Origin of the sequence: Maricaulis sp., assembly GCF_048270095.1 — a bacterium.
GTDB lineage: Bacteria > Pseudomonadota > Alphaproteobacteria > Caulobacterales > Maricaulaceae > Maricaulis.
Genome location: NZ_JBLWTL010000014.1, coordinates 1 through 55,567, shown reverse-complemented (window position 1 = coordinate 55,567; position 55,567 = coordinate 1). Strand labels below are relative to the sequence as shown.

56 protein-coding genes and 1 tRNA gene (1 of these 57 cut by a window edge) are annotated in these 55,567 nt (G+C 62.6%); 35 read left to right on the top strand and 22 right to left on the bottom strand.

Going from position 1 to position 55,567, the window contains the following annotated elements:
- The 9 genes from ACN0YJ_RS09440 to ACN0YJ_RS09400 form a co-directional block, all read left to right on the top strand.
- On the top strand, positions 1-137 hold the final stretch of the coding sequence (locus ACN0YJ_RS09440; protein WP_417476049.1) for a class I SAM-dependent methyltransferase. Its footprint begins 646 nt before the window's first position; only the last 137 of its 783 coding nucleotides appear in the window; the start codon falls outside the window, past its left edge; its stop codon occupies positions 135-137.
- A gap of 170 nt (positions 138-307) precedes the next feature.
- The gene (locus tag ACN0YJ_RS09435; RefSeq protein WP_417476051.1) at positions 308-613 is read left to right on the top strand and encodes an FtsB family cell division protein; all 306 of its coding nucleotides are present in this window, start codon (positions 308-310) and stop codon (positions 611-613) included.
- A gap of 379 nt (positions 614-992) precedes the next feature.
- Complete coding sequence (pdhA, locus tag ACN0YJ_RS09430; RefSeq protein WP_417476053.1) at positions 993-1,997, top strand: pyruvate dehydrogenase (acetyl-transferring) E1 component subunit alpha; 1,005 nt, start codon at positions 993-995, stop codon at positions 1,995-1,997.
- 2 nt (positions 1,998-1,999) lie between these two features.
- Positions 2,000-2,410, top strand: coding sequence for a nuclear transport factor 2 family protein (locus tag ACN0YJ_RS09425; RefSeq protein ID WP_417476055.1), 411 nt, complete (start codon positions 2,000-2,002; stop codon positions 2,408-2,410).
- Positions 2,411-2,448: 38 nt separating this feature from the next.
- Entirely contained in the window at positions 2,449-3,825 is a 1,377-nt protein-coding gene (locus tag ACN0YJ_RS09420) for a pyruvate dehydrogenase complex E1 component subunit beta (RefSeq protein ID WP_417476057.1), read from the top strand.
- A 91-nt stretch (positions 3,826-3,916) separates the two neighbouring features.
- Positions 3,917-4,225 (top strand): hypothetical protein, encoded by a 309-nt coding sequence (locus tag ACN0YJ_RS09415; protein WP_417476059.1) that lies wholly within the window; start codon positions 3,917-3,919, stop codon positions 4,223-4,225.
- Positions 4,222-4,644 (top strand): GFA family protein, encoded by a 423-nt coding sequence (locus ACN0YJ_RS09410; RefSeq protein ID WP_417476061.1) that lies wholly within the window; start codon positions 4,222-4,224, stop codon positions 4,642-4,644. Before ACN0YJ_RS09415 ends, ACN0YJ_RS09410 begins: the two co-directional genes overlap by 4 nt.
- Before the next feature lie 15 nt (positions 4,645-4,659).
- Positions 4,660-5,976, top strand: a complete 1,317-nt coding sequence (locus tag ACN0YJ_RS09405) for a pyruvate dehydrogenase complex dihydrolipoamide acetyltransferase (protein WP_417476063.1) — start codon at positions 4,660-4,662, stop codon at positions 5,974-5,976.
- Positions 5,977-6,214: 238 nt separating this feature from the next.
- The gene (locus ACN0YJ_RS09400) at positions 6,215-6,997 is read left to right on the top strand and encodes an acyl-CoA thioesterase (RefSeq protein ID WP_417496039.1); all 783 of its coding nucleotides are present in this window, start codon (positions 6,215-6,217) and stop codon (positions 6,995-6,997) included.
- Here the strand turns inward: ACN0YJ_RS09400 and ACN0YJ_RS09395 are convergent.
- Complete coding sequence (locus ACN0YJ_RS09395; RefSeq protein ID WP_417496038.1) at positions 6,994-7,674, bottom strand: 2OG-Fe(II) oxygenase; 681 nt, start codon at positions 7,672-7,674, stop codon at positions 6,994-6,996. The two genes, ACN0YJ_RS09400 and ACN0YJ_RS09395, sit on opposite strands and share 4 nt — an antisense overlap.
- A 141-nt stretch (positions 7,675-7,815) precedes the next feature.
- On the opposite strand from ACN0YJ_RS09395, the gene ACN0YJ_RS09390 reads away from it, so the two are divergent.
- The 3 genes from ACN0YJ_RS09390 to ACN0YJ_RS09380 all read left to right on the top strand — a co-directional run bounded on the left by ACN0YJ_RS09390 (position 7,816) and on the right by ACN0YJ_RS09380 (position 10,480).
- Positions 7,816-8,187, top strand: coding sequence for a cupin domain-containing protein (locus tag ACN0YJ_RS09390; RefSeq protein ID WP_417476068.1), 372 nt, complete (start codon positions 7,816-7,818; stop codon positions 8,185-8,187).
- Positions 8,188-8,298: 111 nt separating this feature from the next.
- A complete protein-coding gene (gene lpdA, locus ACN0YJ_RS09385; RefSeq protein WP_417496037.1) occupies positions 8,299-9,699 on the top strand; it encodes a dihydrolipoyl dehydrogenase in 1,401 nt (466 codons plus the stop codon).
- A gap of 97 nt (positions 9,700-9,796) precedes the next feature.
- The gene (locus ACN0YJ_RS09380; protein ID WP_417496036.1) at positions 9,797-10,480 is read left to right on the top strand and encodes a hypothetical protein; all 684 of its coding nucleotides are present in this window, start codon (positions 9,797-9,799) and stop codon (positions 10,478-10,480) included.
- A gap of 43 nt (positions 10,481-10,523) precedes the next feature.
- On the opposite strand, the gene ACN0YJ_RS09375 is transcribed toward ACN0YJ_RS09380, so the two are convergent.
- Positions 10,524-12,182 (bottom strand): AMP-binding protein, encoded by a 1,659-nt coding sequence (locus ACN0YJ_RS09375; RefSeq protein ID WP_417476074.1) that lies wholly within the window; start codon positions 12,180-12,182, stop codon positions 10,524-10,526.
- 260 nt (positions 12,183-12,442) lie between these two features.
- Between ACN0YJ_RS09375 and ACN0YJ_RS09370 the strand changes: the two genes are divergently transcribed.
- From ACN0YJ_RS09370 to ACN0YJ_RS09355, 4 genes are all read left to right on the top strand, one after another.
- Entirely contained in the window at positions 12,443-13,228 is a 786-nt protein-coding gene (locus ACN0YJ_RS09370; protein ID WP_417476075.1) for a hypothetical protein, read from the top strand.
- A 79-nt stretch (positions 13,229-13,307) separates the two neighbouring features.
- The gene (locus ACN0YJ_RS09365; RefSeq protein WP_417496035.1) at positions 13,308-14,630 is read left to right on the top strand and encodes a hypothetical protein; all 1,323 of its coding nucleotides are present in this window, start codon (positions 13,308-13,310) and stop codon (positions 14,628-14,630) included.
- Between the two features lie 65 nt (positions 14,631-14,695).
- Positions 14,696-17,137, top strand: a complete 2,442-nt coding sequence (locus ACN0YJ_RS09360) for a M1 family metallopeptidase (protein ID WP_417496034.1) — start codon at positions 14,696-14,698, stop codon at positions 17,135-17,137.
- A 53-nt stretch (positions 17,138-17,190) separates the two neighbouring features.
- Positions 17,191-17,655 (top strand): DUF6702 family protein, encoded by a 465-nt coding sequence (locus tag ACN0YJ_RS09355; RefSeq protein ID WP_417496033.1) that lies wholly within the window; start codon positions 17,191-17,193, stop codon positions 17,653-17,655.
- Here the strand turns inward: ACN0YJ_RS09355 and ACN0YJ_RS09350 are convergent.
- Positions 17,652-18,839, bottom strand: a complete 1,188-nt coding sequence (locus tag ACN0YJ_RS09350; protein ID WP_417496032.1) for a diguanylate cyclase — start codon at positions 18,837-18,839, stop codon at positions 17,652-17,654. The genes ACN0YJ_RS09355 and ACN0YJ_RS09350 overlap by 4 nt on opposite strands.
- Positions 18,840-18,946: 107 nt before the next feature.
- On the bottom strand, positions 18,947-20,134 hold the full coding sequence (locus ACN0YJ_RS09345; RefSeq protein WP_417476085.1) for a GGDEF domain-containing protein: 1,188 nt from the start codon (positions 20,132-20,134) through the stop codon (positions 18,947-18,949).
- Positions 20,135-20,352: 218 nt separating this feature from the next.
- Between ACN0YJ_RS09345 and lipA the strand changes: the two genes are divergently transcribed.
- On the top strand, positions 20,353-21,354 hold the full coding sequence (lipA, locus tag ACN0YJ_RS09340) for a lipoyl synthase (protein WP_417476087.1): 1,002 nt from the start codon (positions 20,353-20,355) through the stop codon (positions 21,352-21,354).
- Complete coding sequence (locus tag ACN0YJ_RS09335; RefSeq protein WP_417496031.1) at positions 21,351-21,854, top strand: type II toxin-antitoxin system RatA family toxin; 504 nt, start codon at positions 21,351-21,353, stop codon at positions 21,852-21,854. The genes lipA and ACN0YJ_RS09335 overlap by 4 nt, the downstream gene beginning before the upstream one ends.
- Here ACN0YJ_RS09335 and ACN0YJ_RS09330 read toward each other — a convergent pair.
- Together ACN0YJ_RS09330 and ACN0YJ_RS09325 are read right to left on the bottom strand one after the other, a co-directional pair.
- A complete protein-coding gene (locus ACN0YJ_RS09330) occupies positions 21,798-22,322 on the bottom strand; it encodes a CinA family protein (RefSeq protein WP_417496056.1) in 525 nt (174 codons plus the stop codon). The genes ACN0YJ_RS09335 and ACN0YJ_RS09330 overlap by 57 nt on opposite strands.
- Positions 22,319-23,473: a bifunctional 2-C-methyl-D-erythritol 4-phosphate cytidylyltransferase/2-C-methyl-D-erythritol 2,4-cyclodiphosphate synthase gene (locus tag ACN0YJ_RS09325; RefSeq protein WP_417496030.1), complete on the bottom strand. Its 1,155-nt coding sequence runs from the start codon at positions 23,471-23,473 to the stop codon at positions 22,319-22,321. The genes ACN0YJ_RS09330 and ACN0YJ_RS09325 overlap by 4 nt, the downstream gene beginning before the upstream one ends.
- 84 nt (positions 23,474-23,557) lie before the next feature.
- Here ACN0YJ_RS09325 and dusB point away from each other — a divergent pair, with 84 nt between their 5' ends.
- The 10 genes from dusB (at position 23,558) to hflX (ending at position 35,955) form a co-directional block, all read left to right on the top strand.
- Positions 23,558-24,562: a tRNA dihydrouridine synthase DusB gene (gene dusB / locus ACN0YJ_RS09320; protein WP_417496029.1), complete on the top strand. Its 1,005-nt coding sequence runs from the start codon at positions 23,558-23,560 to the stop codon at positions 24,560-24,562.
- Positions 24,559-25,614: a two-component system sensor histidine kinase NtrB gene (locus ACN0YJ_RS09315; protein WP_417496028.1), complete on the top strand. Its 1,056-nt coding sequence runs from the start codon at positions 24,559-24,561 to the stop codon at positions 25,612-25,614. The genes dusB and ACN0YJ_RS09315 overlap by 4 nt, the downstream gene beginning before the upstream one ends.
- The gene (locus ACN0YJ_RS09310; RefSeq protein ID WP_417496027.1) at positions 25,611-26,867 is read left to right on the top strand and encodes a sigma-54-dependent transcriptional regulator; all 1,257 of its coding nucleotides are present in this window, start codon (positions 25,611-25,613) and stop codon (positions 26,865-26,867) included. The genes ACN0YJ_RS09315 and ACN0YJ_RS09310 overlap by 4 nt, the downstream gene beginning before the upstream one ends.
- 81 nt (positions 26,868-26,948) lie before the next feature.
- Positions 26,949-29,186 carry an ATP-binding protein gene (locus tag ACN0YJ_RS09305; protein WP_417496026.1) on the top strand — a complete coding sequence of 746 codons (2,238 nt, stop codon included), beginning with the start codon at positions 26,949-26,951 and terminating at the stop codon, positions 29,184-29,186.
- A 3-nt stretch (positions 29,187-29,189) separates the two neighbouring features.
- Positions 29,190-30,602 (top strand): sigma-54-dependent transcriptional regulator, encoded by a 1,413-nt coding sequence (locus tag ACN0YJ_RS09300; protein ID WP_417476101.1) that lies wholly within the window; start codon positions 29,190-29,192, stop codon positions 30,600-30,602.
- On the top strand, positions 30,599-31,972 hold the full coding sequence (gene trkA, locus ACN0YJ_RS09295) for a Trk system potassium transporter TrkA (protein WP_417476103.1): 1,374 nt from the start codon (positions 30,599-30,601) through the stop codon (positions 31,970-31,972). Before ACN0YJ_RS09300 ends, trkA begins: the two co-directional genes overlap by 4 nt.
- Before the next feature lie 5 nt (positions 31,973-31,977).
- Complete coding sequence (locus ACN0YJ_RS09290) at positions 31,978-33,381, top strand: potassium transporter TrkG (RefSeq protein WP_417496025.1); 1,404 nt, start codon at positions 31,978-31,980, stop codon at positions 33,379-33,381.
- A 4-nt stretch (positions 33,382-33,385) separates the two neighbouring features.
- Positions 33,386-34,234, top strand: coding sequence for a D-amino-acid transaminase (locus ACN0YJ_RS09285; protein WP_417496024.1), 849 nt, complete (start codon positions 33,386-33,388; stop codon positions 34,232-34,234).
- Positions 34,235-34,339: 105 nt separating this feature from the next.
- The gene (gene hfq / locus ACN0YJ_RS09280; protein WP_091767115.1) at positions 34,340-34,615 is read left to right on the top strand and encodes an RNA chaperone Hfq; all 276 of its coding nucleotides are present in this window, start codon (positions 34,340-34,342) and stop codon (positions 34,613-34,615) included.
- Positions 34,612-35,955 carry a GTPase HflX gene (hflX, locus tag ACN0YJ_RS09275; protein WP_417496023.1) on the top strand — a complete coding sequence of 448 codons (1,344 nt, stop codon included), beginning with the start codon at positions 34,612-34,614 and terminating at the stop codon, positions 35,953-35,955. The genes hfq and hflX overlap by 4 nt, the downstream gene beginning before the upstream one ends.
- On the opposite strand, the gene mazG is transcribed toward hflX, so the two are convergent.
- Positions 35,949-36,779: a nucleoside triphosphate pyrophosphohydrolase gene (mazG, locus tag ACN0YJ_RS09270; protein WP_417496022.1), complete on the bottom strand. Its 831-nt coding sequence runs from the start codon at positions 36,777-36,779 to the stop codon at positions 35,949-35,951. The genes hflX and mazG overlap by 7 nt on opposite strands.
- A 63-nt stretch (positions 36,780-36,842) precedes the next feature.
- Here mazG and ACN0YJ_RS09265 point away from each other — a divergent pair, with 63 nt between their 5' ends.
- Positions 36,843-37,409, top strand: coding sequence for a hypothetical protein (locus ACN0YJ_RS09265; protein WP_417496021.1), 567 nt, complete (start codon positions 36,843-36,845; stop codon positions 37,407-37,409).
- A gap of 21 nt (positions 37,410-37,430) precedes the next feature.
- Positions 37,431-37,892 (top strand): CPBP family intramembrane glutamic endopeptidase, encoded by a 462-nt coding sequence (locus tag ACN0YJ_RS09260; RefSeq protein ID WP_417496020.1) that lies wholly within the window; start codon positions 37,431-37,433, stop codon positions 37,890-37,892.
- A 102-nt stretch (positions 37,893-37,994) separates the two neighbouring features.
- On the opposite strand, the gene ACN0YJ_RS09255 is transcribed toward ACN0YJ_RS09260, so the two are convergent.
- From ACN0YJ_RS09255 to ACN0YJ_RS09230, 6 genes are all read right to left on the bottom strand, one after another.
- Positions 37,995-38,849 (bottom strand): MBL fold metallo-hydrolase, encoded by an 855-nt coding sequence (locus ACN0YJ_RS09255; protein ID WP_417496019.1) that lies wholly within the window; start codon positions 38,847-38,849, stop codon positions 37,995-37,997.
- Entirely contained in the window at positions 38,846-39,628 is a 783-nt protein-coding gene (locus ACN0YJ_RS09250) for a TatD family hydrolase (protein WP_417496018.1), read from the bottom strand. Before ACN0YJ_RS09250 ends, ACN0YJ_RS09255 begins: the two co-directional genes overlap by 4 nt.
- Before the next feature lie 8 nt (positions 39,629-39,636).
- Positions 39,637-40,683, bottom strand: a complete 1,047-nt coding sequence (locus tag ACN0YJ_RS09245; protein WP_417489282.1) for a DNA polymerase III subunit delta' — start codon at positions 40,681-40,683, stop codon at positions 39,637-39,639.
- Positions 40,680-41,315 carry a dTMP kinase gene (gene tmk, locus ACN0YJ_RS09240; RefSeq protein ID WP_417476122.1) on the bottom strand — a complete coding sequence of 212 codons (636 nt, stop codon included), beginning with the start codon at positions 41,313-41,315 and terminating at the stop codon, positions 40,680-40,682. The genes ACN0YJ_RS09245 and tmk overlap by 4 nt, the downstream gene beginning before the upstream one ends.
- Before the next feature lies 1 nt (position 41,316).
- The gene (locus ACN0YJ_RS09235; RefSeq protein WP_417496017.1) at positions 41,317-42,474 is read right to left on the bottom strand and encodes a D-alanyl-D-alanine carboxypeptidase family protein; all 1,158 of its coding nucleotides are present in this window, start codon (positions 42,472-42,474) and stop codon (positions 41,317-41,319) included.
- Between the two features lie 109 nt (positions 42,475-42,583).
- Complete coding sequence (locus ACN0YJ_RS09230) at positions 42,584-43,486, bottom strand: septal ring lytic transglycosylase RlpA family protein (protein WP_417496016.1); 903 nt, start codon at positions 43,484-43,486, stop codon at positions 42,584-42,586.
- Between the two features lie 127 nt (positions 43,487-43,613).
- On the opposite strand from ACN0YJ_RS09230, the gene ACN0YJ_RS09225 reads away from it, so the two are divergent.
- A tRNA-Ser gene (locus ACN0YJ_RS09225) sits at positions 43,614-43,701 on the top strand.
- 390 nt (positions 43,702-44,091) lie between these two features.
- Here ACN0YJ_RS09225 and ACN0YJ_RS09220 read toward each other — a convergent pair.
- Positions 44,092-44,565: a hypothetical protein gene (locus tag ACN0YJ_RS09220; RefSeq protein WP_417496015.1), complete on the bottom strand. Its 474-nt coding sequence runs from the start codon at positions 44,563-44,565 to the stop codon at positions 44,092-44,094.
- Positions 44,566-44,741: 176 nt separating this feature from the next.
- Here ACN0YJ_RS09220 and ACN0YJ_RS09215 point away from each other — a divergent pair, with 176 nt between their 5' ends.
- Complete coding sequence (locus ACN0YJ_RS09215; RefSeq protein WP_417496014.1) at positions 44,742-46,991, top strand: DUF6055 domain-containing protein; 2,250 nt, start codon at positions 44,742-44,744, stop codon at positions 46,989-46,991.
- A gap of 172 nt (positions 46,992-47,163) precedes the next feature.
- Positions 47,164-48,030, top strand: coding sequence for a hypothetical protein (locus tag ACN0YJ_RS09210; protein WP_417496013.1), 867 nt, complete (start codon positions 47,164-47,166; stop codon positions 48,028-48,030).
- Here ACN0YJ_RS09210 and ACN0YJ_RS09205 read toward each other — a convergent pair.
- From ACN0YJ_RS09205 to ACN0YJ_RS09180, 6 genes are all read right to left on the bottom strand, one after another.
- Entirely contained in the window at positions 48,027-48,482 is a 456-nt protein-coding gene (locus ACN0YJ_RS09205; protein ID WP_417476142.1) for a BLUF domain-containing protein, read from the bottom strand. The two genes, ACN0YJ_RS09210 and ACN0YJ_RS09205, sit on opposite strands and share 4 nt — an antisense overlap.
- A 9-nt stretch (positions 48,483-48,491) precedes the next feature.
- A complete protein-coding gene (locus ACN0YJ_RS09200) occupies positions 48,492-49,847 on the bottom strand; it encodes a protoglobin domain-containing protein (protein ID WP_417496012.1) in 1,356 nt (451 codons plus the stop codon).
- Positions 49,848-49,993: 146 nt separating this feature from the next.
- On the bottom strand, positions 49,994-50,641 hold the full coding sequence (locus tag ACN0YJ_RS09195; protein ID WP_417496011.1) for a helix-turn-helix domain-containing protein: 648 nt from the start codon (positions 50,639-50,641) through the stop codon (positions 49,994-49,996).
- A 319-nt stretch (positions 50,642-50,960) separates the two neighbouring features.
- Positions 50,961-51,305 (bottom strand): hypothetical protein, encoded by a 345-nt coding sequence (locus ACN0YJ_RS09190; protein ID WP_417496010.1) that lies wholly within the window; start codon positions 51,303-51,305, stop codon positions 50,961-50,963.
- Positions 51,302-52,267: a DnaJ C-terminal domain-containing protein gene (locus ACN0YJ_RS09185; RefSeq protein WP_417496009.1), complete on the bottom strand. Its 966-nt coding sequence runs from the start codon at positions 52,265-52,267 to the stop codon at positions 51,302-51,304. The genes ACN0YJ_RS09190 and ACN0YJ_RS09185 overlap by 4 nt, the downstream gene beginning before the upstream one ends.
- 89 nt (positions 52,268-52,356) lie before the next feature.
- On the bottom strand, positions 52,357-52,563 hold the full coding sequence (locus ACN0YJ_RS09180; protein ID WP_417490116.1) for a LapA family protein: 207 nt from the start codon (positions 52,561-52,563) through the stop codon (positions 52,357-52,359).
- A gap of 372 nt (positions 52,564-52,935) precedes the next feature.
- Here ACN0YJ_RS09180 and ACN0YJ_RS09175 point away from each other — a divergent pair, with 372 nt between their 5' ends.
- Entirely contained in the window at positions 52,936-53,244 is a 309-nt protein-coding gene (locus tag ACN0YJ_RS09175; protein ID WP_417496008.1) for a GNAT family N-acetyltransferase, read from the top strand.
- Positions 53,245-53,275: 31 nt separating this feature from the next.
- On the opposite strand, the gene ACN0YJ_RS09170 is transcribed toward ACN0YJ_RS09175, so the two are convergent.
- Both ACN0YJ_RS09170 and ACN0YJ_RS09165 read right to left on the bottom strand, forming a co-directional pair.
- Positions 53,276-53,641 carry a GFA family protein gene (locus ACN0YJ_RS09170; protein WP_417496007.1) on the bottom strand — a complete coding sequence of 122 codons (366 nt, stop codon included), beginning with the start codon at positions 53,639-53,641 and terminating at the stop codon, positions 53,276-53,278.
- An 11-nt stretch (positions 53,642-53,652) separates the two neighbouring features.
- The gene (locus ACN0YJ_RS09165; protein ID WP_417476159.1) at positions 53,653-55,203 is read right to left on the bottom strand and encodes a GNAT family N-acetyltransferase; all 1,551 of its coding nucleotides are present in this window, start codon (positions 55,201-55,203) and stop codon (positions 53,653-53,655) included.
- Positions 55,204-55,450: 247 nt separating this feature from the next.
- Between ACN0YJ_RS09165 and ACN0YJ_RS09160 the strand changes: the two genes are divergently transcribed.
- Positions 55,451-55,567 (top strand): DUF559 domain-containing protein (locus ACN0YJ_RS09160; protein WP_417496055.1); only part of this gene is annotated, 117 nt, incomplete at its 3' end.

The window sequence follows — 55,567 nt, the reverse complement described above, 5'->3', positions numbered from 1 at the left end:
AAACCCAGATCGGCGGCCAGATCGAGGCCGGTCTGCTGATCGCCGGGTTTTACCAGGATGACTGGTCAGACGCGGCGACACCGCTCAATGCCTATATGCCGACCAGCTTTGCCACACTGGCCGTAAAGCCCGGCTGACCCGCTCTTGCGACGCCGCGGGCGGACGTCCGGCGAGAGCTGATTCGGCGGCAATTACGGCCCGGTTCTTACCGGGGCCTGAATCCCGGATTCACGCTTCTTAAAGCCTGATCGTGTTCAATCATGCTCATCAAACAGGCCGCAAAGGCCGAAAATCAGGGTGTGTGGCATTGGACGCGATCAAGCGTATTCTTCCCAGCTGTTTTCTGGCCGTCGCCATTGCCTATTTCGGCTTCCATGCGCTGACGGGCGAGCAGGGCGTGCTCAACTGGATTGTCGTCAAGAATGAGCTCCACGCCGCTGAAATCGAACTGGCCGAAACCCGTTTCGAGCGCGAGGCGCTGGAAACAACAGCGGCGCGGCTGCGCTCTGACAGTCTCGATCTCGACTATGTCGAGGAACGGGCCCGCACCATATTGAACGTCGCCCACCCGCGCGACTTCATCGTCGAGATTGCCACCGACGACCGCCGTTGAGCGGGCTTTAGCCGGCCAGCCTCAAGCGCTGTCTCACCATCCCTGCCATCAAGTCAGTGCCGGTAACACGATCGCAATTGCGAGGCCGTCACCAGCTCCGACCGCTTCGCGGCCACCTCTTCCATCAAGGAAGAGGAGGGTGATTAGCGATGACGGTCAGCCCGGTCTCCCTCCTCTTCCTTGATGGAAGAGGTGGCGCCGAAGGCGACGGAGCTGGTGAGGATGACGGGCGCAAGGGTGTTGTTGTGGCGACGTGTCCCCCGTCGCTTTCCCCGCACTGGCGAGATGTCGCGGCGCGGCTTGCCCCGGACCGGGGGTATCTGATACATGGCGAGAGCGATACAGAGGAGCGCGGAACATTTGTTTCGTGTACGAATGAATGGCTGCCAAGCGCAAAACCACCAAAACGACCGTTCAAGCCGCCGGCAAGGATCAGCTGCTGAAATACTATTCCGAAATGCTGATGATGCGGCGTTTCGAGGAAAAGGCCGGCCAGCTCTACGGCATGGGCCTGATCGCCGGTTTCTGCCACTTGTATATCGGCCAGGAAGCCGTCGTCGTCGGTGTCCAGGCGGCGCTCGAAGAGGGCGACCAGGTCATCACCGGCTATCGCGACCACGCCCATATGCTCGCCTGCGGCATGGATCCAAACGGCGTCATGGCTGAACTGACCGGGCGCGAGGGCGGCTATTCGCGCGGCAAGGGCGGCTCGATGCACATGTTCTCGCGCGAGAAGCATTTCTATGGCGGTCATGGCATTGTCGGCGCCCAGGTGGCGCTGGGTACCGGTCTCGGGTTTGCGGATCGCTACAAGGATAATGGCAAGATCTCGGTCGCCTATTTCGGTGATGGTGCCGCCAACCAGGGTCAGGTCTATGAAAGTTTCAACATGGCCCAGCTCTGGCGGCTGCCGGTCGTGTATGTGATCGAGAACAACCAGTATGCCATGGGGACTTCGGTTGGCCGCGCCTCCTCGGAGACCAAGCTGCACAAGCGCGGCGCCTCGTTCGGCATCCCCGGGTTTGAGGTCGACGGCATGGATGTCGAGGCCGTGCGTGCCGCCGCTGAAAAGGCAGTCGAGCATGCCCGCTCCGGCGAGGGCCCGGTCATTCTCGAGATGAAGACCTATCGCTATCGCGGCCACTCCATGTCGGACCCGGCCAAATACCGCACGCGTGAGGAAGTCGACGATATCCGCTCGCACCATGACCCGATCGATCTGATCCGCAAACGCCTGGTCGAAGGCGGCCATGCATCTGAGGATGATCTCAAGGCGATCGACAAGGAGGCGAAGGCCGTGGTCAATGCCGCCGCCGAATTCGCCAAGACCTCGCCGGAACCCGATCCGGCCGAGCTCTACACCGACGTATTGCTGGAGGCGTGAGCATGACCCCGCAAGTGAAGCACTTTCTCGAAAACTGGCACACGGCCGTGCGCAACCGCGATCGCGACCTGCTCGACTCCATCATCGCCGAGGGCTGTGAATTGCATTCGCCGGTGGTCTGGAAGCCGTCCAGTGACAAGCACTACCTGTTGCACATCCTGATGGGGGTGATCTCGATCGTCGAGGATTTCGACTACCGCAAGCAATGGGTCGACGGGAATATGCTCATCCTCGAATTTACCGGCACCGTCGACGGCAAGGGCCTGCTCGGGATCGACCGGATTACCGTTGATGATGAGGGCCGGATGTGCCGCATCGAAGTGTTGATCCGTCCGCTCAACACGCTGATCGAATTTGCCACACGCATGCGCGAGCACGCCCTGCGCTACCAGCCGGAAGCGGCCAATAGTTGAGCGCCTCGCCCGTTCTGAGCTTTGACAGGAATTGACCGATGTCGATTGAAATCCTCATGCCCGCCCTTTCGCCAACCATGGAAGAGGGCACGCTGGCCAAATGGAATATCAAGGAGGGTGACAGTGTCACCTCCGGCATGGTGATCGCCGAGATCGAGACCGACAAGGCGACGATGGAAGTCGAGGCGGTCGAGGAAGGCGTGGTCGCCAAGCTTCTCGTCGCCGAGGGCACCGAGAATGTGAAGGTCAATGCCGTGATCGCGATCCTGGCCGAAGAGGGCGAGGATGCGGGCGCGGTCGAGGCGGCGCCGGCTGCCAAGGACGAAGCGCCTGCGGCCGCGAAGCCCGAGGCCAAGGCCGACGCCGCGCCAAAACCGGCCGCGACGCCCGCGCCTGCGATGAACGATCCCGAAATCCCCGCCGGCACCAAGATGGTCTCGACCACGGTCCGCGACGCCCTGCGCGACGCCATGGCCGAGGAAATGCGCCGCGACGACACCGTCTTCGTGATGGGCGAGGAAGTGGCTGAATACCAGGGCGCCTACAAGGTCACGCGCGGCCTGCTCGACGAGTTTGGCGCGCGGCGTGTCGTCGACACGCCGATCACCGAGCATGGCTTTGCCGGTCTCGGCGTCGGCGCGGCCTTTAACGGTCTTCGCCCCGTGGTTGAATTCATGACCTTCAATTTCGCCATGCAGGCGATTGACCACATCATCAATTCCGCCGCCAAGACGCTCTATATGTCCGGCGGCCAGATGGGCTGTCCGATTGTGTTCCGCGGGCCCAATGGTGCGGCATCACGCGTGGGCGCCCAGCACAGCCATGATTACTCGTCCTGGTATGCCAATGTGCCCGGCCTGAAAGTCGTTGCGCCCTATGATGCCGCCGACGCCAAGGGCCTGCTCAAAGCCGCAATCCGCGATCCCAATCCGGTCGTCTTCCTCGAGCATGAAATGATCTATGGCGAAAGCTTTGATGTGCCCGACGTCGAGGACTGGATCGTGCCGATCGGCAAGGCCAAGGTCCGCCGCGAGGGGACCGACGTCACTATCACCGCGCACAGCCGCATGGTTGGGTTCGCGCTCAAGGCCGCCGAGATCCTGGCCGATGAGGGCATTTCCGCCGAAGTGATCGATCTGCGCACCTTGCGTCCGCTCGACACCGACACCGTGGTCGCCAGCGTCAAGAAGACCAATCGCATCGTCTGCGCCGAAGAGGGCTGGGGCCGGATGGGCGTCGGCGCCGAAATCGCTGCCGTCGTCACCGCCGAAGCCTTCGATTATCTCGACGCCCCGCCCGCGCGCGTCCACCAGAAAGACGTGCCTTTGCCCTATGCCGGCAATCTGGAAAAGCTGTCGCTGCCGGGCGTCGATGACATTGTGCAGGCGGTGAGGGCCGTTTGTTATGTGGGATAGGGTCTTTCGATCTGCTGGATTGTCCGACCCCCGCGACCTTCTGCGTCCGGGCGTAAACTGGCGATTGGACGAAACCCGGATGGACGGCTCGATGATGGAACTCGCCCTGCACGTACCTGGCGGCACCGAAATCCGCAGGATTCGATTCGCTCCCGTCTATTTCTCCATCGCCGACGAGTTTGCGGAAGCGTATTCAGGCCTGCAACATGAGTATCAGGCGAAAATGAAGGCAGGGGGCGATGACCGAACCGTCGGTGGTGTAGGCAACCAGATCGGGACCAATTTTCCGAGCGTGGCGTCCGATTATAGTGATCTGCACGCGTACCAGCTCTCAGCGATGGAGTGGCATTTGCGCTTTGTGAGCAGAGGCGCGCCGCAGGTCGAGGTTTCGACTAGATGACCAACGCCCAACCCAAATCCGTCCGCCATGGCGGCTGTCATTGCGGCGCCGTGCGTTTTGGCGCGCAATTGCCGGATAATGTCGTGGCATTGTCGTGCAATTGTTCGATTTGCGCCAAGACCGGCTTTATCCATGTCATCGTGCCGGGCGCGGATTTCCGCATCACCCAGGGCGAGGACATGCTGACCGAATACCGTTTCAATACCGGCCAGGCGAAGCATTATTTCTGCCGCCAGTGCGGTGTGGAAGCCTTCAACGTACCGCGTTCGCATCCCGATGACTGGTCGGCCAATCTGCGTTGTTTCGACAAGGATGCCGGCCTGCTGCCGCGTTTCCAGGAATTCGACGGCGCCAATTGGGAAGCCAATGCCGCCAGCATCAATCCCGACCTGCCCCCCAACCAAGCCAATGACGCCTGAGGCGAGGATCTAATCATGTCGATCGAAATCACCATGCCCGCCCTGTCTCCGACGATGGAAGAGGGCATTCTTGCCAAATGGCATGTCAAAGAGGGCGACAAGATCGAGAGCGGCATGGTGCTGGCCGAGATCGAGACCGACAAGGCGACGATGGAAGTCGAGGCCGTCGATGAAGGCGTGATTGGCAAGATCCTGGTCGAGGAAGGCACGGAAGGCGTCAAGGTCAATGCCGTGATCGCTATTCTGCTGGAAGACGGCGAAGACAAAAGCGCGCTGGACAAGGCGCCAGCGCCGGCTGCGCCTGAGGCCAAAACCGCCTCCACAAGCTTCGCTGATCGTGCCCCGGCAAGCCAGGCAGAAAAGCCTGCCGAGCCGGTATCTTCCCCCGTGAGCGGGGGAAGTGGCGGCAAAGCCGCCGATGGGGGCGACCGTCTCAAGGCCTCCCCGCTCGCCAAACGCATCGCCGCCGACAAGGGCCTGGACCTGAGCTCGATCAAAGGCTCCGGCCCGCATGGCCGTATCGTCAAGCGCGATGTCGAGAATGCCCAGCCGGGCGCCGAGCCAGCGACGGCGTCCGCGCCCGCATCAGCCCCGGTCGAGATTGACCACGACGCACCACTGGCCCGCTATGGCATTGCCGCGGATCGCTATGAGGTGGTCAAGGCCGATGGGATCACCAAGATCGCTGCCAAGCGCCTGTCGGAAAGCTTCCGCGATATCCCGCACTTTCCGCTCAACGTCGATTGCCGCATTGACGGCCTGCTCGATTTCCGCAAGCGGATCAATGAAGCGGCCGGCGAGGGCGTCAAGGTTTCGGTCAATGATATCCTGATCAAGGCGGCCGGCCTGGCACTCAAAAAAGTGCCGGCCGCCAATGCCTCCTGGATCGAGGATGGCCGTATCGCCCTGCACAAGCACGCCGACGTCTCCATGGCTGTGGCGATCGAGGGCGGGCTGATCACGCCGATCATTTTCGACGCCGATCGCAAGGGCCTCGTGGAAATCTCCGCCGAGAGCAAGGATCTCGCGGCCCGTGCGCGGACCCGCAAGCTCAAGCCGGAAGAATTCCAGGGCGGCACCTTCTCGCTGTCCAATCTGGGCATGTTCGGCATCCAGTCCTTCTCCTCCATCATCAATCCGCCCCAGGGCATGATCCTCTCGGTCGGCGCTGGCGAACAGCGCCCGGTGGTCACCAACGGCGCGCTGGCGATTGCCACCGTGATGACGGTGACGTTGACCTGCGATCATCGCGTTGTGGATGGTGCGACGGGCGCGAAATGGATCGCGGCGTTCAGGACGTTTGTCGAAGATCCGATGACGATGTTGATGTAGGGCACCACCCCTCATCAAAACAAACCGTTGTCATCCCTGACGGATGCCCCGCGAATGCGGGGCGCAGATCAGGGACCCAGACGCCCGACGTATCGCGATCCAGATGTCGTCGCACCGAATTTCGCCCGCCCAGCCAGCTGGCTTTGCCTTGGCGTTTCTGGGTCCCTGATCTCCGCCCCCGATCAAGTCGGGGGCATCCGTCAGGGATGACAACGTAATTTTGGAATAGGATAGCGTCATGACCCAGCCCGCCAATCTCGCCGAAATCCGTCATGTCGACCTCGTGCAGCCGCACCAGGCCAATCATCTCGGCAGTTATTTCGGCGGCGCCGCGATGGCGCAGATGGACAAGATTGCGTCCTTGGTCGCGGCGCGCCATGCCCGGCGCCCTTTTGTCACGGCCTCGTGCGACCGGATCGATTTTCGCGCGCCGGTGTTTGTCGGTAATCTGATCGAGTTGACCGGACGGGTAAATCTGGTCGGGCGCACCTCGCTGGTGGTCGATGTCGAGCTCTCGGCCGAGGATATGGCGACCGGTGAGCGCCATATCTGTACCCAGGGCGGTTTCACCATGGTCGCCCAGGACCGCAAGACCAATCCGGCGCGCCTGCCGCCAGCCCCCGACCGCCTGATCGATTTCGCAGCCTCGCCGGCGGGTTCGGCGCGTGTCCTTGAACTGGTCTTTCCCGGCGACACCAATACGCTGGGTCAATTGCTCGGCGGCAATGCCATGTCGCTGATGGGTAAGGCGGCGCAGATCGCGGCCTCGCGTCACACCCGCAGCCAGGTCGGCATGGCGGCGTCGAACAAGATTGATTTCATCGCTTCGACGCTCGAGGGCGAATTGCTCGATGTCACCGGCCAGGTGATCTCGGTCGGGCGCACCTCGATGCGCGTCGCCGTGCGGGCTGACGCGGAAAACCTGATGACCGGTGAGCGCCGTCTGGTTGGTGAGGCGGAATATGTGATGGTGGCGCTGGACGAGGCCGGCCGCCCAACCCCGGCCAAACCGCTCGACTAGATCGGCGCGAGGGGCAGCACTTTCGTCTGCAGCGCCGGCGCACGGCCCAGATCATTACAGCGATGCCAGCCGGCAATGGAGAAGCGAGGGGCGAGGGCAGGGGTGACCTCGTGCGGGATTTCCTCGCTGAGAAAGACGGCGAAGGTGCCGAATTCCGGCACGATATCGGCGATCACGCTGTCATCGGCTTCGTCATAGAGGCGCAACAGGCCGCCATCGGCGGTCTGCCAGCCCGCATTGAGATAGAGCACCGAAGACAGGATGCGATTGCGCGCGCCGCGGAAACTGTCGAGATGCTTGCGGTAGAAGCCCCCCGGCTCATAGACGGCGTAATGCGCCTCGAAGGCAAACAGGCCGAGCGCCAGGCGCTGGTTGAGCTGCAGGCGCAGGCTTTCGGCGAAATCGAGCCAACCGCGCTGGGCAGGGCTCTGGCCGTCAAACCAGCGTGTTTTGTCGCGCCGGATCTCGCGCACCAGTTCATGATCGCCGGCGCGGCCAATCCCGGCCCGGCTGAGCGCGTCCGCCTGCCAGAGCGCTGCGGCTTCATCGCGCAGAGCTGTGAGCAGGGGCATGTCGATCAGCGATTGCCGGGACCAGCCCTGACGGGTGAGGTCGGCGCACAGGCTCGCCGCATCAAAGGCGGGAAGGCCGGAGGGGATGACGGTGTGCAGGCTCAAGGTCAGGCGTCCGATCACAAAGAGTGCGGCGCTTAGGCCCCCGCCAGATCATGGTCAATCGAAATGTGTGACAGCGCGCGGCTTGCCTAGCTGCGCGGCGCACTGGATTGTAGCGCAACAAGACACGACTCGGAGGGGCTGATGCCGGTAGAAACAATATCCCTGGTGGCAAAGCACGCCCTGTTTGATGATGTCTGGGCTCCAAAACGGGTGGCCAGGCTCGACAATTACGAGGTCAAGCTGGCCAAGGGGACCGGGGTCTTCGACTGGCATGCCCATCTCGATGCCGACGAGCTTTTCCTGGTCACCCGCGGTAATCTGCGCATCGAGATTGAGGATCAGGATCCGGTCATTCTCGGCCCTGGTGAATTATGCGTGATCCCCAAGGGCGTGCGCCACCGGCCGGTCTGTCTGACGGACGAGGTCCATCTCATGTTGCTCGAAAAGGCCGGGATCGTGAATACTGGCGATAACCCCGACAGCGATCTGACCCAGACCATCGAGGATATCTAGGGCGAACGCGCACGGCGGCTATCGGTCGAGATTGAAACCGGGCCGGTCAAATGATACGCCGTGAGCCTGGAATACCCAGCTGCTTCGCTAGCGAATAAAAGAGGCCCGCGCATGACCGATCAAAATTTCGACCTCATCGTGATCGGCAGCGGACCGGGCGGCTATGTTGCGGCAATCCGGGCAAGTCAGCTCGGCCTGAAAACCGCGATCATCGAACGCTCGGAACTTGGCGGCATCTGCCTCAATTGGGGCTGTATCCCGACCAAGGCGTTGCTGCGCACCTCGGAAGTCTATCACCTGATGCACAATGCCGAGGCTTTCGGGCTGAAGGCGGAGAAGATCAGTTTCGACATCGAGGCCATCGTCAAACGCTCGCGCGGCGTGGCCGGACGCTTGTCGGGCGGGATCGCGATGTTGATGAAGAAGAACAAGATCACCGTCATCAAGGGCGAAGCGAAGCTCGACAAGGGCAAGGACGCCCCGACGGTTATTGTTGGCGCTGACCGCTACGCCGCCAAGCATGTCATCCTCGCTACCGGTGCCCGCGCCCGCACCGTCCCCGCTGCCGGGCTGGAGCCCGATGGCGACAAGATCTGGACCTATCGCGAGGCCATGACCCCGCCCTCCATGCCCAAATCCCTGCTGGTGATCGGTTCCGGCGCGATCGGTATTGAATTCGCCAGCTTCTACCGCACCATGGGTGCCGACGTCACCGTGGTCGAGATGATGGACCGGGTTGTGCCGGTCGAGGATGCGGAAATCTCCGCCTTCGCGGCCAAGGCGTTCAAGAAACAGGGCATGAATCTGATGCTCTCCTCCCAGGTCGAAAAACTCGAAAAGACCGCCAAATCGGTCAAGGTTTCCGTCAAGGACGCGAAAGGCGCCATTAGCGTGGTCGAGGTCGAGAAAGTCATTCTCGCCATCGGTATCGCCGCCAATGTCGAAAATCTCGGCCTGGAAACCCTGGGCGTGAAGATTGATCGCGGCCATGTCGTCAATGACGGGTTCGGCCGCACCAATATCAAGGGGCTTTACGCCATCGGCGATGTTGCCGGACCGCCCTGGCTCGCCCACAAGGCCAGCCATGAGGGCGTGGTCTGTGTCGAGAAGATCGCCGGCAATGATGTCCACGCCTTTGAAACCGAAAACATCCCCGGCTGTACCTATTGCCATCCCCAGATCGCCTCCGTTGGTCTGACCGAGGCGAAAGCCAAAGAGGCCGGGCATGAGGTCAAAATCGGCCGCTTCCCCTTCGTCGGCAATGGCAAGGCGATCGCGCTCGGCGATGATCAGGGCCTGGTCAAGACCGTGTTCGATGCCAAGACCGGCGAATTGCTCGGCGCGCATATGATCGGGTCCGAGGTGACCGAGCTGATCCAGGGCTATGTTGTTGCGCGCCAGCTGGAGACGACCGAGGCCGAGCTGATGCACACCGTCTTCCCGCATCCGACCTTGTCGGAAATGATGCATGAGAGCGTTCTCGACGCCTATGGCAAGGCGCTGCACATCTAGCGGGATACCGGCATACACTTTCCCTGCATCCAAAATCTCTCCCTCGGGCATCATAGCTTCAGAGTTGACGCGGCCTTGAGGTCGCCCGGGAGAGAAAATGATGTCCAAACTGATCCTGCTGGCCAGCTGTGCCCTGGCCATGAGCGCCTGCACCAATTCCTCCTACGGCCCGGCCGAGAACCGATCGACCGAGAGCGCCGGACTGGTCGCCTCGCGTAATCTCGATGTGACAGGCGACGCGGAACTGGCGGGCATGCTGGTCCGGGCTGACGGCACGGTCGGCCGTGACCTCGAACTCGCGGGTGCACGGGTGAGTTCCAGCGCGTCGGTTGGCGGTGATTTGTCGCCCGCCGGTGCCTCGGTCCGCTTCACCGGCTCGGTGGGCGGCAATGCGGAGATTGCGGCAGCGACGACCTGGCTGGACGCTGATTTCGGTGGCGATCTGGATGTTGCGGGCGCGCGGGTCACGATTGATGGCCGCGTGGCCGGTCGGCTTGAGCTGCATGGTGCCCGGATGAATCTGAAAGGCGATTTCCTCGGGCCGGTCGAAGTGATCGGTGAGGGACGCGATGACGGGGAGCGGATCCGCAATGGCCGCGCCATCCTGGCCGGGAATTTTTCCCAGGGCGCTTTTGTCTGTGCCACTCATGTCGAGTTTCGCAATAGCGCGCGTTTCGGCGGCGCGCTGCGGGTGATCGCCAGTGAACGTCCCGAAGGCGGACCCTCGGGTTACGAGTTTGAACTGCTGGATGGCCGCGATTGCGACCAGATCAATATCTGAGAGAGGTGAGCGGGAGCCCATGACGGGCTCCCGCGGAACGGCTCTATGCGACCGTTTCTGCTGTGTCAGCCGGCGCTTCGGTCTCGCCCATCAGCTCAACCACCATGCGCTGGACCCTGCCATAATCGGTCTTGCCGGTTCCCAATACCGGGATGGCGTCGACATGGATAATCTTGCGCGGGATCGACAGCTCATTAATGCCGTGATTGCGCGCGAAGGCGATCAGGTCGGCGCGGTCCGCCTTGGCGTATTCCGTCAACAGAATGATCTGTTCGCCCTTGCGCTTGTCGGGCAGGGCCGCGGCGGCGTGCATGCAGTCGGGCCAGAGTGAGGTGGCGCAATTTTCCACCACCGCCAGTGAGACCATTTCCCCGCCCAGCTTGGCGAAACGCTTCACACGGCCCCGAATCCGCAGATAGCCGCCGTCATCGACGGTCACGATGTCACCGGTATCATGCCAGCCATCGACCGGTGGCTCCAGCACGAGCGGCGCGCTCGGACGGATATAGCCCTTCATGATATTGGGCCCGCGGATATGCAATTGTCCGCCCTCTGTAATGCCCTCCACCCGGATCAGCTTCGCCTCGCATCCGCCCATGAGCTGGCCGACAGTGCCGGGACGATTATCCTGGGGCTGGTTGACCGCCAGCACCGGCGAGGCCTCGGTCAGCCCGTAGCCTTCGACGATCTGGACGTTGAATTTGCGCCGCAGGGTCGCGCGTGTCTCATCCTTGACCCGCTCGGCGCCACAAACCGCAAAACGTAGCGAGTTGAGCTCGCCATTGGTCGCCGCCCGCGCATATTGATTGATGAAGGTGTCAGTGGCGAACAGGATGGTCGAACCGGTGTCGGCGATGCGTTTGACGATGGTCTTCGCCTGCAGGGGTGTCGGGTGACAGATGGTCGGTACGCCCAGCCCGAGCGGCACCAGAACGCCGCCGGTCAGCCCGAAGCAATGGAAGGTCGGCAGCGGGTTGAAGACCTTGTCAGTCGGCAGGATTTTGACGTGATCGCGGACCTGTTCGACATTGGCGAGCAGATTGGCATGACTGAGCACAACGCCCTTGGGATCGCCTTCAGTACCGGAAGTGAAGAGATAGACGCCGGCTGCATCCGGGGAGGGATGTGCCTGAACGGCCCAGGGAAGGACCATTCCGATACCGGCGGCGATCTTGTCGCTCAAATTGAGATTTTCGCGGACATCTTCAAGATAGATCATCTCGTGATCTTCGGCGAGACTTGCCTCGAGCGCCTGCAATTCACCCAGTTCGATAAAGCGGTGGGCCGTGACAATGCGCTTGCACTTGCAGGCCTGACACGCCGCCTTCAGCGCCCGTTCGCCGGCCGTGAAGTTGAGCATGGCCGGGATGCGGCCATAGGCCGAGATCGCATAGAAGGAGATGATCGAGCCGACGCCGGTCGGCAACAGGATTCCGACTGCTTCGCCCGGCTCCGTGCCTTGTTTGAGCGCGTGCCCCAGCGCGAAGGCGGCCTTGATGATGTCGTTATAGCTCAGCTCCCGGCCATCGGCGTCGATGGCCGCGATTCGCTTGCCGCCGAATCGCCCGCGCGCCTGTATCAGCGCCGAGAAGACCGACTTCCGAATCCGGCGCAGATCGAAATGCGCGCCGTAAAAATGGGTGTCCGCCGAAATATCCGTCGGCTGAAGCTCGACGGCACTGGCAGCTGATGTGTCAGCCATACATGTCCTCCCGGGCGCGCCGCTTTGTCGCGGCGCTAATTATTGTGGACGATCTTACCTGTCCGGGCGCGAGAGGGAAGGGCTTTGGCGTCATGGCCTCCGGTGGGGAGCGGTTCGATTTGTTGAAATACAGAAAAAATTTATCGATAAACAAAAAATCTACTTGATATCGTTTTTCGATAATGTATGGTCAGAGCCAACGTTGGGGAGCGTGAAATTCACCGCTGTCAGCAGACAGGGTAACAGATTTGGAGACCGGAATGCGCAAGGCACTGGCAATGAGCGCGGCACTCGCCGCGGCAATGGCGACCGCGGGTTGCGTCATCGTTGTTGACGATGGCCATGGCGGTGGCGAGGCGAAGCGGCTCCATAGTGAGCGCACGCAGGATGGCTATGTCGTCCTCAACCGTGACGGTGATTACAGCCGCATCGGTGGCAACATCAATCTGCGCGGCCGCCTGGGCGGCGATCTCAGCCTGGTCGCCGGCGATGTTGATGCCGACCAGCTCAACGTAGACGGTGATGTGTCGATTGCCGGCGGCGATATCGATTATAGTGGCCATGTGGGCGGTGAAGCCTCGATCGCCGGTGGCGATATCGACTGGAATGCGGATGTCGATGGCGAACTCAGCCTGGCGTCAGGATCGCTTGATGTCAGTGGCGAGATCGGCGGGCCGGCCTCGATTGCCGCTGCGAGCCTGACCTCGACGGCCAACTTCAGTGATGGTTTGAATGCCAACGGCAATCGGGTGCATCTCGGCGGCAGTGTTGCCGGCGAGCTGCGCGTGGTCTCGGTCGGCGAAATCCGGCGGCGACGTGACTATGACGCCACCGATGGCGAGGTCGAACTCACCGGCCTGATCCAGAATGGCGGTGATGTCTGTGCCCGGTCCGTGACCGTGACGTCGACAGCGCGCATCAATGGCACCTTGCGCGTCTGGGCAGAGGCCGAACCGGAAATCCAGGCCGGTGCGCAGGTGGACGACCTCGTTTTCGTCCCGCGCAATGGCCGTGATTGCAAGGACGTTGATTCTGTCTTTGACTGAAATTGAACCGAAGCGGGTCGAGCCAGGCTCGACCCATTTATCATCCATCTGACCGCCGGGGGGCGCTGGGAGAGTCGTGATGTACAGATTTAAGCAGATAATGGCCGCGGGGCTGGCCTGTGTCGCATTGGCTTCGGCGGGCACTGCCCAGGTGATTGGCGGCGAGGTCAATATCAATGGCAGCGGCGACGATATCCACTTCCTGGGCGGTGAGCTCAATATTCGTGGCGAAATTGATGGCGATATCTTCGCAGTCGCCGGCGACGGCCGGATCGATGCCGACGTTCATGGTGATGTCGAGTTCTTCGGTGGCGATATCGACCTGAGCGGTGTTGTCGATGGCAGCGTCGAAATCGCCGGCGGAGACGTCAATATCGTGGCGCGGATCGGCGGCGAGCTGAACGCTGCCGGGGGTGATGTCAATATCGCTGGCGAAACGGGCGGAGAGCTCAATGCGGCGGGAGGCAGTGTCCGGATCGCCGCAAATGTCGGTGGTGATCTGCGCGCGGCGGGCGGCGAGGTTATCATCGAATCCGGGACCGTTATCGCCGGTGACAGCCGTGTCGTTGCGGGTTCGGTGGAGTTTCTCGGCACCGCACATGGCGATACGGACATCGAGGGCGGTCACGTTTCCCTTGCCGGTGTGTTCGACGGTGATGTTGATGTGAGGGCCGAAGAGGTCACCATCCTGTCCACCGCACGCATCGCGGGCTTGCTGACCGTCCGCAGCCCTGTCGAGGCCAGCATCGCCGACGGTGCTGTGATCGACTCAGTCGATTATGAGTACGAAATGTTCAATTTCGGCGCCAAGCACTGGGATGATATCGATATTGATTTCGATGGTCCCTGGGGCGTGATCGGTGCCCCATTCCGCTTCGTGGGCGGGGCTTTTGCGGGCAGCGCCTTCCTGCTCGGCATCATCGCCGTCCTGATTGCGCCGCGCGGTGTCTCTGCCGTGGCTGCGGCCTTTCGACGCCGGCCGCTGAGTTCCGGTGTGATCGGCTTCATCAGCCTGGCCATGTCGCCGGTGGTGTTTGTGATGATCACCATCCTGCTCGCACTCACGATAGTCGGCGCCTTGTTGATCCCGTTGCTTTGGCTGTTGTATTTCCCCGTTCTTTTCCTCGCCTTCGCCTTTGGCGGTGTTGCGGTTGGCGACATGGTCTTCAACCGGAAGTCCGGTGAGCTGGGCCTGGGAATGCGCGCACTCTCGCTCCTGCTGGTAATGGCGGTGATTTTCGCCCTCGGCGTCGTGCCGGGGCTGGGCGCGACCATCGGTGTCCTGCTGCTTTGCGTCGGTCTGGGAGCCTGGATCCTGGCCCTCGGACACCGCAGCCATCGCGGCGCTGCCCGGACAGCCGAGCCCGACACGTCCGGCGCTGCAACCGCCAGCGAGGGGTGACCTGAGCGAACTGGCGCGCTAACTCTATCCCGAACAGATCGGCCCCATTGGCCAGGAGATAGATCATGCGCGCACTTCACCTGATCGCTTTGGCTGCGGCAGCTGCGACGTTGAACGTCGCAGTTGCCCAGCCGATCCGCCAGACCGTCAATGACTGGCAGGACGCCTTTCGTCAGCTTGAGGACGAGGACTGGCCCACCCCGACCCGCGAGCGTCGCGCGACCGGCGCACCAGGTCCCGATTACTGGCAGCAACAGGTCGATTACGATATCCGCATCCATCTCGATGAACGCGAGAAGGTTCTGACCGGATCCGCGGCCATCAGCTACACCAATAATGCGCCCGATACGCTGGACTTCCTCTGGTTCCAGCTCGACCAGAACCGGTTCCGCCCCGACTCGATCGCGGTGATGACCGAAACGACCGGCGGTGGTGACCGCACGGCCGGCCGGGTCGGTGGATCCACGCCTGACGGTATGAGCGCTGCTGCACTGCGCCGCCGTCATCAGATCGCCCAGGACGGCTATGGCTATAATATTCATTCGGTGACCGATACCGACGGCAATGCCGTCCCCTTCACCATTGTCGACACGTTGATGCGGGTTGATCTCGATGATGTGCTGGAAACCGGGGAGTCGGTGATCCTGAACATCGAATGGGATTACCGCCTGATCGAGGCCAGCGTCGTGGGTGGCCGCGCAGGGTGGGAATGCTTCGAGGAAACCGAAACCACCGGCGGCGATTGTATCTTCCAGATCGCCCAATGGTTCCCGCGCGCGGCGGCCTTCTCCGATTATGAAGGCTGGCATACCAAGGCCTTCCTCGGACGCGGCGAGTTCACGCTCGAATTCGGCGATTATGATGTCGCCATCACCGTGCCTCAGGATTTCCTGGTCGCCGCCACCGGCGAGCTTCAGAACCCCGAAGACGTGCTCACCCAGGCCCAGCGCGACCGGCTCGAAGAGGCCCTGACCGCCAGCGCTCCGGTCTTCATCCAGACCCCGGCCGAGGCGCGTGCCAATGAGCGCCGCGGCACCCGCTCTGAAGCTACCTGGCGCTTCCGCGCCGAGAATGTCCGGGATTTTGCCTGGGCTGGTTCGCGCAAATTCATCTGGGATGCTATGGGCGTCAGCCAGGAAGGCGAGGGCGTTGCGCCTGACACCGTAATGGCGATGTCGTTTTACCCCAATGAGAGCGAGCCACTCTGGTCGACCTGGTCGACCCGTACCGTGGCCCATACGCTCGAGGTCTATTCCGATTTTTCCTTCCCCTATCCCTATCCGGTCGCGCAATCGATCGCCGGGCCCCAGGGCGGGATGGAATACCCGATGATCACCTTCAATGGCGGCTCGTACACGGGGCGCCCGGTCGTCGATGAGGATGGAAACCTGACCTATTCGCGCGTCCAGAAGCGCGGTTTGATCGGCGTCATCATCCACGAGATCGGCCACATCTATTTCCCGATGACGGTCAATTCCGACGAGCGCCAGTGGACCTGGATGGATGAAGGTCTCAACACCTTCCTGCAATTCCAGGCCGAACGCCGGTGGGAGGTGGACTTCCCGTCACGCCGGGGTGATCCGCGCCTGATTGCCGATTACATGGCGTCATCGGTGCAAATGCCGATCATGACGCAGTCGGATTCGGTTATGTCGCTCGGAGACAACGCCTATGGCAAGCCGGCCGCCGCCCTGGTCGTGCTGCGCGAGACGATCCTCGGGCGCGAATTGTTCGACGAAGCCTTCCGCACCTATGCCCGCCGCTGGCGCTTCAAACGCCCGACACCGTATGATTTCTTCCGCACCATGGAGGAAGTCTCCGGGGTCGATCTCGACTGGTTCTGGCGCGGCTGGTTCTACTCCACAGATCATGTCGACATCTCGCTCGACCGGGTGATCGAAGGCACGCTCGACACGCGCGATCCCGTCATTGAGAACGCCCGTGAACGCGCCGAAATCACAGCCCGGCCCGAGAGCCTCACCCAGCGCCGCAATCGCGAAGCGGGCATGACCACCTATGCCAGCGAGAATCCGGAAGTGGTGGACTTCTATTCCGCCAATGATGCCCAGACGGTCACAGCGCGCCAGCGCGAGGCCTATGCGAGCTATCGCGCAGATCTGGAGGATTGGGAGGCCGAGCTTTTGGCCGGGAATGAACGCATCTATTATCTCGACTTCACCAATCAGGGCGGCGTCGTGATGCCGATCATCCTGGAATTCACCTTCGCCAATGGTAGCACCGAAATCGTCCGCATCCCGGCCGAGGTCTGGCGCTATGATCCGCGTCAGGTCACCTGGACCTATCTGACGACGCGCGAAGTCGTCTCCGTCGAGCTCGATCCGTTGCTGGAGACGGCCGATGCCGATCGTTCCGACAATTACTTCCCGCCCCGCATCGAGCCGACCCGGCTTGAGCTCTACCGCGCGACAGCACCGGCGGGCACCAACATGATGACCGACCAGGATCAACGCGTGACGCGCGATTCGATCCGGGCGCGGCCGGAATAGCGATGCACGCGTTGCTCCGGAGCATTGCATGCGTCATTGCCGGAGCCTGCCTGATGGCGGCTCCGGCGGCGGCGCACCGGGTGCATGCCGGTGTCACGGAGGTCGTCATCTCTGCCATGACGGGTGAATTGCAGATCAGCCATCGCGTCTATGGCCATGACCTGCTCGAAGCGATCGGGACCGAAGTGGTGGACGAAGAGGCGTGGTACGCCTCCGCTGAGGGTATCGCAGCAGCGGGTCTCTATGCGCAAACGCATTTCCGGATCGGCGAGGGCGATGGCCGCCTGCTGGAGCCGGTCTATGTCGGTGCCGAGCTGGATGGCGAATTGCTGTGGATCTATTTTGCCGCGCCGGCCCCGGCCGACACCTCGGCCTATGTGGTTGATAATGATCTGCTCGCTGACACTTTCGAGGATCAGGTGATGATGACGAATATCACCATTGATAGCGTGGTCAGGACGGCCATGCAGGGCCCCGGCCGGCGCGAGCCGGTCCGGGTGCGCTTCCCGACCGATTAGGCGGCGAGGTCCAGCGCCTCGACTTCACCGACCACGACCCGGTTCCGGCCGGTGGTCTTGGCCTTGTAGAGGGCGCGGTCGGCGGCGCGATAAAGCTGGCCGAAATCGAGTCGTGGCCCTGGTCTGGCGAGAACACAGCCGACCGACACCGTCAGCGCAATTTCACGGTCGTTGAAACGGGTCTGCTGGATCTCGATCGCCAGCCGCAACCGGTTGGCGGCCATGACCAGTTCGGCCGCATCCTCGACATCGAAAATCACCGCAAACTCCTCGCCGCCCACACGGGCCAGGAAATCATGGGGCCGAACCGCATCAGTGGCGATGCTGGCGAGATGCCGCAGCACCGCATCGCCGGCATCATGGCCGTGGGTATCATTGATTTTCTTGAAGTAATCGACATCGAGTATCGCCAATGCGAAGAGCTGGTCATGCTTGCGCGTTGATCTCAACCGCTGGGTGATTTCCTGTTCGAAGGCGCGCCGATTGGGCAGATCCGTGAGCGCGTCGCGATGTGCGAGCCGTTCCAGCCGGGCCTGGGACTGGCCGGCGCTGAGCAGGAGGTAACCAAAAATGGCCGTGCACTCCGATGCCATGAGGCCCAGCATGGCGAGCGGCATGACCGGGGTTGCATCATAGAAATTGCCGACGTCAGGCTGGGTCAGCAAATGCCAGGCGATCAATCCCGACATCAGCACGATCGTGCTGCCCAGCGATGATGCGAGCACGAGAATGCTGGCCAGACCGTCCCGGCGGGCGATAAAATAGAGCCGTGTCAGGGTCAATAGATTGGCGAGTTGCAGGGTCACCGCGAAGATCACGACCCGCATGGTCACAGAATCCTCGATCACGGCATACCAGCTCAGCCCGCCCACCGCGAAGCCGCCCAGCGCGATGTAGAAGCCGGGCGGTAGGGGGCGTTCGGCGAATTTGGCTGTGCCATAGACCAGGATCAGGCTGCCCGACAACGATACCGTGCCGATTGCCACGATCCAGAACGGAACATGGATCGCCAGACTGTTTTCCCAGAAGGACAGCGTCAGTCCCGTGGTATGGACGATCAAACCCAGCGCCCACCATTTAACGCCGGCACTGTCGCGGTGGATGCGCCAGTTGACGACATGGAGCGCGCACCCGATCACCAGGATCAGGATGAGGGCTGTAGCGAGGGACATCGTATCAAGCATACGGCCAGTATCGCGCCGGGATCGTGAATATCGCGTAGACTGCGCCGGTTGGGGTACACTGAATGCCGCAGTTTTTGAGAATAGCGTTAATCCTGTGCGAATGCCGGTCAGGCCGCGAGTGCTACCGGTTCCGCTTCGCCGACCACGACTCGATTGCGTCCCGTGCCCTTGGCGCTGTAGAGCGCCTGGTCGGCAGCCCGATAGAGACTGCTGAAGTCGAGACCGGCTCCTGAACGGGCCAGCACGGCGCCGACCGAGACGGTCACCGCAATTTCGGCCTCATTGACCCGGGCATGATTGACCTCGATTGCCAGCCGTAACCGGTTGGTGGCACTCACCAGTTCGGCGGCATCCTCGACATCGAAAATAGCGGCAAATTCCTCACCGCCCACGCGCGCGAGAAAATCCTGCGGCCGGATGGCGAGGGTGGCGACATGAGCGAGATGGCGCAGCACAGCGTCACCAGCGTCATGGCCGTGAGTGTCATTGATTTGCTTGAAGTGATCGACATCGAAAATGGCAAGGGCGATCAGCCGGTCCGTCTTGCGTACCGATGCCAGGCGCTGGGTGACCGTGCGCTCGAATGCCCGCCGATTGGGCAGGTTGGTGAGGGGGTCGCTCAGTGCCAATTGCTCCAGGCGCGCCTGCGAATAGCCGGAACTGAGGAGGAGATAGCCGAATATCATGGTGGTCTTGCAGGCAATCAGCGTCAGGAGTGCCAGCACAAGCACATCGCTATTGGCGTACAAGCCCGCAATTTCCGGCTGGGAGACGAGCTGCCAGGTGATCAGGCTGCCCATCAAGACAAACAGGCTGACGACCGAGGCTGCCAGGACGACCACGCCCATCGCCCCGTCGCGGCGTGCGATATAGCCCAGCCGCGACAGGATCAGACTATTGCTGATCAACTGAACAAGGCCAAACACGCCCAAGCGCGCCGTTGCCGACGGTTCGATCAAGGTGGCCCAGCCGATCCCCGCCACGATGATGACACCGAGTGCGGCATAGATGCCGCGTGGCAGGGCGTGGCCGGAAAAACAGGCTGTGCCATAGACCAGCATCACCAAGCCGCCGAGGGCGAGGCTATTGAAAAGCATCAAAAGTGGCATCAAGGGGGCGCCGCTGGCATTGGCGATCGCTGTGGCAATCGCACCGCAGGTCTGGACACAAAGCCCGAGAGCCCACCACTTCGCACCGGGATTGTCGCGATGCATGCGCCAGTTCACGAGATGCAACCCACTCCCGATAATCAGGATCAGGATCAGAGCCGTGGAGAGGGTCTTGGTATCAAGCATGACGCAATGTCGCACCGAATGATGAATACCCGGTAAGCAAGATGTCGAAATCTGGGCTCAAGCCTTTGAGTTGACAACTTGAATTGGGATTTCGTTAACCTTGAGCCTGCACCGGGAGCGACGACGGTCCGCGGACAGTGCCGATCCGGGGCGGGCCGGGGCCCGACAAACGGCAGGCTCGGCTTGATCACTTCGACGCTCCGGCTTACATGGCGGGCATGGCCAATCTGATCGACAACACCGCGCCTGCCGGCGCCCCGTCCACCGCGTCCTCCAACGCGACCGAGGCGCGTGCGGCGCGGCATCCGGAAAAGCAAAAGCGCGCCGATACACCGGTTCTGCGAAAGCCGGACTGGATCCGCGTCCGGGCGCCATTGGGCAAGGTGTTTGCCGAGACACAGAAAATTGTCACCGAAGGTGAGCTCGTCACGGTGTGTCAGGAAGCCGGTTGCCCGAATATCGGTGAGTGTTGGGAGCAAAAGCACGCGACCTTCATGATCCTCGGCGATACCTGCACCCGCGCCTGCTCCTTTTGCAATGTGAAGACTGGCCTGCCGGGTCCTGTCGATGCCGATGAACCGCGCCGCGTCGCAGAAGCTGTCGCCAAGATGGGGTTGAAGCATGTCGTCATCACTTCGGTCGATCGCGATGACCTGGCCGATGGCGGCGCGCAGCATTTTGTCGATGTGATCGAGGCAATTCGCGCCACAGCGCCCGGCACGACGATCGAGATCCTGACCCCGGATTTCCTGCGCAAGCCCGGTGCGGCTGAAGCCGTGATTGATGCCAGGCCGGACGTCTTCAACCATAATCTGGAGACCGTGCCGCGCCTCTACCTGTCGATCCGTCCCGGCGCGCGCTATTTCCATTCCCTGCGATTGCTGGAACGCGTGAAGGATCGCGATCCGGAGCAATTCACCAAATCCGGCATCATGGTCGGGCTCGGGGAGGGCAAGGAGGAAGTGATGCAGGTGATGGACGATATGCGCTCCGCCGGCATCGATTTTCTCACCATCGGTCAATATCTGCAGCCGACGCGCAAGCATGCGGCGGTGGAGCGTTTCGTCACGCCGGAAGAATTCAAGGCGTATGAGACGATTGCGCGGGCCAAGGGTTTCCTGATGGTCTCCGCGACGCCATTGACGCGTTCGAGCCATCATGCAGGCGAGGATTTTGCCCGTTTGCGCGCCGCGCGGGAAGCGTCGCTGGGCCGCGGGTGACTGTCTCGCTGACCGAGACCTTGCGCCTGTTTCATGACCCCGGCGATTTGTTCGAGCTTGTCTCGGATGTCCGGCGCTATCCCGAATTCATCCACCAGATCACCGCCATGCGGGTGTTGAAGGAGAACCGGGACGGCGCCGTCACCCAGCTGACCGCCGAGGCGCGGATCCGCTATAAATTCGTCACCGAACGCTTCACCAGCGCGGTGAGGGCCGATGCCCACGCCCGCACCATTGATGTCGGTTTTGTCGCCGGTCCCTTCCGCGTGCTGGAGAATAGCTGGCGATTCTATCCCCTGTCGGATGGCTCTACGCTGGTGAAATTCCATATCAAGGCGGCGTTCAGGAATGTCGTCCTGCAAATGCTGCTCGACAGCCAGCGCGAGCGCGCCGCCCATATCCTGATCAAGCGCTTTTCCGATGAGGCCGAGCGGCGCTTCGCTTCAGTCGGCGATGCCGGGCTCGATCTGAGCGATGAGATCGACGCCTTGCTCAAATAGCGCCAGGGCGGTTTCAACGGCGGCGAGCCGCACCGTGTTGCGGCCGCGATCGCCAAATCGCTGGCACAGGACGCGAACCGGATGATCGCGTACGGCGAGCCCGAAATAGACCAGGCCGGCCGGTTTGTGCGCCGAGCCGCCCGGGCCGGCGACGCCGGTGATCGAAACCGCGATATCGGCATTGGACTTGAGCAGGCATTGCGTCGCCATCCGCCGAGCGATTTCCGCCGAGACAGCACCCTGCGCCGCGATGATCGCGGTTGGGATGCCGAGCAATTCGGTCTTGGCCTCATTGCTATAGGTGACAAAGCCGCGCTCGAATACGTCGGAGGCGCCGGCCAGACTGGTCAGCAGGCCGGCAACCAGTCCGCCCGTACAGCTTTCCGCTGTCGCGATCATGATCCCGGCCGTGCGGGCATGATCGATGACTGATTCAGCCTTTTGCGTCAGTTGTCCGGGAAACATCAGATCATCCTTGCTGTCACGACGGCCTGTGCGGCCAGACCCTCACCGCGGCCGGTAAAGCCGAGGCGCTCGGTCGTCGTCGCCTTGATATTGACCCGCTTGAGATCAAGACCCAGCAGCTGCGCCACTCGCTGCCGCATCGCATCACGGTGCGGGCCAATTTTTGGGCGTTCGCCAATCAGGGTGATATCCGCGTGCAAAAGCGTGCCGCCGGCGCGGCGCAATAATTCAACCGCATGGGTGACGAACTGGTGCGAGGCAGCACCTTTCCAGCGCGCATCGTTTGGGCTGAAATGCTGGCCGATATCGCCTTCACAAGCGGCGCCGAGAATCGCATCGGTCAGGGCGTGCAGGCCGACATCGGCGTCAGAATGGCCGACCAGGCCGAGCCCGTCCCGGATCTCGATGCCGCACAGCATCAGGGCGTTGGCCGCTTCAAGGCGGTGAACATCGAAGCCCTGGCCGGTGACGGTGATCGCAGTATTCGTATTCAGCATCGCTTCGGCTCGCGCAAAATCCTCTGGAGTCGTCAGTTTGAAATTCCCGGTCTCGCCGGCGATCGTCTGCACGGGCAGTCCTGCGGACAGCGCGACGGCGGCGTCATCGGGCAGGGCGGTCTCGCCCAGTGCGCGATAGGCGTTCATCAGCGGGCGGTAGTGAAAGGCCTGCGGCGTCTGTGCGCCAGCATACTGATTGCGGTCGACCGCGGCGGTCATGCGGCCATCCCCATCGCGCTCAATCATCGCATCAATACTGGCGATAACCGGGATCACGGCGCCGTGGGCTGCCAATGCTTCAGCGATGCGGCTGATCAACCCGGCGCTGACAAAGGGCCGTGCGGCATCATGGATCATCACCGCATCGGGCGCGTGTGTTTCCAGCACCTGCAAACCGGCGCGCACGGAGGCGGTGCGCGTTTTACCGCCGGTGACGGCTTCGACGGCGCCGGGCAGGAGCAGGGCAAGGTCTTCAAATCGTTCCCTGTCCGCCTCCCCGATCACGACAATCACCGGGCCGGTCACCGCATGGCTCAGGAAAGCATCCAACGTTCGCGCCAGCACCGGGCGTCCGCCGATTTCGCGGTATTGTTTGGGGATTCCCCCGCCCGCCCGGGTGCCGCGCCCGGCAGCAACAATAATGGCACCGATTTTCATATGCAGGCCTCGTCCATTGCCGCAGCGCAGCAAGATCGCTAGCTTGCCCGGCTTACGCTGCAACCGGTTGAATTGTCCAGACGCATGAGTTTTTTCATCGGCCCCCATGAAATCGCGATTCCGGCGGTTCTGGCACCCATGTCCGGTGTGACCGATCTGCCGTTTCGTCGTCAGGCACAGCGCTTTGGCGCGGGCATGGTGGTGTCCGAAATGGTCGCCAGCGATGCCCTGGCGCGTGGCCGGCTTGATATGGTGCGCAAGGCCGCCGCTGATGCCAGCCTCGCACCGCGGGTGATTCAACTCGCCGGACGCCAGGCTGAATGGATGGCCGAGGGCGCGCGCATTGCCGAGGCTGCCGGGGCTGATGTGGTTGATATCAATATGGGCTGTCCGGCGCGCCAGGTGACCAAGGGCTTGTCCGGTTCGGCCCTGATGCGCGATCTCGACCATGCCATGACCCTGATCGAGGCGACGCTGGCAGCGGTGAGTATTCCCGTGACCCTGAAAATGCGCCTCGGCTGGGATCATGATTGCCTCAATGCACCGGAACTGGCGCGACGGGCCGTCGATGCCGGCATTGCCCTGATCACCGTGCATGGCCGCACACGGCAGCAATTTTATACGGGCACGGCCGACTGGAATGCGGTGCGCGCCGTGCGCGAGGCGGTGAAGGTTCCGCTGCTGGTCAATGGCGATATCGCGACCCTGGCGCAAGCCAGCGAGGCGCTCACCCTGTCGGGCGCCGATGGTGTGATGGTCGGACGCGCGGCGCAGGGGCGGCCCTGGCTGGTGGGCGAGATCGGTGCGGGCCTGCTCACCGGCACCATGCCGGTCACAGCCTGGGCGGCCAAGGTGGAGGCGCTGATGGAACAGGCTTCCGAAGCGTATGAATTCTACGGCGAAGCCCTGGGCGTGCGCATGATGCGCAAGCATTTCGCATCCTTCCTCGCGTTCGATGGCGGCCATATGGCCCCGGAGGGCCTGACAGCCATCCGCGACGTGCTGTGCCGATCCAGGGAGCCGGCCGCCATCCGCGACGCGCTTCATCGCCTGCTGGAACATGAACCTGGCCGCCGGATCGCGGCATGACAGGCCCGGCGCGCAGCGCGGCGGACTGGGCGCTCGGCGCGGCGGAACAGGCCGCCATCCCGATTATCGTCTTCACCGCCGAGCCGCGGCTGAGCTGGGCCAACCAGCAGGCACAGGAATGCTTTGGTCTCTCGCTTCGCACCCTGCAGCGCGCCGACCTGCGTCTGGTCTTCCCAGGCAGTGGGCGCTTGCTTGATTGCGTCGAACAGGCCGCAGCCGGCCGGCGCACAGTCGTTGCATTGGGCGAGGCGCTTGGCGCAAACGGGGTCAGCGATCTGCACGCGTGCTGGTCCGAAGAACTTGAAACCGTGACCGTTTCGATATTGCCGCATTGCGAGACCGGGCCACGCGCTTCGCAGGCCGCTGCGCTCGGCTTTGGCCGTATGCTGGCGCATGAGTTGAAGAACCCGCTGGCTAGTGTGCGCGGCGCCGCTCAGCTGATCGAGCGCGAAACGGATCTGGATGCCGCGGGGGAGCTGGCCCGCATCATCATCCAGGATGTCGACCGGATCACCCGTCTGGCCGACCATTGGAGCGGGGTTGGTGATATCCAGCTGGGCGCCCTGTCACCGGTCAATCCCAATCGCCTGGCCCTTACGGCGATTGAGAGCTTGGTGCGGGCCAATCCGGCCGCTGCCGGGATGATCGAGGAGCGCTTTGACCCATCCTTGCCCGATGCCTGGGGTGATGCCGATCTGCTGCATCAGACCGTGGTCAATCTGCTGCAGAATGCCCTGGATGCGGTCGCCGGCCGCGGCGAGCCAAAGATCACAATCACCACCCGGTTCGACACCGGGCCGCGCAGCCGCAATGGCGATGTCGCCGCACCGCTTTTGCTGTCGGTGACGGATAATGGCGGCGGGATTCCGGCCTCGCTCGGGACCGGTATTTTTACACCTTTCGTCACCACCAAACCGGCTGGCGAGGGTTTGGGCCTGGCCTTCTGTGCCCGCATCACGGCCTTGCATGACGGGCAACTCGATTATGACAGCGCGCCCGGCCGCACCGTCTTCAACTTGCGACTACCAATCTCCAGGGGAGCGTTGAAATGAGTGCCCGCATCCTGTTGCTCGAAGATGATGAAAGCCTCAAACTTATCCTGTCACGCGCCCTCAGCTCGGCCGGTTATCAGGTCCGGGCCACCGCCTCGATCGACGCCGCCCTTAACTGGATCCGTGCGGGTGAGGGCGACCTCCTGCTGGCCGACGTCCTGCTCGACGGCACCAGCTTCCTGGAAAGCCTGGGCATGGTGAAGCGGCTGCGTGTCGATCTCCCGGTTATCGTGATGAGCGCCCAGACCACGGCGAGTACCGCGATCAGCGCCGAAAAGGGCGGTGTGTTCGAATATCTCCCCAAACCCTTTGATCTGGATCTGATGCTGACCACGATTGCCGCGGCGCTTGGTGAGAGCCGCCGGCGTCAGCCCGAAGGCAAGCTGGCGGAGCCGAGCGGCCTGATCGGTCAGTCTGCAGCGATGCAAGCCACCTTCAAGGCCATCGGCCGCGCCGCGACGAGTGGCGCGCATGTGATGATCAGCGGAGAGGCCGGAACCGGCAAGCGGCAGGCTGCCAATGCGCTCTTGCGGGCGCGTGGCGTGGTGCCCGATGAAGTCGTCCTGATCACGCCGTCCCATCGCACCGAGGAAATTTTCAAATCCACGACGGCGGCTGCACAATTGCTCTGGCTGCGGCTGGATGAGTGGTCGCCGCAGCAGCAGCGCGCCGCACGTGATGCGCTTGATGCGGGCACTGGTCGTGTGATCGCGACGCTGTCGACACCCGGTAGCGCTCCGCTCGACAGCCGTCTGCTTGGCCGCTTGTCCGAATGCGTGGTGAGTTTGCCACCACTTCGCGACCGTCTCAGCGATATCCCGGTATTGTGCGACGCCTTTCTGAGTGAATTTGCCTTGCGTGACAATCAGATGGCCCTGCAATTATCGCCGCCGGCGCGAGCGGTGATCGACAAGGCCGACTGGCCAGGCAATGTCGTGGAATTGCGAGCCGTGCTGTCGCGGCTGTCCCTCGCCACCCGGGGGCGGCTGGCCGGGCCTGACGATGTCGCGCGCGCCATGATGCATGACAGGTCCGATCAAAAGGACGAGCTGGAAGCGCACGCATCGCGCCTGGCGAGTGCGGCACTGGGCGCGGCCGATGCGCGTCAACTGGCGAGCGATGCACTGGACCGGGCCTTGCTGGAGCAGGCGCTGGCGCGCTCTGACGGAAATCGCTCGAAGGCCGCTGAATTGCTGGGCGTCAATCGCAATACCCTGGCCCGGCGCCTGACCGAGTTGAGCGAGAAATCCTGAGGCTTGTGGCCGCTGCGGCACGGGTGTTGATTTGATGCAACATGCGGGCAATGATGCTCCGGTTTGCCAAGGAAGATACGGTTGAAGAAATTGCCGTCCGGACCACTGATCACAAACGTATCGCCCCGCTCTGCTGCGCTGTTCGGCATTGGCTTTCTGCTGTCATTGACCGTGGTGGTGCTGACCGCGATTGCGATTCTTGGCGATGGCGCAGTGCTGGAGCCCGGTGATCGGCTGACCCTGGCCATCCTCGTCGGCAATTGCCTGCTTCTGTTCGCCCTCGCTTCGGTGGTCTTCATCCGCTTGCGCCGGCGGATGCGGGGCCGGCGTTTCGGCGAACCGGCACCGCGCCTGCACTTGCGCTTTGTAGGCCTGTTTTCCCTGGCCGCGACCGCGCCGGCGATTTTCGCGGCCATGTTCCTGGGACTGATCCTGACGCGCGGCGTGGAATACTGGTTTGGAGAGCAGGTCAGCAGCTTTGTCGATACCGCCTCTCGCACCGCCCAGGACGTCTATTACCAGGAAGCCAATGTCACGCGTTCGCGGCTGACCGCGCTGGTCAGCGCGATCGATAATGAGGAGGCGGCGACGCTCTTCACCTCGAGCCGGATCCAGTACAATACGATTTTCGCCAGCTATGTGGCGCGGGCCCAATTGGCCGCTGCCTATATCGTGGATGCCCGAGGCGCCCGTATGGCCGAGGCCGAATTCCGGCCGAACGAAGTGTATATCCCGCCAACGCCGGATTTGTATGAGCGAGCCGAGGAGGGCGGCGTCGGCACCACGGGGCCCCTATTCGCCACACGTGCGGGCATCGAAGGCAGTGCTGACGCGATGCGCATGCTGTTCCGGCTGGAAAACTATGAGGGCGCCTATCTCTACGTCTCGCGCGAGATGGATATGAGCCTGTGGCGCGACATCCTCGATGCCAGTGAATCTCTGCGCACCGTACGCGAGCATGAGGGTGAGGCCCGCGTCGTCTTCTTCCTGCTCTATGCCGAAGTGGTGGCGCTGATCGTGATCGGCTCGCTGTGGCTGGCGCTATCGGCGGGGACGCGCGTCGTTACCCCCATTTCCAGACTGGTCGCTGCGGCGGAACGTGTGCGCCGCGGTGATCTCGATGCCCGGGTCCAGATGGGCCGCGAGGATGACGAGATTTCCGCCCTTGGCCGTGCCTTCAACCGGATGACGCGGCAATTGCGCAGCCAACGCCGCGAATTGATCGCCTCCCATGCCGAGTCCGAGCAGAGACGCGCCTTCACCGAAGCCGTGCTGGCCGGCGTCAGCGCCGGTGTGCTCGGGGTCGATGGCGAAAACCGTGTTCGCCTGATCAACCGGTCGGCCGTCGGTCATCTCAGCCCCGGCACGGATGATCTTGTCGGGGCCCGGATCGATGATATCGCGCCGGAGCTCAGCGAGATTGTGGCGCAGGCGCGCCGCCGGCCGGGCTATGTCGCCGAGGCCCAGATCGATCTGAAAACCGCCGACGAACAGGTCCGCTATCTCTCCGCGCGTGCGACTATGGATGAAGAGGCCGGCTTGATCATCACATTCGACGACGTCACCCGTCTGGTGACCGCCCAGCGCAATGCCGCCTGGCGCGAGGTTGCGCGGCGGATCGCCCACGAAATCAAGAATCCGCTGACGCCGATCCAGCTTTCTGCCGAACGGATCAAGCGCAAGTACCGCAAGGAAATCCTCACCGATGTCGAGACGTTTGATCGCTGCACCGACACGATCATCCGCCAGGTGAGCGATATCGGGCGCATGGTCGACGAGTTCTCCTCCTTCGCCCGTATGCCGGAGCCGAAAGTGGAGCCGGTGGAGATGAGTGAATTGACCCAGGCGGCAACCTTCGCGCAACGCGTCGCGACACCGTCTGTCGATACCAGTTTCAAACGCCCCGAACGCCCGATCCACGCCTTGTGTGACGCGCGGCTGTCGAGCCAGGCGCTGGCAAATATCCTCAAGAATGCCGCCGAGAGTGTGATCGCCCGGATGGAAAGTGGCGTCGGCGATGATACCCCCGGCCAGATCCGCGTTTCGCTCCGCGAGGAAGACGGGTATGCGGTCATCGAGGTCTGCGACAACGGGCTGGGTTGGCCGACCGCCAATCGCGAACGTCTGACCGAGCCTTACATGACGACCCGTGAAAAGGGCACAGGGCTTGGCCTGGCGATCGTCAAGCGCGTCATGGAAGACCACAAGGGCCGGCTTGAACTGGGCCTGCCGGAAAGCGGGCAGGGCGCCGTTGTCAGGCTGGTTTTCCCGCTGGCCGAGGAACCCACCACAGATTTACCGACGAAGAAGGAGGCCTGACCGATGGCACGTGACATCCTGATTGTGGATGACGAGGCGGATATCCGCGAATTGATCGGCGGTCTGCTGGAAGATGAAGGCTATGAGACGCGGGGCGCCGCCGATTCCGACGGTGCGATGCGGGAATTCCAGGCTCGCCAGCCCTCCTTGATCATTCTCGATGTCTGGCTGCAGGGCAGCCGGCTGGATGGTCTTGAATTGCTCGATGAGTTTCGGGCGATCGATCCGGATCTACCGATTGTCGTGATCTCCGGTCACGGCACGATCGAGACCGCTGTCGCGGCGATCCGCAAGGGCGCCTATGACTTTATCGAGAAGCCGTTCAAGAGCGACAAACTCCTGCTCACCTTGTCGCGGGCCCTGGAAACAAGCCGTCTGCGCACGGAGAACGCACAATTGCGGGCGCGCAGTGATGTCCAGAACGCGCTGATCGGCAATTCCACCGGTATCGTCCAGATGCGCCAGTTGATCGACCGGGTCGGACCGACCAATAGCCGCGTGCTGATCAAGGGGCCGTCAGGCGCGGGCAAGGAACTCGTCGCGCGGCTGATCCACGAGAAATCGCCGCGTTGCAGCTCGGATTTCGTTGCCGTCAGCGCCCCGGGCATGTCGCCCGAAGCGTTTGAGGAGGAATTGTTCGGGCGCGAGAATGACGACGGTACGATCAAGCGCATCGGCTTGCTCGAACGCGCCCATGGCGGCACGCTCTTTCTCGACGAGATCGCGGACATGCCGCGTGAGACGCAGTCGAAACTCTTGCGCGTGCTGGTGGAACAGCGTTTCCGCCGGGTCGGCGGCGCAGCCGATGTGGAGGTCAATGTCCGGGTGATTTCCAGCTCTTCGCAGGAATTGCGGGTCCGGATCGAGGAAGGCACATTCCGCGAAGATCTCTATCACCGGCTTGCGGTGGTTCCCGTAGTGGTGCCGGCCCTGGCCGAGCGGCGTGAGGATATTCCCGCCCTGGTCGAGCATTTCGTGACCCGTCTGACCCATTCGGCCGGTCTGCCGCGGCGCAGTTTCGGGGCTGATGTCATGGCGGCGTTGCAAGCGCATGGCTGGCCCGGAAATGTCCGGCAATTGCGCAATAATATCGAGCGTTTGCTGATCTTGGCGACGGGGTCACAAACCGCACCCATCACACTGGAATCGCTACCTTCAGAAGTGGTGACACGCGATTCGGCCGAGGCCGGGTTCGATGCGGAGAAGATGATTGCCCTCTCGCTGCGCGAGGCGCGCGAGAATTTCGAACGCGAATACCTGCGGGCCCAGATTGACCGTTTCGGCGGCAATATTTCGCGCACGGCCGCCTTTATCGGGATGGAGCGTTCGGCCTTGCATCGCAAGCTCAAATCCCTCAGCGTCGGGGGGAATACCCGGGATGCGGGGACCAGCGGGCCAACGGACAAGACACCATGAAAGCGATTGTTTGCGGGGCAGGGCAGGTCGGGGTCGGGATCGCCCGGGCTTTGGCGCGTGAGGGCAATGCCGTCACGGTCGTGGACTGGTCGACCTCGCTGATTGACAATGTCGTGACAGAACTGGATGTCCGCGGCGTTGTCGGTCACGGTTCGCACCCTGATGTGCTTGAGCGGGCCGGTGCGGCAGAAGCTGATCTCCTGGTCGCCGTCACCCATTCCGACGAAACCAATATGGTGGCCTGCCAGGTTGCCCATTCCCTGTTCAATACTCCGATGCGGATCGCCCGCGTGCGGGCCCAGAATTATCTCGATCCGGCCTGGGGCGATTTGTTCAGCACCGGCAATCTGCCCGTTGATGTCGTCATTTCGCCGGAATTGGAGGTTGGCCGCGCCATCCTGCAACGTGTCGAGACACCGGGGGCCTTCAATACGGCGGTGTTTTCCGGCGGGCGGGTACAATTGCTCGGGCTGCGACTTGATGAGCATTCGCCCGTTGCCGGTTCGACCACCGAGCAATTGATGGAGCTCTTTCCGGATCTGCGCGTCGCCGTGGTCGGCGTGCAGCGCGAACAGACGCTGTTTATTCCCAAACGCACAGATCCGCTGCTGGCTGGCGACGACGTCTATGTTGTCACCGAAAGCGCGCATGTGAAGCGCGTGCTCGATATTTTCGGGCGCAGCGCGGAGAAAATTCGCCGTGTCGTGGTGATCGGTGCCGGCAATATCGGGGTCTATGTTGCCCGGGCGCTGGAACGCGCCGGCGGGATCAAGGTGCGTCTGGTCGAAGCCAGCAAGGAGCATGCGGAAGCGGCGGCCGAGCGGTTGAAGAAAACCGTTGTGCTGCACGGTGACGGGCTCGATGCGCGGTTGATGCGTGAGGCCGGCGTGCCGGATGCCGAATTGGTGGTGTGTGTCACCAATGACGACAAGGTCAACATGCTGTCGGCCGTGATGGCGAAACGCGAAGGGGCCAAGCGTGCGCTCAGCCTGATCAATGAGCGCGCCTTCGAATCCCTGCGTGAGCCCCTCGGTATTGACGTCCTGATCGATCCGCGCGCGACGACGGTTTCAATCATCCTCCAACACATCCGACGCGGCCGGATCACCGGCTTGCAGAGCCTGGGAGGCGGCCTCGCCGAGGCGCTTGAAGGGATCGCCCTGTCGACTTCGCCGCTGGTCGGAAAATCGCTCAGCGAACTGGAATTGCCCGATGGCGTCGCGCTGGGCGCCGTGGTCCGTGGTGACCGTGTCCTGCTGGCTTGCGATGAAGGCCGGATCCGCGAAAATGATCGGGTCCTGTTGTTCTGCAATACCGCGCTGATCCCCAAGGTTGAGCATCTCTTCCGCGTCAGTCTCGAGTATTTTTAGACGCCATGGCTCTGGCTGCACTCCTCCGGCCACTCGCCGCACTCTGGGTCGCCCTCGGGCTCGTCGCCGCCCTTGTCGGTCTGGCGGCCTTCGGGCTCGGCGAGCGCCATCTGGCACCGCTGTTTGGCGCGACCTTGATGGTCGGTGTTGTTCCCGGATGTCTCATCCTGGCAGCCTCACGCAGCATGCCCGTCGGCGCCAGCGCACTGGACGCCCTTGTCCTTGGCCTGCTGGCCTGGATCACCATTCCGCTGCTGGCGGCGGTGCCCTTCTATCTCTCGGGCTATTTTGATGCGGTCGACTCGCTGTTCGAGGCCTATTCCTCGGTCACGACGACCGGCGCGATCCTGCTGCCACCGGAGGATCTGCCGCGCTCGCTGGTTCTGTGGCGCGCCGTCCTGTCCTGGCTTGGCGGATTTGCGACGGTCTTGCTGGCGATTGCGGTGTTTGCGGCCCTCGACAGCGATATTCCGGCGATCCGCCGCTCGACCTTGCTGACCATCCAGCCGGATGATGTCTTCTCGCACCTGCGCCTTGCGGCGACCCGGATCATTCTCGTCTATGCCGTTCTGACATCCATCATCTGGCTGGCGCTCATCCTGACGGGCAATACGCCCTTTATCGCCATAACCCTGGCGTTCGGCTCGATTTCCACGGGCGGCTATGCGCCGTTTTCCGGCGGGCTGGACGAGCATCTCGGCGCGGTGTCTATCACCCTTGTGATGCTGGGTTGCCTGGTCGGGGCGGTGAATTTCTCGCTGTACTGGGACGCATTGCGCGACCGCAAGGCCTGGCTCGATATCGACCTGGCGGGGATCGCGATCCTGGTGACGGTGCTGGCCGCCTTCTTCATCATCGCCAGCCCGGGGTATTTGCTCCAGAACCTTGCCCGCGCGGTTTTTGTCGTCACCACGAGTGGTTATGCCTATGGCACGGCGGCCATGCCGGTGCTGGTGGCAGCGATCTTCATCGCCATGATTGGCGGGGCCGCCGGGTCGACCACGGGCGGGATCAAGATTTCGCGCATCATGCTGTTGTGGCGGCGTATGGATGTCGAACTGGCGACGCTCGCCGACCCTTCCGTGGTCCGCCCGATGAGCTTTCGGGCACGGCCGGCGCCTGACCGGGCCCTGATCGCGATCTGGTCCTATGTCCTGGCCTTCCTGTTTGCACTGGGCATCGGGACCATCTTGCTGACGCTGACCGGGCTCAATTTCGAGCATGGTTTCATTGCGATGGCGGCGGCGCTGGCCAATGTCGGGCCGCTCTACCAGGAGGCGGCGATCGGCTGGGACTGGGACCGGATGAGCGATGGCGCCAAGCTTGTCCTCATTCCGGCCATGATTCTGGGGCGTTTGGAGGTGCTGGCGGCTCTGGCGGCTGTCTGGGCGCTGTTTATCAGGAAGTGAGCCATTGACGCGTTTTGCCTATGTGAACGGGCGCTACCTGCCCCAGAACGAGGCCTTGATCCATATCGAGGATCGCGGCTTCCAGTTCGCCGATGCCATCTATGAGGTGTGGAGCGTGCGCTCGGGCGATTTGCTCGATGCTGACGGGCATTTCGGACGGCTTGAGCGCTCGCTCGCCGAATTGCGTATCACCAATCCGAAATCGAGGGTCGGGTACCGGCTGGTGATCGCCGAGCTTTTGCGTCGCAACCGGGTTCGTGATGGTCTGGTCTATCTCCAGATTTCGCGCGGACGGGCACGGCGCGACCATGCCTTTCCCGCGGCCGATACCCGGCCGACCGTGGTGATGACCGCCAAACGCCTCGATCCGGCAGCGGCCGACCGCCGCGCAGACCATGGCGTCGCGGTGATCACCCGGCCGGACGAGCGGTGGGCGCGCTGTGACATCAAGACCGTCAATCTCCTGCCCAATGTCCTGGCGAAACAGGCCGCCCTCGAGGCCGGCGCGGCCGAGGCCTGGCTGGTGGATGGTGCCGGCAAGGTCACCGAGGGCAGCTCAACCAATGCCTGGATCCTGAATGCAGACGGTGTCCTGGTCACACGGCAGGCCGATCACGCCATCCTGCATGGTATTACCCGGTCGACGATCATGAATCGCGCCGCCGCGCTGGGCTATCGGGTGGAAGAAAGGAGCTTTTCCGTTGAGGAGGCGCAATCGGCCCGCGAAGCCTTCATGACGTCCGCAACGACATTTGTAACCTCGATCACCAGTATTGATGGCCGGCCGGTGGGGAATGGGGCTCCCGGCTCGGTCGCCATCGCATTGCGTGCGGCCTATCTCGAATCTTTGTGATCGAACTGTCGCGCAAACAACTCAGCGGGGTGGTTGCCGCTAAGGTCTTGCGCTGTATACGCTGGCAGGCGAATCGCTATTATTGTGCGGGCAAGCGGAGCAATCATGTCTCAAGATAAAAAACAAAACCTTCAAGACGTCTTCCTCAATTCTGTGCGCAAGACGAAAACGCCGCTGACCATTTTCCTCATCAATGGCGTCAAGCTGCAGGGTGTGGTAACCTGGTTCGATAATTTCTGCGTCCTGCTCCGCCGGGACGGCTTGTCTCAGCTGGTCTACAAGCACGCCATTTCGACCATCATGCCAGCTCAGCCGGTTTCCCTGTTCGAAGCCGAGCGGACCGATGATGACGAAGCAGAGCCCGAGAGCTTCAACGATTGATCGAACGCGAGGCGCCACCTATCCGCGCCATTATTATTCATCCCGTCACCCGGGATCGCCTGGCGCGCTCTGAAGCACGCCTCGAGGAAGCCTGCGGCCTGGCCGAAGCCCTCGACCTTGTCGTCGCTGAAGGCTTTGTGACGCCCTTGCGCAAGATCGAGTCGGCCCGCTATTTCGGGTCCGGCAAGGTTGAGGAATTGCGCGAGCGGATTGTCGCCGGCGACGCGACCGTAGCCGTCGTCGATGCCAGCCTCTCGCCGGTACAACAGCGCAATCTGGAAAAGTCCTGGAATGTGAAGGTCATCGACCGCACCGGCCTGATCCTGGAGATTTTCGGCCAGCGCGCACGCACCAAAGAGGGCGGGCTGCAGGTCGAACTGGCGCGCCTTTCTTATGAGCGCTCCCGTCTGGTGCGCACCTGGACCCACCTGGAGCGTCAGCGCGGCGGCGGCGGTGTGATGTCGGGGCCGGGTGAAACCCAGATCGAGACCGACCGGCGCATCATCGACGACAAGATGGTCAAGCTGCGCCGGGCCCTCGATGAAGTGCGCCGCACGCGCAATCTGCATCGCTCCAAGCGCCAGGAAGTTCCGATCCCGGTCGTCGCGCTGGTGGGGTATACCAATACCGGCAAATCAACCCTGTTCAATCGCCTGACCGGCGCCGATGTTCTGGCCCGCGATATGCCGTTTGCCACCCTCGACCCGACGGTGAGGGCGCTGGAATTGCCGCGCGGGACCAAGGTCCTGCTGTCCGATACCGTGGGTTTCATCACGGATTTGCCGACCGAGCTGATCGCGGCCTTCCGCGCGACGCTGGAAGAGGTGCGTGAGGCCGATCTGCTGATCCATGTGATCGATGCCTCCGATCCCGATCGCGATGGCCGGATTGGCGATGTCGAGAGCGTGCTGGATGAAATCGAGGCCGGGCCGGATCATGATCAACGCATGATCGAGACCTGGAACAAGATTGACCGGCTCGATGACGAGACCGGCGATGATGTCAGCCTGAAGCTGGATATCGCCAATACCAAGGCCGGGAAACCGGTAAAGCTGGCGATCTCCGCCGTCGAGGGCACCGGCCTGGACGAACTGCTTGTCGCCATCGAAACGGCGCTGGCGGCGGATTCCGAGATTTTGCAATTGCTGCTGGCGCCCCAGCAGGCGAAGGCTCTGGCCTGGCTGCACCAGCATGGGGAAGTCGTCAGCGATTCCATGGACGGCGCGACGGGGGAAACGACCATGCGTGTACGCCTGTCGCCATCCGATGCGGGCCGTTTCCGGTCGTTGTTTCCCGATCTGGCCGGCTTCCTGCCGCCGCTGGAGATCGAGGACTACTGACCGGGTTGCCGCTTCGCGGCCTTGTCGATCTGTTTGGCCTCGCTCCACAGCGCTTCCATTTCTTCCAATGACGCTTCCTCGGGCCGCCGGCCCTTGGCCGCGAGCGTGCGTTCGATATAGCCAAACCGGCGTTCGAACTTGGCATTGGCGCTGCGCGTCGCGGCTTCGACGTTTACATTGAGTTTGCGCCCCAAGTTTGTGCAAACAAACATCAAATCTCCAATTTCTTCTGCAATTTCTTCCGGATCATTTAACCGAATCGCCTGTTTCACCTCGGCGACTTCCTCGGTGATCTTGTCGAACACCTGCTCGGCGTCGGGCCAGTCAAATCCGACCCGGGCGGCGCGGGCCTGTAATTTCTGGGCGCGCTTTACGGCCGGCAAGGCGAGGGGGATGTCAGCCAGAACGCCGTCACCCTTGCGGCTGGCGGCGCGTTCGCGCGCCTTCTGTGCCTCCCATTCAACGGTCTGGGCCGCGCTATCGCGCTGAACCGCGTCGCCAAACACATGCGGGTGGCGCCGGATCATCTTGTCATTGATCGCTGTGGCAACGGCTTCGAAGCCAAACAGGCCGCGCTCCCGGGCCATTTGCGCGTGAAACACCACCTGCAAAAGAAGGTCGCCCAACTCATCCTTGAGCTCGTCATACTGCTCACGTTCAATCGCGTCAGCGACTTCATAGGCTTCTTCTACCGTATAGGCCGCGATGGATTTGAAGTCCTGCTCGAGATCCCAGGGGCACCCCGTCTCCGGCTCGCGCAGGCGTGCCATGATCTCTATCAGGCGGTCGATCGGGGCGAGGGTGGCGTCTGGCGCGTGTGGCATGGTGATGGCGACTCGATTTGGTTGGCGGTCCGGCAACCTAGCCTGGATCGGGGGCAAGATTCGATGGGGGATGCGGTATCGGGCCGGGGATTAACTGGAAAACTGGTCGAGGATACTTCAAGCTCCAAAAAAATTAATCCCGCCCATACCGAAGTTTCTGAATGCAAAAGGTTGTTTAAAGTGCGGAGATTATACACATTTTACTTTTTGTGTTTTGCCTGCCTTGGACTGATTCCTGTGATCGATTGGCTCGCGGGTGGCGGGTTGATGGACTTTGATCGCCTGGGCGTTTCAGCGTCGGCGCAAACCGGAATCCCCTGGACATCCAGCCTGATCGACATGCTCAGGCTTGCCGTGGCGGAGCCGGGCCTGTGGTTATTGCTGCTCGGCTCCGCCGCACCGCCTCTGGCCGCGCTGATCACCCTATTGGTCTGGCCGGACCGGTTGGCTGCACTGCGCCAATGGGGTCGGCGCCTGTGGCCGGTTGGAGCTGCCGGATCCTTGCGGGGCTCGGTTCTGGCCTATGCGGGCGTTATCGGCCTGTGCCTTCTGGGGCTCGTGGTGACGGGGATGATCGGCCAGCGCACACTCACACCAGTGCTGGAAACGCCTGCGACTCTCGGGCTTTAGGCCATCATTCCGGCCTTGCTGATGTCCGCCTTGCTCGACCAGGGAGCCTTGCTGGAGGAGGGCGGCTGGCGCGGCTTTGCGGCGCCAGAGCTGGAACTACGCTATTCGCCCGTCCTGGCAGCCTTGATCGTCGGTTTGGCTTGGGGTTTTTGGCACCTGCCGCGCGACCTCACGACGGGTGTCATCGAACGTCTCGGGGCGCTGGAATACGTGTTTGCCTATCTGCCAAGCTTTCTGATGGGGACGATCGCCGTCTCGGTCATTGCGAGCTGGGGCATGATGCGAAGCGGGGGCAGCCTGTGGCCAGCCATCCTGGCGCATGGCCTGGCGAATGATGCCTTTGGCCTGACGGGGCGCGTTCCGATCACAGAGGCGCTGACATCCGGTCATCAATTGACGCAGGGGATATCGATGATGCTGGCCGCCGGTCTGATCTTAGGACTTGATCGCAAGCGTATGTTTTCAAGTTTGAAAGCGGCATAGGCGCGCGCCAGCTCGACGGGGGTTTCCATCTCAAGTTGGCGCATAATAAATATTATGAGAAAGAATGGGTGGGCAATCGGGCGACCTCAGGCCAATCCAGGCTCAAACACTCGAGAGCCGGATCTCGTCCTCTACGGCCAGAATCTGCAATCCGTCATGGCCACAACTCACGCCTGGCGGCAATTGCGCGCCCAGGGCGTCGTAGTCGAGCGTGATGTGCAAATTGGTCAGGACAGCGCTTCGGGCTCCGACGCGCTCAATCTCGCGCAGCGCGCCCCCGACTTCGAAATGTGTCGGATGCGGTTCATGGCGCAAGGCATCAACCACCCAGCATCCGACACCGGTCAGCACGGCGGCGCTGTCGTCCGGCAGCCCATTGATATCGGCCGAATAAGCCAGCGCCCCGATCCGGAAGCCGACAGACCGGATTGATCCGTGTTCCTGATCAAATGGAATGACGCCAATGGGTCCGCCTGCGCCGTCAATCACCAGCTCTGTGCCGAAGGCCGGCATGTCACACTGGTCGAGAATCGCTGGATATGGCGATCCCGGCGGTGCCTTGAACGCATAGCCAAAACGCGTCGTCAGGGTTTTCGCTGTTGCGGCATCCATCCAGACGGGCATGCGCTGGCGCTGCAGCAAGGCAAAGGCGCGCAGGTCATCAATCCCGTGCGTCTGGTCGGCATGATCATGGGTAATGAGCACGGCATCGAGACGCGGTACGGATGCGCCGAGCATTTGCTCGCGGAAATCCGGTGAGGTGTCGATCACGACGCGCGTCACGGCCTGGCCGGCGCCCAGCGCCGCAAGATCGGCTGCTTGCTCGACCAACGCCGAACAGCGGCGGCGGCGGTTTTTCGGATTGCACGGGTCGCACAGGCCCCAATCGCCATTGGCCCGCGGCACGCCGCCTGAGGACCCGCTCCCGAGTATGGTGAGCCGGGTGACGCCGCTCATGGCCGCGTCACGCGGTCAAACAGGTCGAAGAAATTATCCGTCGTCCGCGTCGCACACTCTGCCGCGCTCCAACCCTTCACCTGGGCCAGGCCCACCGCAACATCGGGCAGGAAGCTTGGCTCGCAACGCTGGCCGCGATGGGGCATTGGCGCCAGATACGGGCAATCGGTTTCGATGATCACCTTGTCATCGGGCACGTGATCCCGGAATACGGCGCGGACATCATCGGCCTTCCTGAAGGTGATAATGCCGGAGGCGGCAAACCAGCTGCCCAGTTTTGCCGCCCGGCCAGCGAGCATGGCGCCGCCGGTATAGCAATGCAGCAGGGCCTTGAAGGCCCCCTTCCCCATTTCATCCTCGAGCAGATCGGCCATCGCTTCATCGGCGTCGCGGCAATGCAGGATGAGTGGCAGGCCCGACTGGCGCGCCGCCTCGATATGGGCCTTCAGACTGGCAAACTGATCCTCGCGCGGGCTGTAATTATAATGAAAATCCAGCCCGGTTTCGCCAATTCCGACGACTTTGGGATGGCGCGCCATTTCGAGTAATTCGCCGGCTGTGATGTCGGGCCGGTCCTTGGCATGGTGCGGATGGGCGCCGATCGAGCACCAGATGTCGTCATAACGCTCTGCGATGGCCGAAACGGCAGGAAAATCAGTCAATTGGCAGCAAATCGTGATCATGCGCACCACCCCGGCCGCGCGAGCGCGCTCGATGACGGCATCAAGGTCTTCAGCGAATTGTTCGCCGTGCAGATTGACGTGGCTGTCGACAAGCATGGGCAGACTCAAATAACGGGCTGGCGCGCGGCGTCGCGGACATAGCCCAGCGCCGCCAGTGCGGTTTGTTTCGGGTCGAGATAGAGACCATCGGCCTCGCCGGCCAGCGTGCTGACCTCACGCCAGGCGTTCAGCCATGGCGTCGGGTCCTGCTGATTTTCCGCCTGGCTGCGCGCTGTGTCATGGATGGCATTGGACAGGGCTGTGTAGAAGACAGAGCGCAAGCCCTCGCTGCCCTTGCGGGCGACGCGTTCGGCCAGGGCGCGCACTTCGCTGTCGCTGGCCGATGCGCCGCGCGCGACCACGGCGCGGACCTGGCTGGCCAGCTCGACCCCGCCCGAGGCGCACAAGGCCAGGGCCCGGCCGGGAGCGCCGCCGGCCAGACGGGATGCGGCCATCGCGGTCGGCATATCATTGGCAGCCCCCTGCTCGATCAGCCAGCTTGCTGTCGCCTCAATCTCCGGCGGACGCAGGACCAGGGTGCGGCAACGCGAACGGATCGTCGCCGGCAGGCGTCCGGGCGAATGCGCCACAAGCAGCATGACGCCGCGCTGTGGCGGTTCTTCGAGGGTTTTGAGCAGCGCATTGGCGCCATTATTATTCATTTCATCGACGCTATCGACGAGGCAGACACGCCAGCCCCCATTGGCGCTGGCACTCTTCTCGAAAAAATGCGGGGCCTTGCGCGCTTCATCGACAGTGATCTCACCGCGCCAGCGCTTGCGTTTGTCATCCCAGGGACGGCGCAGCAGCAAGAGGTCGGGACAGGCGCTCGCCTCGAGCAATTGGCAGACCGGGTCGGCGGGGCTGGCGCCAAGCGGGCCATATTGCGGGTTGGCCGCAGCACCGAGAATGCGGCGCGCCGCTCGCCAGGCAAAACTGGCCTTGCCGACGCCGCGCGGCCCCGTGATCAGCCAGGCATGATGCATGCGACCGCTGGTCAGTGCGGTGGCGAGGTCGGTCTCTGCGGCTTCATGGCCGAACAGGTCATAGCGTTGCCGCGGCGCCAGACAGCCGGGTTGAACATCGGACCCAAGTTCGGGATCGGTGCTCACAACAGGCGCGCTCCGAGATGTTCATCAATCGCGCTGAGCGCATGGCTGAAGACGATATCGGCCGCCTCATTGCCGTCGACCACGATGCAGCGGTCCGGTTCGTCATCGGCGATATCAAGAAAGGCCCGGCGCAAACGTCCGTGAAATCCTGGATCGAAACGCTCGAAACGCGTGGCATCCTCGCCGCGCGCGATCGTGCGCTCAATCCCGGTTGTCGGATTGACGTCGAGGATCAAGGTCAGGTCGGGCTTGAAATTACCCAGGGCAGCCTGGTGCAAGGCCTTGATACGCTCGATCGGCACGCCGCCGGCGGCGCCCTGATAGGCGGTGGTGGAATCGGCAAAACGGTCCGACAAGACCCAGGCGCCGCGTTGCAGGGCCGGCGCGATCAGGCGTTCGACATGATCGACGCGCGCGGCATACATCAGCAGGGCCTCGGTCATGGGCGACCAGCGGTCCGTGGCGCCGGTGAGCAGGATCTCCCGCAAGGCTTCAGCACCGGGCGTGCCGCCCGGTTCACGCGTCACCACAACATCAAGCCCGCGTCCACGCAGTTTCTCTGCGAGCGCCTGGATCAGCGTTGTCTTGCCGGCGCCCTCGCCGCCTTCCAGCGTGATGAAACGTCCGCGCATATCAATTGCCGCCACGGATCATGTGCGCCAGTGCCGCGCCGATCCGGCCGAACATGCCTTTGCGTTCGACATCTTCGGCCGCGAAAAGCGGGAAGTTCTGCGGCTCATAGCCCGGCGCTTCAACCACGAGATGGCCGATTTCCTGACCGGCGGCGATGGGGGCCATCAACGGACCATCATAGACGACACTGACCGTCATATTGCGGCGCGCCCGGCGTTGCAGCGCCACCTGGACGGCATCGCCGACCTGCAGGCCAACCGTATCGGCTTCACCCATGAAGACCGTCGCGCGTTCGTCGACGGCAGCGCCGGCGTCAAACAGGTCGTACACGGCAAAATCCGACATCGCGGCGCGCATCATGCGTTCCGCTTCACTGGTACGGGCGCGATTGGAGTCCATGCCGTTGAAGACGATGATGCGGCGCTGGCCATCGCGTTCGGCGGTCGCGGCCAGCCCGTAACCTGCGGCTTCGGTATGACCGGTTTTCAGCCCGTCAGCGCCGGCAAAATTACCCAGCAGAGGATTGCGGTTATATTGGCGGATGCCGTTATAGGTGAATTCGCGTTCGGCCCAGATCCCGTAATATTCCGGGTGATCGGCGATCAGGATCCGCGCCAGACGCGCCAGGTCGAGGGCGCTGATATTATGGTCCGGATCGGGCCAGCCGGTTGAATTGGTGAAATTCGCACTCATCAGGCCGAGCTCATGCGCCCGCGCCGTCATCGCGTCGGCAAAGGCCGCCTCGCTGCCCGACAGGGCTTCGGCCAGTACGATACAGGCATCGCCGCCGGACTGGATGATGACACCGCGCAGCAAATCATCGACGCGCGCCCGGCTGTGCAATTCCAGGAACATGGTCGAGGAGCCGGAGGCCGCGCCGCCGGTGCGCCAGGCATATTCGGAGACCGGCAATTCATCATCCATCGACAGGGTTCCGGCATCGATGGCTTCGAGCACCATCAGCACGGTCATCATCTTGCTCATCGAGGATGGCGCCATCGGCGTCTCGGCATCCTTGGCGAACAGGACCTGCCCGGTTTCGAAATCCATGATCACCGCATGGGTGGCCTCGGTTTCGTAATGATCCTGGGCATGGGCCAGAACCGGTGCCAGCACGAGGGCGGCAATGAAGGCGAAAGTCGAAGTGATTGCGCGCACGTCTGAACGCTCCTGTCGGGAATCGGGAAGTTATCGTGACGAAGACGCCATACAAGCGCGGCAAGAGTGTGACGTCCAGCGCCCAGACGCGCCGCGACCGGCAGCAAACTCAGTTCAGCGACACAATCCGGGCATCCCGCACGCCAAAGCTGGCCAGCCGGGTGCGCGCCGCATCGGCACTGGACCGATCATTCCACCGTCCGACAAAGACGCGATACAGCGTCTGCCCCCCGGTTTCGACCGCCTGCACCCAGACATCACCCGCGTCGGATATCCGGCTGGCGAGGCGGTTGGCATTGCCCAGATCGGCGAAAGCGCCGGCCTGTACGGTCAATCCCTCATTCGAGGCCGGCACCCAGGCCGGTGAAAACGGCGCATCGCGGGCGACGTCTTCCAGTGCCGGGACTGTCGCCGGGCTGCCGATATCGGCGAGCTGATAGCCGGGATCCGGGGCCTGTGCCGCCGGGAAGGCCGGGCCGAGATAACGCACCCTCACCCGCGCCAGACCATTGGCGCGATAGCCCAGCTGGTCGGCGGCGGCACGGCTCAGATCAATCAACCGGTCATCGACAAAGGGGCCGCGATCATTGATCCGCACCACGACCTGGCGGCCATTTTCCAGATTGGTCACTTCGGCGATCGAAGGAATCGGCAAGGTCGTATGCGCCGCTGTCATGGTGTTCTGGTCAAACACTTCGCCATTGGCGGTCGGGCGGCCATGGAAGGTCGGGCCATACCAGGAGGCAATACCGACCACATCATAGGCATCATCGCGCTGCGGCACGAAGCGCTGACCGCCCACCATATAGGGACGGCCGACTTTCTGGTGATCGCTGTCACCGGCAATCAGTGAAGCCGTATCGACCCGGCTCGCCAGCAGCGCCGGAGAAACCGGCGTCGCCGCCGGCAGGGGCGGCACCGTGCTGGAGAATGTGCGTGTGGGCGCAGGGCTTGAGGCGCAGCCCGCCAGAAACAGCAATGCCAGCGCGCTGGCGAGGAAAGAATGACGCAAAACGGGACCCACCAAGCTCGGCCAACCCAAAATCACAATCATATTATCGCGCAATAGTGAAAGGAGGGTAAGCCGCTGCAATGCAGATATTGCGCTCGGGGCCCGTTGACCGCTATTGGAGACGAACGGAGAGGTGGCAGAGTGGTCGATTGCGGCGGTCTTGAAAACCGTTGAACCGAAAGGTTCCGGGGGTTCGAATCCCTCCCTCTCCGCCATTTTCCCTGAGCTCCATCTTTTTTGTCTGCCAGTCTGTCAGTCTGCCAATGTTGGCTCGAGCCCTTGCAGGTCAGGCGTCGAGGCGATGATGCGGGGGTGGCACGGCCTGTCACCACTGTCACGCACATGGCCCGATTGCGCCGGTCACCGGGGTTCGCGCCCCGGAGCGGGGCTTGCGTGGGTCCGACGATGTCAAAGAACATATTGCGCCAGTATAGCCTGGACGGTGATGGGGGCGGACAAGCCCTGCGGAACAGGCTCCAGCCGCGGGACTAGCTGGGCAAACCGAGCAATCTGGGCCGGGCATGGTTTCCGCAGTTATCCTCAGGCGATATAATCGTGTCTGCCCCGGTTTATTCCGGTTTGTTCCCGGCGCGTTCGCCCTGCCCTTACAGTTCGTGATCGCTTTCCGGTCCATCGCCGGGAGACTTGATCCCGGTTTCATCGCGCACTTCCCAGCCCGGATCGCCGCCGCCCAGATTATTGGTCTGTCCGTCATCGCGCCCGGCGCCCGGACGCGGGTTATCGATCTCCCAGCCGGGGTCGCCACCGCCCAAATTCTGGGTCTGGCCGTCCTCGCGTCCGGTACCGGGACGCGGATCGCCAACCTCCCAGCCGGGGTCGCCGCCGCCCAGATTTTGGGTCTGTCCGGTATCCCGGCCGGTACCGGGACGCGCCTCGCGCCGTATCAGCACGGTGCCATTACGGGTACGGCAGCGTTCGCCGGGCTCGGCTTGACGGCAAAGCGGCAGGGATTGCTCCGGGGCCGGCTGCGCCTGTTGGCGCTGCGCCGCGGCTGGTTCTGACAGGGTGAGAAGACCGCCGGTCAGCATCGCGGCTGTGACAATATATCTGCAGATCATGGTGGGCCTCCGACCGCGTTTGGCTGGTTGCCACCATAAAAGGATCGCCAGCGCTGGCAACACCGCCCTGCCCTCTCGACGGCACCGCGTGCCTTGTGAGCGGCCAGGCGGGCGGCTATAGCAGGGCCGATAGTCAGCCGCGGACGATTCCGCCGGCCGGGACATCGGGGGGATTTATGCGCGCTTCTTTTATCGGACTGGTTTTGTGTGGATTGGCTGCCGGAGGCGCCGGCGCGCAAACGCCCGCTGACCAGGTCTTCACCGGTGAACTCACCGGCGACATGGCGCGCGCCGGGTTCAGCCTCCAGCTCGAGGCGGGCCAGCTGGTCACGCTGACAACGACCTCGGGCGACCGGCTCGACACCATCCTGACCCTGAGCGGGCCCGACGGACAGCTGCTCGGCGAAAATGATGACTATCAGATGGGCGATCTGTCCTCCCAGCTGGTGTATCTGCCGGCTGTGAGCGGTCGCTATACGGCGGAAGTCACGGGCTATGGCGGCGCGCTGGGCGGCTTCTCCCTGACCTTGTCTCACGGTCTTGATGTCGGGCTGTCCGATGCGGCGCAAATCCTGCGCGAGGACACGATCAGCTTTGATGCCGCCCGGACCGAGGCCCGTTTTGATGCCGATCTGGCCGCCGGCGATATCCTCGTCGCCTCGACCTTCGCGCTCCACGAGGATCTCGACTCCACCCTGGCCCTGCTCGGCCCTGATGGCAGTATTCTCGCCCAGAATGATGATCGCGGCGATGGCACGCTCAATTCGCAAATCATCTATCTGATTGAACAGCCCGGCCCCTACCAGCTGCTGGTCAGCACCTATGGCGGCGTTGGCGAAGGCGATCTGGCCGTCTCGATGGCGATCGATCCGGAGGCCGAGCTTCCGTTTGATTTCACGGCCATCGACGGCACGCCCATCGCCAGCCATAGCGGCGAGATCAGTGATGACCAGGTTTCGTTTGAATTTGCCGTGACGCTCGAGGCCGGACAGACCCTGCTCGCCCTCGCCGATGCCGTGACCGGTGATCTCGACCCTGTGCTGCGCCTGACCGGCCCCGATGGCTATCCGGTCGCGATGAATGATGATCGCGGCGATGGCTCGCTCAACTCGGCGATTGCCTTCACGGCCCCGCAGCGCGCCACCTATCAGCTTGAACTCTCTCGCTATCGCGGCGGCGCCAGCAGCGGCATGTTTGAACTCGCCCTGTCCTCGGTTGACGGTTCTGTGGTCGAACTGATCCAGGATTTGCTGGAAAATTCGGTCACGTTGAGTGGTCCCGAATTGCTCCACGAAACCGAGGATTTCAGCATTTACTACACGCTCGAAGGCGCTGATGCCTCGAGCGAGGCCTATGTGCACTCGGTCGGTGTGGCCCTGCAGGAAATGCTGGTCGCCCAGGTGACACAGGGCGGCTGGGCCGAACCGGTGCGTGACGATAATGGCCGCTATCGCGCCTATGTCGCTGATGCCGAAGGCTCGATGGGGGTGACCCGGCCGGTCCAGGTCGTGTTCGACAATCCCAACACGCCTGATGTCCGCGAAAGCGCGGCGGCCCGGACGCTATTCCTGATCGACAATGATTTCCTCGGCATGGGCAAGACCGCGCCGGTTCATGCCTTGATGCGCGCCACCGTGACCCATGAATTCAATCACGTCGTACAATATGGCTATGACGGCGAAGAAGGACTGGACTGGCTGTATGAAGCGACCGCCTCCTGGATCGAAACCACCACGGTGGGCGCCGACCAGGATGCGACGGATTACACCGAAGCCGATTTTGAAACGCCGCAATTATGCTGGACCACCACGGTGGACGGGCATGATTACGGTCAGTGGACCTTGCTGCAATCGCTCGCCGATCGTTATGGCGATCGCTTCATGGTCCAGATCTGGGAAAACAGCGTCGAGCTCGACGGTTTCGAGACTCTGCAGGCAGCGCTCGATGATCATCGCACCACGATTCCCGATGTTATCCAGCGCTGGCGGGCGCAGAATTATGCCCGCGCCTATGATCTGGCCCCGCTCTTCCCGATCGCCGTGCACCGCCAGCACACGCTGAGCCGCGAAGGCCGCTGGACGCTGAAGGGCGGGCTGGAACAGCTCGGTGCCAACTATCTCGGCTTCGAACTCGATGGCCGCTACCAGATCGCGCTGAGTGGCGATGAGGATCTGGAAGTGCTCGCCCTGGGTCAGCGCAATGGCGAGATCGAGATCATTCCGCTCGGCCGCAGCGGGATCGTCGATACAACAGGTTTTGAATCGACCGCGCTGATGGTGTTCAACCGGGCGATGCCGGAAGCGCCCGGCATGTGCAGCGGAACCGGCTATTCGATCGAGGTCTCACCCTCGACCCGCCGGCCGGCCCGCACCGCCTATCGTTTCAGTGATGAGCACCTGGTCCCGGCCGAGCGCTCCGGGGATTGAGGGCTAGAGCATTTTCATTGAATTCGAGGTCAATGAGAATGCTCTAATTCCTTGTATTTCCGCATTTTCGAATCGCAAAACCAGTTCCCACTCTTGCTGAAAATGCTCTAGCGGCACCGCGACCATCAGCTCGAAACCTGCTATACTCCCAGTCGGCAGGGGAGATGCGGGTATGCGCTTATCAAGGATGAAAACCGGCCTCTGTCTTGTGGCGGCCCTGTTTGCCACAGCTTGTGCAAGCTGGGATCAACCCTTGGCCCTGGCGGTGTGTGGTCCGGTCAAGCTTGCGCTCAAATACAAGAGCGACGGCCATCTGGACACCGCCTATATCGTCGCGCGCCATGCCGGCTGGGATGCAGCGGACGCGGCGGAGCTGGCATTCTTTACCCAGGCACCGGATGATTTCGCCGCCGCCTACTCGGCGCCGAGCGGGACGGCGCGACTGCTGGCCCTGCAGTTCGAGCGCGCTCATTTGCTCTCATCCGTCCTGCACTCCCTGCATGGCGGCGGCGCGGACGATGTCGCGCATCGCCAGCGCGTCCTGGCGCAAATGATCGGCGAGCAAACGAGCATCTGGGATGACCCGGCCCGGCAGGGCGAGCGCTGGAAAGCCGGGTTTCTGGTGCATGCCCTCGGCGACAGCTACGCCCATGTCTGGGGCATCAATCAAAACCAGGCTGGCTCGGTGGCCTATAATCCAATCGCTGGCCATATTCCCGACGGGCTGGTGCGCGGGGACCCTGACAATATTGACGCCAATTTTCCCAATTATGCCCGCTATGTCCGGGCCCTGTTCGCGGCCCTTGATCGCGGCGACGGCGATGGACAAGCGCTCGAAGCCTATCTCGCCGATGTCGAGCAGGCGGTAGCCCGTGAAGCGGGCGGCGCTGACGGGGTGACCACGGCCCTGATCCGCAGCACCAGCACGGATGATTACCGCATGGGCGGCCGGCTTGATTGCCCGGCCTGGACGGCCCGGATGGATTATGAGCGCGGCGTCCGGCCCTTCCTGCAGCAAATCGAGGCCCGGCTGGGCTAGCCTTCCCTGCGGACGGGTCCGGGCGACAGGATCCGGGTGACGCCAGTGGTCAGCGAGCTGACGCGCCGGGCGATGTCGACCAGCTGCCCGTGTGTAGCCAGCTGGGGATTGGGGATCCAGGGCGTTCCGGCCAGACCATCGGGCGGCGTGCGCACGAAGACGGACCAGTCGCCGAACATGCGCTCACTCACCTCGGAATAACCCGTCAGGACAAGATCGCCATGATGCGGATTATTCTCGATCCGCTTCAAGGTGCGATAGAGCGGGCTGCGTCGCCCTTCCAGCACCTGCACGAAATGTGGCCCGTCCACCAGCAGCACGCCGGTCAGTCCGTGCGCCGGATTATTGCGCAATCCGGCATCCAGGATGTCGCGCAGATAGACCTCATCCTCAGCCTTGTTCGCGGCTGTCCAGGTGCGGCGGCTATAGAAGGCAAACTGGCACAATAACATCGGCGCGCCCTATCCTGCCCGGGCCTCAGTCATGAATTGGGCAACGCGCTCGTTGAGCTGGCCCATTTCATCACGGACTGATGCGGAGGAATGGGTCACCTGCCGGGCGGCCTCGCCCGCCTCGCGCACGCTCGCCTCAAGCGCATTGGTCGCCCGGGAGCTGTTCTGGTTGCCGGCCGCAGCCTCAGTGGTGTTCCGGACGATTTCACGCGTCACCACCGATTGTTCCTCGACGGCCGCCGTGATGGTCACAGCCGCGGAATTGACCGAATTTATCGTCTCCCGGATGGCGTCAATCACCGAATTGGCGCGTGTCGTCGCGGCCTGGACATCGGCGATCTGGCGCGCGATCTGGTCGGTTGCTTTTGCGGTTTGCCCCGCCAGGGCTTTCACTTCACTGGCGACCACCGCAAACCCTTTTCCGGATTCGCCCGCACGCGCCGATTCGATCGTCGCATTCAGCGCCAGAAGATTGGTCTGTTCGGCGATCTCCTGGATCAGACTCACAGCACTGCCGATTTCTGCGGCTGCGGTATTGAGTTCCTGCATCGTGTCACTGGCGGCCGTGACCTGCTCGACGGCCTCGATCGTGATTGCGGAGGTGCGCGCAACCTGATCGGCAATCTCGCGCGACGCGGTTTCCATCTCGCCGGCGGCGACGGAAACCGACTTGACGTTTGTGGCCGCTTCCTCGGCGCCAGCCGCCGCCGTCGAGGCCTCACCCAGTGTGCTCTCGACGACCCGCGAGACCAGATCAGCCGCCTCATCCAGCGCGCGGGAGGTCTCGGTCAGGCGACCGATGACGCCGGACACACCCTGTTCAAACGCATCAGCGACTTCCAGCCGGCTCAATCGCGCCTTCGCCTCGGCTTCTTCGAGATAGACCGACACGCCCATCTCGATATCCAGAAAGATGGCGCGTACCAGGGCGTCGATATAGATCTCGGCCTTGCCGGTATCCGGCTTGCCGAACCCGATTGGCGCGCCCTTGCAGCCTTCGCGCACAGCGCTCCTCAAGAGTTCGGACGCCACCGTCGCGTAGCCGGCAATATAGTAGCGCGGCGCCAGACCGATATCGCTATGCACACGGCCGACACGGCGGATAGTGTCGAAATAGGCGTCGTTATACTGACCGCTCAGGATATTATTCCAGTGGTCGACCTGTTTCGTCATGGCGTGATCGCGGTGACGATCATCGCGGAACAAGTGGGCGACTTCCGGGGCGCGGGAGATGGTCGCGTAGAACAGGCTCAAACCCCTTTCCACGCTTGGGGCGAGCGGTGCCTTGATCTCACGCAGGGCTGCGCGCACGCCGTCGTCGATACCGATAAAATCGAGTCTGTCCTGTCCGCTATGGTCTGCCATATTTCCCCCCGGGAATGAGCTGAACCTGCGCGGCAAGATCCGGCAGGTCTGGTTATGGCTTACAGCGTGGAGGGTGCGAAGGTTAATAAGGGTTAACGCGGCAAGCTTTGCCGGAATAAAGAAATTTCGGCTGTAGTTTCAGACATCTAGCGTGTATGTCCGTAGAGCTCGGCCGGCTGCATTCTCAGGCTCGCCTGCTCCTCCAGCGCGAGGCGCCCGCCCCATTCAAGCTCGGTTTTGGCGAATTCCGATTGGGCGATCGGGATCGTGATTGTGTGCCACATCCATCGGTTGGGGCCGGTGCCGATCGGAATATGGATGGACTTCATCGCAGTGGGGGGCTCGCTCGCCTGGCGGTGCCAGATATGCCCGGCAGCGCCCTGCAGGGCGCCCTCAAGCTTGAGCGCGGTCAGCGTCTGGACGCCCTCGATGAATGAAGTCAGGTCAGGGCATGACAGGGGCTCGCTCTCCCGGCATTCATGGAAGGGCGAGAGCGGTGAGGCATTGCCCTGGCTTGACGCGAGCAGGTTGAACGGCCGCGCGCCTTCAATCAGACAGGCCATGTGGGGACAGAGCCGGATGGTCAGCACGATCTGGTCAAGCAGTGAAATCTGTTCTGGCGCGCCGAGCAGATCCTCGATTCGCGACAGGACATCGCCGCGCGGCCGGACCTGCCCGGCCTCAAGCCGCGACAAATATCCCTGACTGATCTTGAGCAGGGATGCCAGGGTTTGTTGCTTCATGCCAGCCTGGTTGCGTAACCGCCTAAGCCTCTCCCCCCAAGTTTGCCTCATGTTTCATACCTTGACGCCGATCGAGTCCAATTATGTTGCAACCTAGGTCGAAGACCTCACTGCCTCTATGGTTTTATGCAGAAAACGGGAATAAAGAAATTCCTATAACCTACCGATTTACTTGGTTGTTCTAGAAATCCGGTAGCTTCCCGCCCTGCTACAATCTCGGGCTGAACCGCACCGCATCCGGCCCGGGCTGACGGGCGAAACGGGAATGTGAGGCGAAGACAGTGGCTTCCGCCACCCCGTCTCCGCCGCCAAGCGGGTAACGCGCGCCCGCGGCGATCCGGCCCGCATGCCGCACCAGCCCAAACGACTATCAGCCCGGCCCGCCCCGGCGCGCTCTCCAGGCCGTCAGTATCCGTTCACGCACGTCGACCGGCTGGGCATCCACCGCGGCGCCGAGCGCCTCCAGGTCGGCGCGGGCGCCATGGAGTTGATCGACCAGTGACATCACCAGTTCCAGAGCTTCATCGGCGAGTTCATGGCTCTGTTCCAGCTCGCAGATCAATTGCAGCCGGGCGCAATCGACCGGAGCGAAAAGCGGGCCCGCCTCGTCCTGGATCGGGATGATGATGCCGATCTCGATATAGGCCGTCAGCCGCTCCGCCGTCAGCGCCGCAACCGTTTCGATGATCTCATTGACGGTCAGATTCTCGCTCATGACATCATCTCCTTGCGCGGATCATAGGCATGGGTTTCGCGCCAGCTCTGCATGAAGCTGCGCAGCGCGTCGTCGATCTCCGGCGGCGAGATGATGCGCAATTCGACCCGCTGATCACCGCGCGGTTTCTGGCCCGGCGGCTGCACACCGCGGCCACGCAGGCGCAGGACCTGGCCACTGCTGGCGCCCTTGGGAAGGCTCAGCGAGACCGGGCCGTCAATCGTCGGGGCTTCGACCTTGCCGCCGAGCACGGCTTCATCCAGCGAGATTGGCAGGGTGAGCAGGATATCATTGCCCTCACGGCGGAACAGTTTGTGCGGCCGCACGGACAGTGTCACCAGCGCGTCGCCATCGGGGCCCTCGCCCATGCCCTCACCGCCCTTGCCGCGCAGGCGGATAGTCTGGCCATCGGCCGTGCCGGTGGGGATTTTGACGTCGAGGCTCTGACCATCCGGCAGGGTGATGCGTTTTTGCGTGCCAAGCGCGGCCTCGAGAAAATCAAGCTCGAGCTGATAACGGCGGTCCGGGCCCGGTGCGTTGAAATGGCCGCCACGCGCGCCGCCCTGACCGCGCTGGCGCAGGATTTCCTCGAATATGTCCGAGCTGTCGAAGCCCTCAAACCCGCGCGAGGATTGATAGGGATTGCCCGGCTGCTCCGCATACTCGCGATAGAAGGGGCGCTCGGGCTGGCGCTCGGCGCCGCTGGCATCGATCTCACCCTTGTCAAAGCGGGCGCGCTGCACCGGGTCCTTGAGCAGGTCATGAGCCGCGGTCGCCTCGATGAAACGCTCCTGCGCGCCTGCATCATCCGGATTGAGATCGGGATGGCTGGTGCGGACGATCTTGCGATAAGCCTTCTTGATCTCTTCGGCGCTGGCATTCCTGGGCAGACCAAGAACTTCATAGGGATCACGTGACATGGCGACCTCGGCGAAACGGATAGACGGGCCATTGTCACGCATTGGCGCAGCAGTACAAGCGGGGGGCGACCAATTGCCCCGCCCGGCTTCAGGGCTGCGACAGCGCGCGCGTAGCCGGATCCGCGCCTTGGCTAGCGGCGCGCGCCGGGATGCCAGAAAGCCTTGAGAAGCCAGCCCACCACACCGCCGAGCAGAAAGCTCGATCCGATGACGACGATGCGGCTGGTCTGAAAACTCCAGAACAACACGGTCAGTTCGACCTGGGCGATATTCTGGAAGGCGAACAGGCCCAGCAAGGCGAGCAGCCCGCCGACAATCCATAATTTGATGTGACGCACGGGATTGGCCTTTCCACCTGCTTGCGCAGCGCAGTCTGCGGGGTGCCCGTGCCGGTGACAAGGCATGAGACCGTGCGCCGGCAGCAGGGTGTGTCCGTGAACTGCGCGACACAAGTCTATTTCCGTTTCGGGCCTTAATCCGGACGCCAATGCTTCCTATCTACCCGTCAGGTTTTGAAGGAGTGCCCGATGCGGTGGGTCGGTTTGATAGTTTCGATGGCGGTTCTCGCCAGTGCAGTCTGGTTTGCCTTCGCGGCACCGTATCAGTCGGGCGATCAGCTCGTGCTGGCTGTTGCGGCGATGGGGGGACCGGTTACCCTGTGAGCCTGGCCCGGGCGCCCGATTGACGCGCCCGCCTGAAAGGATAATACGATGACACAATCCCCCGGCATCAGCTTCACACTTGAAGCGGACGGCGAGCGCGGTCGCTATCTGGCGCATGTCGAAGGCAAGCCCGATCCGGGCGAGCTGACCTTCAGGCGCACCGGCGAGAATCGCATCCTGGTCGACCATGTCGGCGTGCCGCAAAGCCTGCGCGGTACCGGCGTCGGTGTGGCACTGGCGCGCCATGTTGTCAGCGAGGCCCGCGCCAAGGGCTTCACCATCTATCCGCAATGCCCTTTTCTCGCCTCCCAGGCGCAGAAAAACCCCGATTGGGCCGATGTGGTCGAGCCGCTCTGAGGCCACTCGCCATAGCGCTCGAACGGGCCTGTCAGCCCTGGTCGAGATATTCCCAGCTGTCCGCGCCGTCGAAATGCCGGATGCGCAGGCCTTCAATGGCCGATGGCTCCGCCATGTTGGCATTGACCGCCATGCGCCCGCCGGCGGCCGGATCGGCGCCCTCCCAATGCGTGGTACAGCCACAGGCCTTGCAGGAGATAAAGGCCAGCGTCCGGTCGCCCTGGAGATAGCGCACGACGCCGTCAGCCCGGTAGTCGAGCGTCACCTGTGAAGCGTCGGCATAGGCCCAAAGCGCCTGCGCGCGGCGGCAATAGCTGCAATTGCACCGGGTCAGCCAGTCGGGCTCGATGGTGAGCGTCCAGCGCACTGCGCCGCAATGGCATTGCCCCTCCATCATCGCGGCCCGCCTCAGGTCCTGGCGGTCCATTTGATCGAATAGAGGTCAAAGCGCCGGTCGCGCAGATTGCGCACTGTGCCCTCCTGACGCGCCCAGTCGAGATCGCCCAGATTGAGATCGGCGATGGCGACGGTTTCCACATTTTCAGTACACTCCGCGGCAATACCATCGCGGGCAAAGCGGAAGTCACACGGGGTCAATATGCAGGACTGGGCGTATTGGATGTCCATGTTTTCCACACCCGGCAGATTTCCGACATTACCGGACATCACGACATAGCACTGGTTCTCGATCGCGCGGGCCTGGCTGCAATAGCGCACCCGCATATAGCCCTGGCGGTTATCGGTGCAGAACGGCACGAAAAGCAGCTTGGCGCCGGCATCGACCAGCTGGCGCGCCAGTTCGGGAAACTCGCTGTCATAGCAGATCAGCACGCCGATCGGCCCGCAATCGGTCTGGATGGTGGCGATCTCATTACCGCCCTTGATGCCCCACCACATCTGTTCGGACGGGGTCGGGTGGATCTTCTCTTGCTGATGCACCGAGCCATCGCGCAGGAAGACATAGGCGATATTCTGGATATCGCCGCGTTCGGTGCGCGTCGGGTGGGAGCCGCCAACGATATTGATATTATAGCTGATCGCCAGCTGGCGCATCGCCTCGACGAATTGCGGCGTGTATTCGGTCAGCGCCTCGATGGATTGCGATGGCGTCAGGCGGGTTTCCGCAAAGGCCAGCAATTGCAGCGTGAAGAGTTCGGGGAAGACGACGAAATCACAGCGATAATCCGCCGTGACATCGACGAAATATTCCACATTGCTCATGAACTCCTCGAAAGAGTGCACCTTGCGCTGCTGGAATTGCACCGAGGCGACGCGCACACTGTCCTTCTCGCCCGGAGGTGCGCTGGCGCTCTTGGTGTGGACCACCGCGTAAGGATTGCGCCAGACCATATGGCTGGCATACCCGCCCGATGCGTCGTCGAAGGGCAGATAATCGCTGAGCACGCCAACCGGCTCGAAACCCAGGCGCATCTGGAAGCGGATCACCGGATCGGAGATCTTCTGCTCAACCACGGCTGCCAGATAATCGGCCGGATTGGGATAGAGTTTCTTGCGCCGCTTCCAGCTCGGCATACGGCCGCCAAACACAATCCCCTTCAGCTCGAAGCGTTCGCATAATTCGCGGCGCGCATCATACAGACGCTGGCCGATGCGCAGCCGACGCTTGTCCTGGTCGACACACACTTCCATGCCATACAGCCAGTCGCCCTTGGGATTATGACGCGAGGCATAGCCCGAGCCGGTAATGCCATTCCAGGTGTGCGGCGACAGCGCCGAGGCCTCGTCGATAATAAAGCTGGCGCAATAGCCCACCACTTCGCCATCATATTCGACCACAACCTGCCCTTCGGGGAAGTTGGAAATCTGCCCCTGGACCATGGCGGTGCTATAGCTGTCCAGTTGCGGATAAACCTTGTCCACCAGGGCGATGATCGCCGGAATGTCGGCGATCCGGGCATTGCGGATATTGAGCGAAGAGCGGGATTTCTGGCTGGCCATGAAAGCGAATCCTGTTGCGTGGGCGCACCCTATCAGGCGCCAGCGCGGCCATACAGGATTTGCGGGGTTGGACCTAGTGGTTTGTTGGCGGGGGCGGCGCGGCGTTGGCACAACCCAACCCCCTCCTCTTCCTTGATGGAAGAGGTGCGCCGGACGAAGTCCGGGGCGGAGCTGGTGAGGATCGTAGAGCGCGACGCCATGAGACCCGTCACGCGAACCCCGCGCCCAGCCGTGTCAAAATTCCCCTATGACGCGTCCCATGGTCAAGCACGCGCGAGCGCTGCGAAAGCGCATGACGCCGCATGAAGTCCGGCTCTGGAGTCGGCTAAAGACCTGGCGTGCCGATGGCTTCGTCTTCCGGCGC

What these genes read in the sequence shown, in the direction of transcription:
- pdhA (WP_417476053.1), top strand. Translation starts at nt 993, where the DNA reads ATGGCTGCCAAGCGCAAAACCACCAAAACGACCGTTCAAGCCGCCGGC.
- ACN0YJ_RS09425 (WP_417476055.1), top strand. Translation starts at nt 2,000, where the DNA reads ATGACCCCGCAAGTGAAGCACTTTCTCGAAAACTGGCACACGGCCGTG.
- ACN0YJ_RS09420 (WP_417476057.1), top strand. Translation starts at nt 2,449, where the DNA reads ATGTCGATTGAAATCCTCATGCCCGCCCTTTCGCCAACCATGGAAGAG.
- ACN0YJ_RS09415 (WP_417476059.1), top strand. Translation starts at nt 3,917, where the DNA reads ATGATGGAACTCGCCCTGCACGTACCTGGCGGCACCGAAATCCGCAGG.
- ACN0YJ_RS09410 (WP_417476061.1), top strand. Translation starts at nt 4,222, where the DNA reads ATGACCAACGCCCAACCCAAATCCGTCCGCCATGGCGGCTGTCATTGC.
- ACN0YJ_RS09405 (WP_417476063.1), top strand. Translation starts at nt 4,660, where the DNA reads ATGTCGATCGAAATCACCATGCCCGCCCTGTCTCCGACGATGGAAGAG.
- ACN0YJ_RS09400 (WP_417496039.1), top strand. Translation starts at nt 6,215, where the DNA reads ATGACCCAGCCCGCCAATCTCGCCGAAATCCGTCATGTCGACCTCGTG.
- ACN0YJ_RS09390 (WP_417476068.1), top strand. Translation starts at nt 7,816, where the DNA reads ATGCCGGTAGAAACAATATCCCTGGTGGCAAAGCACGCCCTGTTTGAT.
- lpdA (WP_417496037.1), top strand. Translation starts at nt 8,299, where the DNA reads ATGACCGATCAAAATTTCGACCTCATCGTGATCGGCAGCGGACCGGGC.
- ACN0YJ_RS09380 (WP_417496036.1), top strand. Translation starts at nt 9,797, where the DNA reads ATGATGTCCAAACTGATCCTGCTGGCCAGCTGTGCCCTGGCCATGAGC.
- ACN0YJ_RS09375 (WP_417476074.1), bottom strand. Translation starts at nt 12,182, where the DNA reads ATGGCTGACACATCAGCTGCCAGTGCCGTCGAGCTTCAGCCGACGGAT.
- ACN0YJ_RS09370 (WP_417476075.1), top strand. Translation starts at nt 12,443, where the DNA reads ATGCGCAAGGCACTGGCAATGAGCGCGGCACTCGCCGCGGCAATGGCG.
- ACN0YJ_RS09365 (WP_417496035.1), top strand. Translation starts at nt 13,308, where the DNA reads ATGTACAGATTTAAGCAGATAATGGCCGCGGGGCTGGCCTGTGTCGCA.
- ACN0YJ_RS09360 (WP_417496034.1), top strand. Translation starts at nt 14,696, where the DNA reads ATGCGCGCACTTCACCTGATCGCTTTGGCTGCGGCAGCTGCGACGTTG.
- ACN0YJ_RS09355 (WP_417496033.1), top strand. Translation starts at nt 17,191, where the DNA reads ATGGCGGCTCCGGCGGCGGCGCACCGGGTGCATGCCGGTGTCACGGAG.
- ACN0YJ_RS09350 (WP_417496032.1), bottom strand. Translation starts at nt 18,839, where the DNA reads ATGCTTGATACGATGTCCCTCGCTACAGCCCTCATCCTGATCCTGGTG.
- ACN0YJ_RS09345 (WP_417476085.1), bottom strand. Translation starts at nt 20,134, where the DNA reads ATGCTTGATACCAAGACCCTCTCCACGGCTCTGATCCTGATCCTGATT.
- lipA (WP_417476087.1), top strand. Translation starts at nt 20,353, where the DNA reads ATGGCCAATCTGATCGACAACACCGCGCCTGCCGGCGCCCCGTCCACC.
- ACN0YJ_RS09325 (WP_417496030.1), bottom strand. Translation starts at nt 23,473, where the DNA reads ATGAAAATCGGTGCCATTATTGTTGCTGCCGGGCGCGGCACCCGGGCG.
- dusB (WP_417496029.1), top strand. Translation starts at nt 23,558, where the DNA reads ATGAGTTTTTTCATCGGCCCCCATGAAATCGCGATTCCGGCGGTTCTG.
- ACN0YJ_RS09315 (WP_417496028.1), top strand. Translation starts at nt 24,559, where the DNA reads ATGACAGGCCCGGCGCGCAGCGCGGCGGACTGGGCGCTCGGCGCGGCG.
- ACN0YJ_RS09310 (WP_417496027.1), top strand. Translation starts at nt 25,611, where the DNA reads ATGAGTGCCCGCATCCTGTTGCTCGAAGATGATGAAAGCCTCAAACTT.
- ACN0YJ_RS09300 (WP_417476101.1), top strand. Translation starts at nt 29,190, where the DNA reads ATGGCACGTGACATCCTGATTGTGGATGACGAGGCGGATATCCGCGAA.
- trkA (WP_417476103.1), top strand. Translation starts at nt 30,599, where the DNA reads ATGAAAGCGATTGTTTGCGGGGCAGGGCAGGTCGGGGTCGGGATCGCC.
- ACN0YJ_RS09290 (WP_417496025.1), top strand. Translation starts at nt 31,978, where the DNA reads ATGGCTCTGGCTGCACTCCTCCGGCCACTCGCCGCACTCTGGGTCGCC.
- hfq (WP_091767115.1), top strand. Translation starts at nt 34,340, where the DNA reads ATGTCTCAAGATAAAAAACAAAACCTTCAAGACGTCTTCCTCAATTCT.
- mazG (WP_417496022.1), bottom strand. Translation starts at nt 36,779, where the DNA reads ATGCCACACGCGCCAGACGCCACCCTCGCCCCGATCGACCGCCTGATA.
- ACN0YJ_RS09265 (WP_417496021.1), top strand. Translation starts at nt 36,843, where the DNA reads ATGGGGGATGCGGTATCGGGCCGGGGATTAACTGGAAAACTGGTCGAG.
- ACN0YJ_RS09260 (WP_417496020.1), top strand. Translation starts at nt 37,431, where the DNA reads ATGTCCGCCTTGCTCGACCAGGGAGCCTTGCTGGAGGAGGGCGGCTGG.
- ACN0YJ_RS09255 (WP_417496019.1), bottom strand. Translation starts at nt 38,849, where the DNA reads ATGAGCGGCGTCACCCGGCTCACCATACTCGGGAGCGGGTCCTCAGGC.
- ACN0YJ_RS09250 (WP_417496018.1), bottom strand. Translation starts at nt 39,628, where the DNA reads ATGCTTGTCGACAGCCACGTCAATCTGCACGGCGAACAATTCGCTGAA.
- tmk (WP_417476122.1), bottom strand. Translation starts at nt 41,315, where the DNA reads ATGCGCGGACGTTTCATCACGCTGGAAGGCGGCGAGGGCGCCGGCAAG.
- ACN0YJ_RS09220 (WP_417496015.1), bottom strand. Translation starts at nt 44,565, where the DNA reads ATGATCTGCAGATATATTGTCACAGCCGCGATGCTGACCGGCGGTCTT.
- ACN0YJ_RS09215 (WP_417496014.1), top strand. Translation starts at nt 44,742, where the DNA reads ATGCGCGCTTCTTTTATCGGACTGGTTTTGTGTGGATTGGCTGCCGGA.
- ACN0YJ_RS09210 (WP_417496013.1), top strand. Translation starts at nt 47,164, where the DNA reads ATGCGCTTATCAAGGATGAAAACCGGCCTCTGTCTTGTGGCGGCCCTG.
- ACN0YJ_RS09205 (WP_417476142.1), bottom strand. Translation starts at nt 48,482, where the DNA reads ATGTTATTGTGCCAGTTTGCCTTCTATAGCCGCCGCACCTGGACAGCC.
- ACN0YJ_RS09200 (WP_417496012.1), bottom strand. Translation starts at nt 49,847, where the DNA reads ATGGCAGACCATAGCGGACAGGACAGACTCGATTTTATCGGTATCGAC.
- ACN0YJ_RS09195 (WP_417496011.1), bottom strand. Translation starts at nt 50,641, where the DNA reads ATGAGGCAAACTTGGGGGGAGAGGCTTAGGCGGTTACGCAACCAGGCT.
- ACN0YJ_RS09190 (WP_417496010.1), bottom strand. Translation starts at nt 51,305, where the DNA reads ATGAGCGAGAATCTGACCGTCAATGAGATCATCGAAACGGTTGCGGCG.
- ACN0YJ_RS09185 (WP_417496009.1), bottom strand. Translation starts at nt 52,267, where the DNA reads ATGCGTGACAATGGCCCGTCTATCCGTTTCGCCGAGGTCGCCATGTCA.
- ACN0YJ_RS09175 (WP_417496008.1), top strand. Translation starts at nt 52,936, where the DNA reads ATGACACAATCCCCCGGCATCAGCTTCACACTTGAAGCGGACGGCGAG.
- ACN0YJ_RS09170 (WP_417496007.1), bottom strand. Translation starts at nt 53,641, where the DNA reads ATGATGGAGGGGCAATGCCATTGCGGCGCAGTGCGCTGGACGCTCACC.
- ACN0YJ_RS09165 (WP_417476159.1), bottom strand. Translation starts at nt 55,203, where the DNA reads ATGGCCAGCCAGAAATCCCGCTCTTCGCTCAATATCCGCAATGCCCGG.